Source organism: Staphylococcus sp. HMSC068C09 (assembly GCF_001813735.1).
In the GTDB taxonomy this organism is placed as follows: Bacteria; Bacillota; Bacilli; order Staphylococcales; family Staphylococcaceae; genus Staphylococcus; species Staphylococcus hominis.
On the sequence record NZ_KV813756.1, the window covers coordinates 355,188 to 405,368 of the forward strand.

The 50,181-nt window shown below is 31.8% G+C and carries 46 protein-coding genes; 44 read left to right on the forward strand and 2 right to left on the reverse strand.

Annotated features, from left to right (window positions below; genetic code table 11):
* The 34 genes from HMPREF2930_RS06510 to HMPREF2930_RS06675 all read left to right on the forward strand — a co-directional run.
* Positions 1-78: beta-class phenol-soluble modulin (locus HMPREF2930_RS06510; RefSeq protein ID WP_141744263.1), on the forward strand; the 78-nt coding region annotated here is incomplete at its 5' end.
* Positions 79-203: 125 nt separating this feature from the next.
* Positions 204-893 (forward strand): YjjG family noncanonical pyrimidine nucleotidase, encoded by a 690-nt coding sequence (locus HMPREF2930_RS06515; RefSeq protein WP_002448764.1) that lies wholly within the window; start codon positions 204-206, stop codon positions 891-893.
* Between the two features lie 380 nt (positions 894-1,273).
* Entirely contained in the window at positions 1,274-2,887 is a 1,614-nt protein-coding gene (gene bshC / locus HMPREF2930_RS06520) for a bacillithiol biosynthesis cysteine-adding enzyme BshC (protein WP_017174535.1), read from the forward strand.
* A 142-nt stretch (positions 2,888-3,029) separates the two neighbouring features.
* A complete protein-coding gene (gene mraZ, locus HMPREF2930_RS06525) occupies positions 3,030-3,461 on the forward strand; it encodes a division/cell wall cluster transcriptional repressor MraZ (RefSeq protein WP_017174536.1) in 432 nt (143 codons plus the stop codon).
* 14 nt (positions 3,462-3,475) lie between these two features.
* Positions 3,476-4,411, forward strand: a complete 936-nt coding sequence (rsmH, locus tag HMPREF2930_RS06530) for a 16S rRNA (cytosine(1402)-N(4))-methyltransferase RsmH (protein ID WP_017174537.1) — start codon at positions 3,476-3,478, stop codon at positions 4,409-4,411.
* Between the two features lie 13 nt (positions 4,412-4,424).
* Positions 4,425-4,826 carry a cell division protein FtsL gene (ftsL, locus tag HMPREF2930_RS06535; RefSeq protein ID WP_017174538.1) on the forward strand — a complete coding sequence of 134 codons (402 nt, stop codon included), beginning with the start codon at positions 4,425-4,427 and terminating at the stop codon, positions 4,824-4,826.
* A complete protein-coding gene (locus HMPREF2930_RS06540; RefSeq protein ID WP_037540980.1) occupies positions 4,807-7,053 on the forward strand; it encodes a penicillin-binding protein in 2,247 nt (748 codons plus the stop codon). The genes ftsL and HMPREF2930_RS06540 overlap by 20 nt, the downstream gene beginning before the upstream one ends.
* Before the next feature lie 174 nt (positions 7,054-7,227).
* Positions 7,228-8,193, forward strand: a complete 966-nt coding sequence (mraY, locus tag HMPREF2930_RS06545; RefSeq protein WP_017174540.1) for a phospho-N-acetylmuramoyl-pentapeptide-transferase — start codon at positions 7,228-7,230, stop codon at positions 8,191-8,193.
* 1 nt (position 8,194) lies between these two features.
* A complete protein-coding gene (gene murD / locus HMPREF2930_RS06550) occupies positions 8,195-9,541 on the forward strand; it encodes a UDP-N-acetylmuramoyl-L-alanine--D-glutamate ligase (protein WP_017174541.1) in 1,347 nt (448 codons plus the stop codon).
* Between the two features lie 18 nt (positions 9,542-9,559).
* Positions 9,560-10,705 carry a cell division protein FtsQ/DivIB gene (locus tag HMPREF2930_RS06555; protein WP_019835559.1) on the forward strand — a complete coding sequence of 382 codons (1,146 nt, stop codon included), beginning with the start codon at positions 9,560-9,562 and terminating at the stop codon, positions 10,703-10,705.
* Positions 10,706-10,808: 103 nt separating this feature from the next.
* Positions 10,809-12,242 carry a cell division protein FtsA gene (gene ftsA / locus HMPREF2930_RS06560; RefSeq protein WP_017174543.1) on the forward strand — a complete coding sequence of 478 codons (1,434 nt, stop codon included), beginning with the start codon at positions 10,809-10,811 and terminating at the stop codon, positions 12,240-12,242.
* Positions 12,243-12,271: 29 nt separating this feature from the next.
* The gene (ftsZ, locus tag HMPREF2930_RS06565) at positions 12,272-13,450 is read left to right on the forward strand and encodes a cell division protein FtsZ (RefSeq protein WP_017174544.1); all 1,179 of its coding nucleotides are present in this window, start codon (positions 12,272-12,274) and stop codon (positions 13,448-13,450) included.
* Positions 13,451-13,604: 154 nt separating this feature from the next.
* Complete coding sequence (pgeF, locus tag HMPREF2930_RS06570; protein WP_048685142.1) at positions 13,605-14,435, forward strand: peptidoglycan editing factor PgeF; 831 nt, start codon at positions 13,605-13,607, stop codon at positions 14,433-14,435.
* Positions 14,436-14,497: 62 nt separating this feature from the next.
* Positions 14,498-15,172, forward strand: a complete 675-nt coding sequence (locus tag HMPREF2930_RS06575) for a YggS family pyridoxal phosphate-dependent enzyme (RefSeq protein WP_070597267.1) — start codon at positions 14,498-14,500, stop codon at positions 15,170-15,172.
* Positions 15,173-15,177: 5 nt separating this feature from the next.
* A complete protein-coding gene (gene sepF, locus HMPREF2930_RS06580; protein WP_002455458.1) occupies positions 15,178-15,768 on the forward strand; it encodes a cell division protein SepF in 591 nt (196 codons plus the stop codon).
* 22 nt (positions 15,769-15,790) lie between these two features.
* Entirely contained in the window at positions 15,791-16,087 is a 297-nt protein-coding gene (locus HMPREF2930_RS06585; RefSeq protein WP_002455457.1) for a YggT family protein, read from the forward strand.
* A 75-nt stretch (positions 16,088-16,162) separates the two neighbouring features.
* Positions 16,163-16,936 (forward strand): YlmH family RNA-binding protein, encoded by a 774-nt coding sequence (locus HMPREF2930_RS06590; protein WP_029376746.1) that lies wholly within the window; start codon positions 16,163-16,165, stop codon positions 16,934-16,936.
* Between the two features lie 63 nt (positions 16,937-16,999).
* The gene (locus HMPREF2930_RS06595; RefSeq protein ID WP_037540982.1) at positions 17,000-17,680 is read left to right on the forward strand and encodes a DivIVA domain-containing protein; all 681 of its coding nucleotides are present in this window, start codon (positions 17,000-17,002) and stop codon (positions 17,678-17,680) included.
* Between the two features lie 219 nt (positions 17,681-17,899).
* Positions 17,900-20,650 carry an isoleucine--tRNA ligase gene (ileS, locus tag HMPREF2930_RS06600; RefSeq protein ID WP_037540983.1) on the forward strand — a complete coding sequence of 917 codons (2,751 nt, stop codon included), beginning with the start codon at positions 17,900-17,902 and terminating at the stop codon, positions 20,648-20,650.
* Positions 20,651-20,846: 196 nt separating this feature from the next.
* A complete protein-coding gene (locus tag HMPREF2930_RS06605) occupies positions 20,847-22,256 on the forward strand; it encodes an NAD(P)H-binding protein (RefSeq protein ID WP_029376747.1) in 1,410 nt (469 codons plus the stop codon).
* 192 nt (positions 22,257-22,448) lie between these two features.
* Entirely contained in the window at positions 22,449-23,243 is a 795-nt protein-coding gene (locus tag HMPREF2930_RS06610) for a VOC family protein (RefSeq protein WP_017174552.1), read from the forward strand.
* Between the two features lie 4 nt (positions 23,244-23,247).
* Positions 23,248-23,724: a CHAP domain-containing protein gene (locus tag HMPREF2930_RS06615; protein WP_070597269.1), complete on the forward strand. Its 477-nt coding sequence runs from the start codon at positions 23,248-23,250 to the stop codon at positions 23,722-23,724.
* 84 nt (positions 23,725-23,808) lie between these two features.
* Positions 23,809-24,285, forward strand: a complete 477-nt coding sequence (gene lspA, locus HMPREF2930_RS06620) for a signal peptidase II (RefSeq protein WP_002448847.1) — start codon at positions 23,809-23,811, stop codon at positions 24,283-24,285.
* 11 nt (positions 24,286-24,296) lie between these two features.
* Positions 24,297-25,214, forward strand: a complete 918-nt coding sequence (locus HMPREF2930_RS06625; protein WP_017174554.1) for an RluA family pseudouridine synthase — start codon at positions 24,297-24,299, stop codon at positions 25,212-25,214.
* Positions 25,215-25,481: 267 nt separating this feature from the next.
* Positions 25,482-26,009 carry a bifunctional pyr operon transcriptional regulator/uracil phosphoribosyltransferase PyrR gene (gene pyrR / locus HMPREF2930_RS06630; RefSeq protein ID WP_017174555.1) on the forward strand — a complete coding sequence of 176 codons (528 nt, stop codon included), beginning with the start codon at positions 25,482-25,484 and terminating at the stop codon, positions 26,007-26,009.
* Positions 26,010-26,233: 224 nt separating this feature from the next.
* Positions 26,234-27,547, forward strand: a complete 1,314-nt coding sequence (locus HMPREF2930_RS06635; RefSeq protein WP_017174556.1) for a uracil-xanthine permease family protein — start codon at positions 26,234-26,236, stop codon at positions 27,545-27,547.
* 25 nt (positions 27,548-27,572) lie between these two features.
* A complete protein-coding gene (locus tag HMPREF2930_RS06640) occupies positions 27,573-28,466 on the forward strand; it encodes an aspartate carbamoyltransferase catalytic subunit (protein ID WP_017174557.1) in 894 nt (297 codons plus the stop codon).
* A gap of 2 nt (positions 28,467-28,468) precedes the next feature.
* Positions 28,469-29,743 (forward strand): dihydroorotase, encoded by a 1,275-nt coding sequence (locus HMPREF2930_RS06645; RefSeq protein WP_017174558.1) that lies wholly within the window; start codon positions 28,469-28,471, stop codon positions 29,741-29,743.
* 1 nt (position 29,744) lies between these two features.
* The gene (locus HMPREF2930_RS06650; protein ID WP_017174559.1) at positions 29,745-30,851 is read left to right on the forward strand and encodes a carbamoyl phosphate synthase small subunit; all 1,107 of its coding nucleotides are present in this window, start codon (positions 29,745-29,747) and stop codon (positions 30,849-30,851) included.
* Positions 30,844-34,017, forward strand: a complete 3,174-nt coding sequence (gene carB / locus HMPREF2930_RS06655) for a carbamoyl-phosphate synthase large subunit (protein WP_017174560.1) — start codon at positions 30,844-30,846, stop codon at positions 34,015-34,017. Before HMPREF2930_RS06650 ends, carB begins: the two co-directional genes overlap by 8 nt.
* Positions 34,018-34,117: 100 nt before the next feature.
* A complete protein-coding gene (gene pyrF / locus HMPREF2930_RS06660) occupies positions 34,118-34,810 on the forward strand; it encodes an orotidine-5'-phosphate decarboxylase (protein ID WP_017174561.1) in 693 nt (230 codons plus the stop codon).
* Position 34,811: 1 nt separating this feature from the next.
* Positions 34,812-35,420: an orotate phosphoribosyltransferase gene (gene pyrE / locus HMPREF2930_RS06665; protein ID WP_017174562.1), complete on the forward strand. Its 609-nt coding sequence runs from the start codon at positions 34,812-34,814 to the stop codon at positions 35,418-35,420.
* Positions 35,421-35,434: 14 nt separating this feature from the next.
* The gene (locus tag HMPREF2930_RS06670) at positions 35,435-35,659 is read left to right on the forward strand and encodes a hypothetical protein (protein ID WP_231451764.1); all 225 of its coding nucleotides are present in this window, start codon (positions 35,435-35,437) and stop codon (positions 35,657-35,659) included.
* Between the two features lie 319 nt (positions 35,660-35,978).
* Positions 35,979-36,383, forward strand: a complete 405-nt coding sequence (locus HMPREF2930_RS06675; protein WP_017174564.1) for a VOC family protein — start codon at positions 35,979-35,981, stop codon at positions 36,381-36,383.
* Positions 36,384-36,452: 69 nt separating this feature from the next.
* On the opposite strand, the gene HMPREF2930_RS06680 is transcribed toward HMPREF2930_RS06675, so the two are convergent.
* Complete coding sequence (locus HMPREF2930_RS06680) at positions 36,453-38,156, reverse strand: Rqc2 family fibronectin-binding protein (protein WP_019835569.1); 1,704 nt, start codon at positions 38,154-38,156, stop codon at positions 36,453-36,455.
* Between the two features lie 158 nt (positions 38,157-38,314).
* Between HMPREF2930_RS06680 and gmk the strand changes: the two genes are divergently transcribed.
* The 4 genes from gmk (at position 38,315) to priA (ending at position 43,024) form a co-directional block, all read left to right on the forward strand.
* Positions 38,315-38,938 (forward strand): guanylate kinase, encoded by a 624-nt coding sequence (gmk, locus tag HMPREF2930_RS06685; RefSeq protein WP_002448723.1) that lies wholly within the window; start codon positions 38,315-38,317, stop codon positions 38,936-38,938.
* Positions 38,938-39,150, forward strand: a complete 213-nt coding sequence (gene rpoZ / locus HMPREF2930_RS06690; protein WP_002448867.1) for a DNA-directed RNA polymerase subunit omega — start codon at positions 38,938-38,940, stop codon at positions 39,148-39,150. Before gmk ends, rpoZ begins: the two co-directional genes overlap by 1 nt.
* A gap of 257 nt (positions 39,151-39,407) precedes the next feature.
* Positions 39,408-40,616 (forward strand): bifunctional phosphopantothenoylcysteine decarboxylase/phosphopantothenate--cysteine ligase CoaBC, encoded by a 1,209-nt coding sequence (gene coaBC / locus HMPREF2930_RS06695; protein WP_017174566.1) that lies wholly within the window; start codon positions 39,408-39,410, stop codon positions 40,614-40,616.
* Positions 40,616-43,024, forward strand: coding sequence for a primosomal protein N' (gene priA, locus HMPREF2930_RS06700; protein ID WP_017174567.1), 2,409 nt, complete (start codon positions 40,616-40,618; stop codon positions 43,022-43,024). Before coaBC ends, priA begins: the two co-directional genes overlap by 1 nt.
* Before the next feature lie 59 nt (positions 43,025-43,083).
* Here priA and HMPREF2930_RS06705 read toward each other — a convergent pair whose 3' ends face one another.
* Positions 43,084-43,287 carry a TM2 domain-containing protein gene (locus HMPREF2930_RS06705; RefSeq protein ID WP_002448731.1) on the reverse strand — a complete coding sequence of 68 codons (204 nt, stop codon included), beginning with the start codon at positions 43,285-43,287 and terminating at the stop codon, positions 43,084-43,086.
* A gap of 176 nt (positions 43,288-43,463) precedes the next feature.
* Here HMPREF2930_RS06705 and HMPREF2930_RS06710 point away from each other — a divergent pair, with 176 nt between their 5' ends.
* The 6 genes from HMPREF2930_RS06710 to pknB are packed head-to-tail and all read left to right on the forward strand — an operon-like array spanning position 43,464 to position 50,047.
* Positions 43,464-43,952 carry a peptide deformylase gene (locus tag HMPREF2930_RS06710; protein ID WP_017174568.1) on the forward strand — a complete coding sequence of 163 codons (489 nt, stop codon included), beginning with the start codon at positions 43,464-43,466 and terminating at the stop codon, positions 43,950-43,952.
* Positions 43,945-44,877, forward strand: a complete 933-nt coding sequence (gene fmt, locus HMPREF2930_RS06715; protein WP_029376748.1) for a methionyl-tRNA formyltransferase — start codon at positions 43,945-43,947, stop codon at positions 44,875-44,877. Before HMPREF2930_RS06710 ends, fmt begins: the two co-directional genes overlap by 8 nt.
* On the forward strand, positions 44,874-46,181 hold the full coding sequence (gene rsmB, locus HMPREF2930_RS06720) for a 16S rRNA (cytosine(967)-C(5))-methyltransferase RsmB (protein WP_017174570.1): 1,308 nt from the start codon (positions 44,874-44,876) through the stop codon (positions 46,179-46,181). The genes fmt and rsmB overlap by 4 nt, the downstream gene beginning before the upstream one ends.
* 1 nt (position 46,182) lies before the next feature.
* Positions 46,183-47,277 (forward strand): dual-specificity RNA methyltransferase RlmN, encoded by a 1,095-nt coding sequence (gene rlmN / locus HMPREF2930_RS06725; RefSeq protein ID WP_017174571.1) that lies wholly within the window; start codon positions 46,183-46,185, stop codon positions 47,275-47,277.
* Positions 47,278-47,282: 5 nt separating this feature from the next.
* Entirely contained in the window at positions 47,283-48,026 is a 744-nt protein-coding gene (locus HMPREF2930_RS06730; protein ID WP_017174572.1) for a Stp1/IreP family PP2C-type Ser/Thr phosphatase, read from the forward strand.
* Positions 48,023-50,047, forward strand: coding sequence for a Stk1 family PASTA domain-containing Ser/Thr kinase (gene pknB, locus HMPREF2930_RS06735; RefSeq protein WP_017174573.1), 2,025 nt, complete (start codon positions 48,023-48,025; stop codon positions 50,045-50,047). The genes HMPREF2930_RS06730 and pknB overlap by 4 nt, the downstream gene beginning before the upstream one ends.
* Positions 50,048-50,181: the final 134 nt, after the last annotated feature.

Sequence of the window (50,181 nt, forward strand, 5' to 3'; positions counted from 1 at the left end):
TGGACAAAATTAGGTACAAGTATTGTTGACATTGTATCAAGTGGTGCAAGTGTATTAGGTAAAGTATTTGGTTTCTAATACTTAATAGCAAGTATTCAACACTTAAGGATTAATCCTTAAGTGTTTTTATTTTTTGGCATTATTTAATGAATCATGACAAATCTGCTAAAATAATATACATATTATAATTTAGGAGTATAAAAATGAAATACGATACTATTTTACTTGATTTTGATGATACAATTGTGGACTTTTTTGATGCAGAAGATCGAGCATTTCATCAAATGGCACATCATTTCGGTCATTATCCAACTGAAGAAGATTTTCAATATTTTAAGAAAGTAAATCAAAATCATTGGGAAGCATTTCAAAAAAATGAACTATCTAAAGAAGAAGTATTAACACATCGTTTTATTAATTATTTTAAAGAGTATGGCATAGACGTAGATGGTAAAAAAGCCGATGTTTTATTTAGAGACGAACTAGCTAAAGCACCATTAAAATTCTTCAACTCTACTTTAGAAACAATTGATCGATTAAGCCAAGAATGTGAATTGTTTATTGTGACTAATGGTGTTACAGATACTCAAAAACGTCGTATTGCTCAATTAGAGTTTAAAGATATCTTATCTGGAGTATATATATCAGAAGAAACAGGATATCAAAAACCTATGAGTGAATTTTTTGATTATATCTTTGAGAGAATTGGTGAAGAAAAAAGAAAGACTTCAATAATAGTAGGAGATTCTCTTACATCAGATATACTAGGTGGAAAAAATGCTGGTATTACAACATGTTGGTTTAATTATCGTAATAAAGAAAATAACAGTGATATTGTACCGGATTATGAAATACAATCTTTGTATGAATTGGTTAATTTAGTGGAAGAATGATTAATAACAGACCTGAGCTAAATGGCTCAGGCTTATTTATGCAAATAGCGTTTATAGCTTAATGATTTGGAAACCATACTAGTATATTGAACCCTTATGCAAATCTTTATTATTAATTTCTTTTTCTTTAAATTCCTCAAATAATTCAACAGTTTTTTTAATTTATTTAAAGATGTTGAACTTTGCTCATGTTTTCATTATCATTTAAATTCTTTATATATATTGTATCGTCATTAATATACGATTTTCATTTAATAACATATTAATTACTTATAATCTGATAAAATGGATTTGAATTTCAATATTTAAGCCGTAAAATTGTCATCTAAGGATATAATCTTTATACTGAATAAGTAATGTTATATTGAAGGAGTAAGGGAATGAACTGTAAAGTAACTAATTTTCAAGAAAAAGATTCATTTATTACTAAGTTAGAAAACAGTGATGAAACATTATTGAAATTTTATCAATATAATCCAGTCAAACCATCTAGTTTTAATCAAAGAATGAATCGTCCTAATAATGGTAGAGAGCAACAACTTGCTCAAGTGATTAAATCATATATGTCAGATTTGAATATAACAGAAATTCAACAGACTCATCTTACTGCACTCAGTGAAGGAGCTAAAGTGGTAATTGGGGGCCAGCAAGCTGGTCTTTTTGGTGGACCTTTATATACGTTTCATAAAATTCTTTCAATTGTTAATTTAAGTCGTGAGTTAACTGAAACATACCAACAAACAGTTGTACCTGTTTTTTGGATTGCTGGTGAAGATCATGACTTTGAAGAAGTAAATCATACGTATGCTTATAATGCAAAAGACGCTCAATTACATAAAGTAAAATATCATACAATGACACCGCTTGAAACAAGCGTCTCTCGCTATATTCCAGAAAAGGAACAGATGATTGAAGCACTTAATCAATTTTTTAAAGAATTAAAAGAAACGAAACATACTAACGCACTTTATCAAGTATGTTTAGAGATTATAGAAAAGTACAATAATTGGACTGATATTTTTAAAGGGTTACTTCAAGAAGTATTTAAAGATTACGGTGTACTATTTATTGATGCTCAATATGAAAAAATTCGTGAATTGGAGAAGCCATTATTAAAAAATATTATTCAAAAACATAATGAAATTAACCAGGCGTTTAGAAAAACACAAAAATTAACTACGCAATCAGGTTTAAACAAAATGATTGAAACAGATACCAATGTCCATTTGTTCCTTCATGAAGATAGTATGCGTCAACTAATTATTAAAAAAGATGATGTATTCAAATTGAGTAAATCAGATATTACATATAATAAAGATGAATTGTTAAAATTAGTTGAAAAAGAACCAACTCGTTTTTCTAATAATGTTGTAACTAGACCAGTAATGGAAGAATGGCTATTTAATACGGTAGCTTTTATTGGAGGACCAAGTGAAATTAAATACTGGGCTGAATTGAATGAAGTATTTAAAATTTTAGATGTTGAAATGCCTATTGTTTTACCAAGAATGAAAATCACTTATTTACCAATTAGAATAGAAAAGCTAATTAATCAGTATAAGTTAAATGCTGAAAATGTTATTATGAACGGTATAGAAACGGATAGAGAAAACTTCGTTCGTAGCAAAGCCTCAGATACATTTATTAAAAAAGTAGAGTCTTTAAAAGAGAATCATGCCAAAATATACGAATTACTTCTTAAAGAAGTGAATGATAATCATGACAATATCAATTTAGTAAAGAAAAATTATGACATTCATAATAAACAATTTGAATATTTATTAAACCGATATTTACTTAACATTGAAAGAGATAACGATATAAGTATGAAACATTTTAGAGAGATTGAACATGTATTGCATCCAATGGGTGGTCTACAAGAAAGAATTTGGAATCCACTTCAAATGATGAATGAATTTGGGATAGATGCGTTCAGTCCCTCCACTTATCCTCCACTTAAATATACATTTAACCAAATAGTTATAAAACCTTAATTTGTAAGGGAGAGACCCATATTATTTAAATAGATAATATGGGTCTTTTTATGTCAAATTAAAGAATTTTAAGATATTTTACATAATTAGTGGAGGATAGTGGTGAGATGTGGTAAATTATTAATAAGGTGAGGTGGTAATAATGTTCATGGGAGAATACGAGCATCAATTAGATGCTAAAGGACGTATGATAATTCCATCTAAGTTTAGATATGACTTAAATGAACGTTTTATTATCACACGAGGCCTTGATAAATGTTTGTTTGGCTACACGCTTGAAGAATGGCAACAGATTGAAGAGAAAATGAAAACCTTACCTATGACAAAAAAAGACGCACGTAAGTTTATGCGTATGTTCTTCTCTGGAGCTATCGAAGTAGAGCTAGATAAGCAAGGGCGTATTAACATTCCTCAAAATTTGAGGAAATACGCAAATTTAACAAAAGAATGTACGGTAATAGGTGTCTCAAATCGTATAGAGATTTGGGATAGAGGAACTTGGAATGAATTTTATGAAGAATCAGAAGAAAGTTTTGAAGATATTGCCGAAGATTTGATAGATTTTGATTTTTAATGGAGGAATTTATAGTGTTTCATCATGTAAGCGTTATGCTAAAAGAAACAATAGATGAATTAGACATCAAAGAGGATGGCATATATGTAGATTGTACGCTTGGTGGAGCCGGTCATGCACTCTATTTATTAAATCAATTAAACGATGACGGTAGGTTGATTGCAATCGATCAAGATACTACTGCCTTAGAAAATGCTAAAGAAGTACTAAAAGATCACTTACACAAGGTCACGTTTGTACATAATAACTTTAGAGAATTAACTGATATTTTGAAAAATTTAGGAATTGAAAAAGTAGATGGTATTTACTATGACTTAGGTGTTTCAAGTCCACAACTTGATATACCTGAAAGAGGATTTAGTTATCATCATGATGCAAAGTTAGATATGCGTATGGATCAAACGCAAGAATTAACTGCATATGATGTTGTTAATGATTGGTCTTATGAAGCATTGGTTAAAATCTTTTATCGTTATGGAGAAGAAAAGTTTTCTAAACAAATAGCGAGAAGAATAGAAGCACACCGTGAACAACAACCTATTGAAACAACATTAGAGCTTGTAGATATTATTAAAGAAGGTATTCCAGCTAAAGCTCGAAGAAAAGGTGGTCATCCTGCTAAACGCATTTTTCAAGCGATAAGAATAGCAGTGAACGATGAACTATCTGCGTTCGAAGATTCAATTGAACAAGCCATTGAGCATGTTAAAGTAAAAGGTAGGATTTCAGTCATTACTTTCCATTCTCTGGAAGATAGACTATGCAAGCAAATTTTCCAAGAATACGAAAAAGGACCTGACGTGCCTAGAGGGTTACCAATTATTCCTGAAGCTTATACACCTAAGTTAAAACGAGTAAATCGTAAACCAATTACTGCTACAGATGAGGATTTAGACGAAAATAATAGAGCACGTAGTGCAAAATTACGTGTTGCTGAAATATTAAAATAAGGAGTAATTGAGGATGGCTGTAGAAAAAATTTACGAACCATATGAACACATTCAGCACACTAGCATACCGAAAGAACAACCAAAAACACAATCTGAGACGAAAACAGTAACTAAAAAGGTTGTTGTTCAACTTACGCGATTTGAGAAATTTTTATACATAACGCTTGTCACAGCAATTGCTGTTCTAGCAATCTATATGCTATCTTTAAAAATGGATGCATACGATACAAATGATAAAATTGCCGAGTTAGATCAAAAGATTGAACAACAATCTAATGAAAACAATGCAATTCAATCTGAAATTAAGAAAAATTCTTCTTATGAGCGCATTTACGATCAGGCTAAAAAACAAGGTATGAGCCTAAAGAACGATAATGTAAAGGTAGTGCGTACTAATGGCGAAGCGAAAAATTAAAATTAGAAAAAATAAATTAGGAGCAGTCCTCCTTGTTGGATTATTCGGACTGCTCTTTTTTGTATTGGTTTTAAGATATTCATATATCATGATAACTGGACATTCAGATGGACAAAATTTAGTGATGCGCGCTAATGAAAAATATCTCGTAAAAACGCAAGAACAGCCTGAAAGAGGGAAAATTTACGATAGAAACGGTAAAATTTTAGCCGAAGATGTTCAACGATATAAATTAGTAGCTATTATTGATAAAAATGCTGGAGAAGTTGGTGATACACCAAGGTATGTTAAAGATAAAAAGAAAACAGCAAAACAATTATCAAAAATTATTGATATGAAGCCTGATGAAATTGAAAAGCGTCTTAATCAAAAGAAAGCCTTTCAAGTTGAATTTGGACAGAAAGGGACAAATTTAACATATCAAGATAAAGTTAAACTCGATAAAATGGACTTACCAGGCATCACCTTATATCCAGAAACTGAACGATTCTATCCTAACGGTAATTTTGCTTCTCATTTAATTGGTATGGCTCAAAAAAATCCTGATACCGGGGAATTAAATGGTGCATTAGGTGTAGAAAAGATTTTTAATAGTTATCTAAATGGACAGAAAGGCTCGCTATCTTATATACATGACATTTGGGGTTATATTGCACCAAACAGTAAAAATGAAAAAGCGCCAAAACGTGGTGATGACGTTCATTTAACCATTGATTCAAATATACAAGTATTTGTCGAAGAGGCCCTTGATGATATGGTGAAACGATATGAACCAAAAGATTTATTTGCAGTGGTTATGGATGCGAAAACAGGAGAAATTCTTGCATATAGTCAACGTCCAACGTTCAACCCCGAAACGGGTAAAGACTTTGGAAAAAAATGGGCGAATGATTTATATCAAAATGCCTATGAGCCTGGGTCAACATTTAAATCATATGGATTAGCAGCTGCCATTCAAGAAGGTAAATTTAATCCTAAAGAAAAATTTGAATCTGGTCATCGTGATATTATGGGTTCAAGAATTTCTGACTGGAATAAAACCGGTTGGGGAGAAATTCCAATGTCATTAGGTTTCACTTACTCATCTAATACATTGATGATGCATCTTCAAGATTTAGTTGGTGCTGACAAAATGAAATCTTGGTACGAGCGCTTTGGTTTTGGTAAATCAACAAATGGCATGTTTGACGGAGAATTAAAAGGAAATATTGCTTGGTCAAATGAATTACAACAAAAAACATCAGCATTCGGTCAATCGACTACAGTGACACCTGTACAAATGATACAAGCACAATCAGCTTTCTTTAATAAAGGAAATATGTTAAAACCTTGGTTTGTTCAAAGTATAGACAATCCAATTTCAAAGAAAACATTCTATAAAGGTGAAAAGAAAATAGCTGGAAAACCTATTACTTCAGAAACTGCGGATAAAGTTGAAACAGAATTAGATAAAGTAGTAAATAGTGATAAAAGTCATGCTTCCAATTATCGTATTGATGGTTATGATATTGAAGGGAAAACAGGTACTGCTCAGGTCGTTAATGAAAATGGTAGTGGATACGTTAAAGGAGCAAATCCCTACTTTGTAAGCTTTATGGGAGATGCGCCAAAAAAACATCCAAGAGTTATTGTTTATGCCGGTATGAGTCTTGCTCAGAAAAATGACCAAGAAGCATATGAATTAGGGGTAAGTAAAGCTTTTAAACCTATCATGGAAAATACACTTAAGTATTTAAATGTAGGCTCTAAAAAAGATGAGACTCAATCAGCACAGTATAGTAAAGTGCCAAATGTTGTAGGGCAACCAAGTCAAAAGGCACAAGATAGTCTTAAAGGAAAAGATTTACAACCTGTCATTATTGGTAATGGTAATACAATAAAAGCTCAATCTACTAGAGCTAATACAAAATTATTACCGAATAGTAAAGTGTTAGCAGTGACAGACGGCGATATTACTATGCCCAATATGAAAGGTTGGACAACAGACGATGTCCTAGCCTTCCAAGAATTAACTGGAATCAATGTTACGACTAAAGGCAGTGGATACGTAACAAAACAATCTGTAGCGAGTGGGTCAACACTCAAAAGTAATAATAAAATTGAAATAGAATTATCTACTGATGATCCTAATGATAGTACATCCTTAACTGATTCGAGTGGATCTGATTCAAATAACACTTCAGATAATTCAACTGATACAACGTCTAATGATAAAAACGATTCATAAGAACAAATGACGTCGTTTTAAATGATAATAAATAAGGTGTCATATATTATGTATACCTTATTTATAATCTCATTTTCTTACATAATATATATAAAATTAGTTTGAAAATTGATAAGATTATAAAGGAAATAAAGTGAAAAACGAATAAATTTAAAATACATAAAGGAGATTACCATGCTTTTTATATTTGCGATTATCGCATTACTTATCACATTTATTTTAGTTCCTGTACTTATACCGACACTTAAAAGAATGAAATTTGGGCAAAGTATCCGCGAAGAAGGCCCTCAAAGTCATATGAAAAAAACGGGTACACCAACCATGGGTGGTTTAACATTTTTAATTAGTATTATTATTACATCTATTATTGCTATATTTTTCACAGATCATTCCAATCCCATTATTCTATTACTCTTTGTCACAATAGGATTTGGACTCATTGGCTTTATTGATGATTACATTATTGTTGTTAAAAAAAATAACCAAGGACTTACAAGTAAGCAGAAATTTTTAGCTCAAATTGCAATAGCAATTATATTTTTCATTCTAAGCGATGTTTTTCATTTAATAGAATTTTCAACAAGTATAAATATTCCATTTACTAATTTTGGAATTCCATTGTCGTTTGCGTACGTTATTTTTATTGTTTTTTGGCAAGTTGGGTTTTCAAACGCAGTTAATTTAACTGATGGATTGGATGGATTAGCAACTGGCTTATCAATTATTGGATTCACTATGTATGCAATTATGAGTTTCATGTTAAATGCCCCTGCAATTGGTACTTTTTGTATTATTATGATTTTTGCATTACTCGGTTTCTTACCGTATAACTTAAATCCAGCCAAAGTATTTATGGGAGATACAGGAAGCTTAGCATTAGGAGGTATTTTTGCTACAATTTCAATCATGTTAAACCAAGAATTTTCATTACTTTTTGTAGGTTTAGTATTTGTTATCGAAACATTATCAGTAATGTTGCAAGTATCATCTTATAAATTAACTAAAAAAAGAATCTTTAAAATGACACCAATTCATCATCATTTTGAACTTAGCGGATGGAGTGAATGGAAAGTTGTTTCAGTATTTTGGCTTGTGGGCTTAATTTCAGGATTAATTGGATTATGGATAGGAGTGCATTAGAATGCTAAATTATACAGGATTAGAGAATAAAGATGTTCTTGTAGTTGGATTAGCAAAAAGTGGTTATGAAGCTGCTAAGTTATTAGTTAAATTAGGTGCAAATGTAACTGTAAATGATGGGAAAGATTTATCTAAAGATCCCCATGCAAAAGACTTAGAAACATTAGGTGTGAAAATTGTTGATGGTGGTCATCCATTATCATTACTTGATAGCAACCCGATTATTGTTAAAAACCCAGGTATACCTTATACAGTTTCAATTATTGATGAAGCATATCAACGAGGCCTTAAAATTTTAACTGAAGTAGAATTAAGTTATTTAATTTCTGAAGCTCCAATTATCGCTGTGACTGGTACAAATGGTAAAACAACAACAACTTCTCTCATTGGAGATATGTTTAAAAAAAGTAGATTAACTGGAAGACTTTCAGGAAATATTGGGTATGTTGCTTCTAAAGTAGCTCAAGAAACGTCACCTGATGAATATCTAATCACTGAATTATCTTCATTCCAATTACTTGGCATTGAACATTACAAACCTCACATTGCCATCATTACAAATATCTATTCTGCTCATTTAGATTATCATGAGTCATTAGAAAATTATCAAAATGCGAAGCGACGTATTTACAAAAATCAAACAGAAGATGATTATTTGATTTGTAATTATCATCAACGTCATTTAATTGAAACTGAAAATTTAAAAGCTAAAACATTATATTTTTCTACTCAACAAGAAGTAGATGGCATCTATATTAAAGATAATTATATCGTTTATAATGATGTTAACCTTATTAATATTGATGATTTAGTTTTACCAGGAGAACATAACTTAGAAAATATTTTAGCTGCTGTTTTAGCTGCGATACTTGCAGGCGTACCAATTAAGGCTATCGTAGATAGTTTAACAACATTCTCAGGTATTGAACATCGATTACAATATATTGGAACGAATCGAACAAATAAATACTATAATGACTCTAAAGCAACCAATACATTAGCAACACAGTTTGCTTTAAATTCATTTAAACAACCTATTATCTGGTTATGTGGTGGTTTAGATCGAGGTAATGGATTTGATGAATTAATTCCTTACATGAAACATGTTAGAGTAATGGTAGTTTTCGGTGAAACTCAAGATAAATTCGCTAAATTAGGTAATAGTCAAGGTAAAGAAGTAATCAAGGCAGTTGATATAGAAGATGCAGTAAAAAAAGTTCAAGATGTCATTGAACCTAATGATGTTGTTTTACTTTCACCAGCATGTGCAAGTTGGGATCAATATAAAACATTTGAAGAACGCGGCGAAAGATTTATTGAAAGTTTCCGTGCATACCTACCATCTTAATTAAAGGATGTGAAGTAATTGGATGATACAAGGGGCAATAGAAATAAAAAGATTCGTTCTATCAAGCGTTCATTTGATAAAGACAAAACTGAATTAGAAAATGATAAAAATAAAAAAATTAAAGATGATGTTAAATCAAAAGATAGACTCCAAAAAGAAAAGAATCTTTCAAATGATAGAAGGTCAAATAAATCTTTAAATTCTTCGAAAAATAAAGGTGAAAATTTAAAGAAAGAAGTAAAAACAAGGTTAAGAGAAAAGCGCAATAAATTTCAAAATGATAAATATAGTCACTTAACGGTAGCTGAAAAACGAGAACAACAAAAGATAGATAAAAGAAAGCGACAAAAACGTATCCAATATATTATTGTTACTACTTTAATACTTTTAATTATATTATTTCTACTATATATGTTTACACCATTAAGTAGAATTTCTCATGTTAATATTAGTGGTAATCATAATGTAAGTGATAGCCAAGTTGAAAAAGAATTAAATATCAAAAAAGGATCACGCATTTATACTTTTAGTAAAAGCAAAGCTATCAATAATTTAAAGAAAAATTCATTAATCAAAGATGTTCAGATTAATAAACAGTTGCCTAATACTTTAAATGTTAAAATTATTGAAAATAATTTAGTAGGTATTGTAAAAGATAAAAATAAATATGTGCCAATAATTGAAGGAAATAAAAAATTAGACAATTATAATGGTGATATTGCGAATAGTGCACCTGTATTAGAAGATTTTAAAGGTGACAATTTAAATCGTATCACGAAAGCATTATCTAAAATGTCTAATGAAACGAGAGATATGATTTCAGAAATAAAATATGCACCTTTGCAGAATCAACAAAATCGAGTCCTTTTATATATGAAAGATGGCATGCAAGTAGTAGGAGACATCAATACTCTAGCTAACAAAATCGAGTATTATCCTCAAATGTCTCAATCTCTTGCAAAAGATAGTTCAGGTCAATTAAAAACACAAGGATATATTGATTTATCTGTAGGAGCATCATTTATTCCATATAATGAAAATAGCAGTATTAATTCTAAGTCCGATCAAAATGTTCGTCAAAAAACACAGCAAGAAACAGAAGCAAAAAATGAATTACAAAGTGCATTAAATAAAATAAGCGAACAATCGGATACAAATAATTAAAAAATTTCGATAATAATATGTGTTTATAGTTCACAAGCTAAACGACGTATTGTAAACTAAATATAGTGTATTTTAATAGTATTTTGTCAGGAGGTGCCTATCTATGGAGGAACATTACTATGTAAGCATAGATATTGGTTCATCAAGTGTTAAAACAATAGTAGGCGAAAAATTTCACAATGGTATTAATGTGATAGGTACAGGGCAAACCTACACTAGCGGTATTAAGAATGGATTGATTGATGATTTTGATATTGCGAAACAAGCAATTAAAGATACAATTAAAAAAGCTTCTATCGCATCAGGTGTGGATATAAAAGAAGTTTTCTTAAAATTACCTATCATCGGTACTGAAGTGTATGATGAAGAAAACGAAATTGATTTTTACGAAGATACAGAAATTAGTGGATCACATATTGAAACAGTATTGGAAGGTATACGTCAAAAAAATGATGTACCTGATACAGAAGTTATTGATGTGTTTCCGATTAGATTCATTGTAGATGGAGATAACGAGGTTTCGGATCCTAAAGAACTCATTGCAAGACACTCGTTAAAAGTAGAAGCAGGTGTTATTGCAATTCACAAGTCAATTCTAATTAATATGATTAAATGTGTAGAATCTTGTGGAGTAGATGTATTGGACGTCTATTCAGATGCTTATAACTATGGCTCTATTTTATCTGCAACTGAAAAAGAATTAGGTGCATGTGTAATTGATATTGGTGAAGATCTCACTCAAATCGCCTTTTATGAACGCGGTGAACTTGTAGATGCCGATTCAATTGAATTAGCTGGACGTGATATTACAGATGATATCGCAGAAGAATTAAACACTACATATGAAACAGCTGAAAAAATTAAACATCAATATGGACATGCTTATACACAATCAGCGTCTGATCAAGACGTTTTCAGTGTTGATCAGGTAGATAGTGACGAATTAGTAGAGTATACTCAAAAAGATTTAAGTGCAGTTATTGAAAGAACAGTGCAAGATATCTTTGATGAAGTATTTGATGTGTTGGTAGATTTAGGATTAACTAAAGTAAATGGTGGATTCATTGTTACAGGTGGTTCTTCAAACTTATTGGGCGTTAAAGAATTACTAAGTACAATGGTTAATGAAAAAATAAGAATCCATACACCTTCTCAAATGGGAATTAGAAAACCTGAATTTACTTCAGCGATTTCTACAATATCTAGTAGTATCACATTTGATGAATTATTAGATTATGTTACAATAAATTATCAAGATAATGATGAATTTGAAGAAGAAGTCATTGAAAATGACGAACACAATCATACTTCAAAATCAGGTGGCTTTGACTGGTTTAAACGTAAATCTAATAAAAACGAAGACACTGACGAAAATCATCAGCCGGAAGTACGTGAAAAAGCGGAGAAACATGATGATTATGAAACGTATGATGAAAACAACCATCAAGATGGAACACATCATTATGATGATGAACATGAAAAATCTGATAAAGAAGAAAGCAAATTTAAAAAGCTTATGAAATCTCTATTTGAATAATTGGCCATTAAGACTAGGAGGAAAAATAAATGTTAGAATTTGAACAAGGATTTAATCATTTGGCGACATTAAAAGTCATCGGTGTAGGTGGCGGCGGTAACAACGCTGTTAACCGCATGATTGATCATGGAATGAACAATGTTGAATTTATTGCAATTAACACTGATGGGCAAGCTTTAAACTTATCTAAAGCAGAATCTAAGATACAAATCGGTGAAAAATTAACACGTGGTTTAGGTGCAGGTGCAAATCCAGAAATTGGAAAAAAAGCTGCTGAAGAATCACGCGAACAAATTGAAGATGCTATTCAAGGCGCTGATATGGTATTTGTTACTGCTGGTATGGGTGGCGGTACTGGTACAGGTGCTGCACCAGTAGTTGCTAAAATTGCTAAAGAAATGGGAGCATTAACAGTAGGTGTTGTAACTCGTCCATTTGGCTTCGAAGGACGTAAACGTTCTACACAAGCAGCAGCAGGTGTTGAAGCAATGAAAGCGGCAGTTGATACATTAATTGTTATTCCTAACGATCGTTTATTAGATATTGTTGATAAATCAACTCCTATGATGGAAGCATTTAAAGAAGCAGATAATGTTTTACGTCAAGGTGTTCAAGGTATCTCTGATTTAATCGCTGTATCAGGTGAAGTGAACTTAGACTTTGCTGACGTTAAGACAATTATGTCTAACCAAGGTTCTGCATTAATGGGTATTGGTGTATCTTCAGGCGAAAATAGAGCAGTGGAAGCTGCTAAAAAAGCTATTTCATCTCCATTACTTGAAACATCAATTGTTGGTGCTCAAGGTGTGTTAATGAACATTACAGGTGGAGAATCTTTATCTTTATTCGAAGCCCAAGAAGCAGCTGATATTGTACAAGATGCAGCAGATGAAGATGTAAATATGATTTTTGGTACTGTAATTAATCCAGAATTGCAAGATGAAATTGTTGTAACAGTAATCGCAACTGGATTTGAAGATAAACCAACATCTCAAGGACGTAAAGCGTCAAGTACTGGTTTTGGTTCAAGTGCAACTTCTAGTACATCAACTCAAAGTGCACCAAAAGAAGACTCATTCACACATAGTACATCTAATTCACGTCCTTCTGATGGTCTAAGCGAAAGAAGTCATACTACTAAAGATGATGATATTCCTAGCTTTATTCGTAATAGAGAAGAAAGACGTTCTAGAAGAACTAGACGCTAATATTAAAGTATAAATATAAAGAAAGGAGCAGTGATTTCTGAGGAGAATGCTGCTCTTTTTGTTTTGTTTAATTTAAAAAGAAATATGTTATATAATACATTTATCTACATCTTTTAATCGAAATGCTGATAAAATATAAAACAATAGTCTAGGTATGACTATTCTTAAAAGTGAAGGTGGTTTTCACAACGTGGAAAAATTTATAAAACAGCCACATTATTTGAGTTATACATCACAATATGATCAGTTAACACTTGGTTTTACTACACGCGAAGATGGAAAGAGTCCATATCCAAGAGATGCATTTAATATGGCACGTTATATTGATGATGAACCTAGTTATGTGACGCATCATCAAGAGATATTAGCTAATGCTATCAACTTTCCTACACAACAATGGGTTTTTCCTATTCAAACACACGAAAATAATATCGCTCACATTACTAAAGCACATTGTGGCGCTAATATTAAGACATTAGGTAATGAATTATATGGAATTGATGGTATGTATACTTATGATTCAGATATATTATTAACGATGTGTTATGCTGATTGTGTACCTGTATATTTTTATAGTGAAAAACATCATTTTATCGCTCTAGCTCATGCGGGGTGGAGAGGAACATATGGTCAAATAGTAGTAGAAATGCTTAAATATGTAGAATTTGACTATCAAGATTTAAATGTAGTCATAGGTCCAGCGACTTCTTCAACCTATGAAATAAATGATGATATTAAAAAGAAATTTGAAACATTGCCTATTAATTCTGACAAATATATTGAAACACGAGATACTGATCGACATGGTATTGATTTAAAATTAGCCAACGCTTTATTATTAATAAATAGTGGCGTACCAGCTGAAAATATTAACATTACAAAATATACTACGTCAGAAGACTTATCGCTTTTTTTCTCTTATCGTGTTGAAAAAGGTAAAACTGGCAGGATGCTAGCATTTATAGGTCAAAAAGGAGAAGTGTAGTGTAATGCAGTTATATCACTATAATCCTTTATGTCATTACAAAGTTAAGAGGTTGATATATAATGAAAGTGACAGAAAATTTAGAAAAAATACAAACGGAAATTAATCATCATCTTGAAAAAAGTGTGATTAAGACCGCTCCAAACGTGATTGCAGTAACAAAATATGTTACAATAGACCGAGCAAAAGAAGCGTATGATGCTGGTTTAAGACACTTTGGAGAAAATAGAGTAGAAGGTTTTCTAGAAAAAAAACAAGCCTTACCTAAAGATGTTACAATGCATTTTATCGGTTCACTACAGTCTAGAAAAGTAAAAGATGTGATTAATGACATCGATTATTTACATGCATTAGATCGTTTGAATTTAGCAAAAGAAATTAATAAAAGAGCAACTCACACTATTTCATGCTTTATCCAAGTGAATGTTTCTGGTGAAGAAACTAAACATGGTATTGCGCTTAGTGAAGTTAATGATTTTATTGAACAAATTAAAGCATTCGACAATATTAAAATTGTTGGATTAATAACAATGGCGCCTTATACCGATGATAAGGACTACATACATCAGTTATTTAAACAATTGAGATTAAAACGAGATGAAATTAAAAACCTTAAATTAAATTATGCACCATGTGAATATTTATCTATGGGAATGAGTAATGATTATACTATTGCTGTAGAAGAAGGTGCTACATTTATAAGAATAGGGACTAAACTTGTTGGAGAAGAGGAGTGAGCCCCGTGGCTATCAAGGATTTATTTAATAATTTTTTCCTAATGGAAGATGAAGAAGAAGTCGAAAGCCCTGCTGAAAGACAACAGCGTGTAACACAAAATGAAGAAAATCAAAATCGTAATATGCAACAGCAACCTATTGAAAGAACACAGAATAATCAAAATCACTTAAAAACTGTACCTCAAAAGAAAGTATCAAAAAATTACAATACTGAAGAAAGGAATTATCGTATGGGAAATACATCAAATAAGTCTAATTCAAAAAATGTTGTTACTATGAATCAATCAGCTGGTACAGGTTATAGTAATTACGAAAATTCAAAAATGTGCTTATTTGAACCTCGTGTATTTTCAGATACTCAAGACATTGCAGATGAACTTAAAAATCGTCGTGCGACATTAGTTAACTTACAACGTATTGATAAAGTATCAGCGAAACGTATTATTGACTTCTTAAGTGGAACAGTTTATGCCATTGGCGGAGATATACAACGTGTAGGTGCTGATATCTTCCTTTGTACACCTGATAATGTTGAGGTGGCAGGTAGTATTACCGATCACCTTGAACAGATGAATACACAACAACATTACGAATAATTTAAGGAGTAGAATATAATATATGGATGTTGGTATATTAGCTAGTATATTTAACTTTATATTATTACTAGTTCAAATTTATTATTGGGGAATGATTATTTATTTCTTTACTTCATGGGTTCCAACAATTAGAGAATCTAAATTTGGATCATTTTTAAGTAAGATATATGAACCTTTCTTAGAGCCATTTAGAAAGATTATTCCACCCATTGGTATGATTGATATTTCATCAATTGTAGCATTATTTGTACTTGTATTATTTCAATATGGATTGAAAAGTATTTTTGATATGATATTAAATTATTTAATACTAAAATAATTTTATAATAAGTTAGTAGAGCCTGTGATATGCATAATGTCTCAGGCTCTTTAACACTTAAAAGAGGAGGCGTTAATCATCGATATTTATCAGCACTTTAGAAATGAAGAACAACCACTTATTGATCAATTATTAGATAAATGTGAACAAGTTAATCAACAATATGCACCTGTATTGACTTCATTTTTAGATCCTAGAGGACAATATATATTAGAAGTCATCGTCGGTAGTTTTGAAGATATGAAAGTGAGCTATTTCGGTGGTCAATCGGCAGAAAGAAAGAGAGCAATTATTGCGCCTAGTTATTTTGAACCTACTGAAGGTGATTTTGAAGAAGTATTAATCCAAATTAATTATCCTGAGAAATTTGTGTCTATTCAACATCAACATGTACTTGGAACTTTAATGTCTTTAGGTATAGAAAGAGAACAAGTAGGAGATATACTTGTTGGTGATACGATTCAGTTTGTTTTGACAAAGCAATTGGAATCATATATTATGATGGAATTAACAAAGATTAAAGGTGCTACAGTCAAACTTGATTCTATTCCATTTAAAGATATGATACAATCAAAAGAGAATTGGAATATTCATCATAGTACAGTCAGTGCTTTAAGATTAGATGTCGTTTTAAAAGAAATGATTCGAAAATCTAGATCAATTGCTAAACAATTAATTGAAAAAAAACGGGTAAAAGTGAATCATACTTTAATCGATTCTCCCGATTTTCAACTTCAAAACAATGATTTGCTCTCTATTCAAGGATTTGGACGTGCTCGAATTATTGATATAGGTGGCAAAACTAAAAAAGAAAAAGTTCATATAACGTATCAAACACTATTTAAGTAAATGATATTGATTGATAAATAATAAAAACACCTTTATGATGGTTTGTTTTAAGGAGGATAACAGATGGCTTTTACACCTAATGAAATAAGAAATAAGGAATTTACAAGAGTGAAAAATGGTTTGGAGCCTGCTGAAGTTAGCGACTTTTTAACTCAATTAAGTAATGAGATTGAAAGACTTAAAGAAGAAAAAAAACAACTTGAAAAAGTGCTTGAAGAGAGAGATACTAATATTAAATCTTATCAAGATGTTCATCAATCAGTAAGTGATGCGCTTATTCAAGCTCAACAAGCTGGAGAACAAACAAAAATTGCTGCCACAAAAGAATCAGAAGCAATTATCTCTAAAGCAAAAGCGCAAGCTGATGTGATTGTAAATGATGCTATTGAAAAAGCACGTCATTTATCTTTCCAAACTGAAGATATGAAACGTCAATCTAAAATATTTAGATCAAGATTTCGTATGCTTGTAGAAGCACAGCTGGATTTATTGAAAAATGATGATTGGGATTACTTATTAAATTATGATTTTGATGCAGAACAAGTGACACAAGAAAACATACAGCATTTAAATCCACAAGATGTAAATCCAAATGCGAATAGTGAAACTCCAACGAGTGAAACAACTGAGACATTATCAAATGAGGAAAATCAGTCAATCAATTCTAATGAAACAACTAATACAAATAAGTCTACTTCTGAAAATAAGGATGTTTCAAGTAGCGAATCATCATCAAATAAATAGTTAATAAAATGTCAGACACGTAAAAAATAATAAACTTTTCACAGCGAGTTAGGACACGGTGGAAGCCTAATATAAGTCTATTTTTTATATCACTGGCAAATTAAAATTTTATAATATTAAGAAGAGAACTCTAAGTTGAGTTAAGAAGGGTGGTACCGCGGATTTCCCGTCCCTATTAATTGAACTTAGAGTTCTTTTTATATTTAAGGAGTGGAAAATATGAATTACAAAGAAACTTTATTAATGCCAAAAACTGACTTTCCAATGCGAGGAGGTTTACCTAATAAAGAGCCAAAAATTCAAGAGCAATGGGAAGCAAATAATCATTATCAAAAAGCTTTAGAGAAAAATGAAGGAAATCAATCATTTATTTTGCATGATGGCCCACCTTATGCAAATGGTAATCTTCACATGGGACATGCATTAAATAAAATTATTAAAGATATTATTGTACGTTATAAAACGATGCAAGGATTTTACTCACCTTACGTTCCAGGATGGGACACACATGGTTTACCAATTGAACAAGCATTGACTAAAAAAGGCGTTGATCGCAAAAAAATGTCAATTGCTGAGTTTAGAGAAAAATGTAAAGAATTTGCTTTAGAACAAGTTGAACTTCAAAAACAAGATTTTAAACGTTTAGGTGTACGTGGGGACTTTAATAATCCATATATTACTCTTAAACCTGAATATGAAGCAGCTCAAATTCGTTTGTTTGGCGAAATGGCTGATAAAGGTTTAATTTATAAAGGTAAAAAACCAGTATATTGGTCACCATCAAGTGAATCTTCACTTGCTGAAGCTGAAATTGAATATCATGATAAACGTTCAGCATCTATTTATGTAGCCTTTGATGTTAAAGATTCAAAAGGTACTATCGATGAGGATGCTCAATTTATTATCTGGACAACTACACCTTGGACATTACCTTCTAACGTAGCAATTACAGTTCATCCAGACTTGAAATATGGTCAATATAATGTAAATGGTAAGAAATACGTGATTGCTGAAGCTTTAGCTGAAAGTGTTTCTGAAGCATTAGGTTGGGATAAAGATACTATTCAATTGGAAAAAGAATTTACAGGGAAAGAGTTAGAGTATGTTGAAACACAACATCCTTTCATAGATCGAGTGTCATTAGTCATTAATGGTGGTCATGTAACAACTGATGCTGGTACTGGTTGTGTACATACTGCCCCTGGACACGGGGAAGATGACTATGTTGTAGGTCAAAAATACGATTTACCTGTCATTAGTCCTTTGGATGATAAAGGTGTCTTCACAGAAGAAGGCGGACAATTTGAAGGTATGTTCTATGATAAAGCAAATAAAGCTGTAACAGACCTTTTAACTGATAAAGGTGCCTTATTAAAATTAGACTTTATTACGCATAGTTATCCGCATGATTGGCGTACTAAAAAACCAGTTATTTTCCGTGCAACACCTCAATGGTTTGCTTCAATTAATAAAGTGAGACAAGATATCTTAGATGCGATTGAAGAGACTGATTTTAAAGTAGATTGGGGTAAAACACGTATTTATAATATGATTCGTGACCGTGGTGAATGGGTGATTTCTCGTCAACGTGTATGGGGTGTACCATTGCCTGTATTTTACGCTGAAAATGGCGATATTATTATGACAAAAGAAACAGTCAATCATGTAGCTGATTTATTTGAAGAATATGGCTCAAATGTTTGGTTTGAAAGAGAAGCTAAAGATTTATTACCTGAAGGATTCACACATCCTGGAAGTCCTAATGGAGAATTTACTAAAGAAACAGATATTATGGATGTTTGGTTTGACTCTGGTTCATCTCATAGAGGCGTGTTAGAAACTCGTCCAGAATTGCATTTCCCAGCCGATTTATATTTTGAAGGTAGTGACCAATATCGTGGTTGGTTTAACTCTTCAATTACTACAGCAGTTGCGACTAGAGGACAAGCGCCTTATAAATTCTTATTGTCACATGGTTTCGTAATGGATGGCGAAGGTAAAAAAATGAGTAAATCTTTAGGTAACGTTATCGTGCCTAATCAAGTAGTAAAACAAAAAGGTGCAGATATTGCACGATTATGGGTAAGTAGTACAGACTATTTAGCAGATGTACGTATTTCAGATGAAATTTTAAAACAAACGTCTGATGTTTATAGAAAAATCAGAAATACTTTAAGATTTATGTTAGGTAATATTAACGACTTTAATCCTGAAACAGACAGTGTACCTGAACATGAATTATTAGAAGTAGATCGCTACTTATTGAATCGCTTACGTGAATTCACTGCTAGTACTATTAATCACTATGATAACTTTGATTACTTAAATATTTATCAAGAAGTTCAAAACTTTATCAATGTTGAATTAAGTAACTTCTATTTAGATTATGGTAAAGATATTCTGTATATTGAACAAAAAGACGCACATAAACGTCGTAGCATGCAAACAGTGTTGTATCAAATTTTAGTAGATATGACTAAATTACTTGCTCCTATTTTAGTACACACTGCCGAAGAAGTATGGTCTCATACACCACATGTTAAAGAAGAAAGTGTTCACTTAGCAGATATGCCAAAAGTTGTGGACGTTGATCAAGAGTTATTAGATAAATGGAATCAATTTATGTCATTACGTGATGATGTAAACCGTGCATTAGAAGCAGCACGTAATGAAAAAGTTATCGGTAAATCTCTTGAAGCTAAAGTAGTGATTGGAAACAATGATCACTTTAAAGCTGCAGAATTTTTACAACAATTTAATGACTTACAACAATTATTTATCGTCTCTCAAGTTGAAGTGACTGAAAAAGTAGACAATGGAAATGAATACCAACATGGTGACATTCGTATTGAACATGCTTCAGGTGAAAAATGTGAAAGATGTTGGAATTATAGTGAAACATTAGGATCTGTTGGTGAACTTGATCATTTATGTCCACGTTGTCAAGAAGTCGTAAAAACTTTAGTTTAATTCAATAGAGATAGAACGCTTGTAACCTAATTAAGGGTTACGAGCGTTTTTTTATAAAGTATATAAATATTAAATAATAATAATTTGAAAATATATCTGAATAGAGTTTCAAGTTTAGATAAAAACGGATGAGGTTATATCAAATAATAAGTGATAGAATGTTTCTCGTAAGTAATATAGGAAGAGAGATAAAATGATGGGTAAGATTTTACTAACAGAGGCTTCTGGATATATTGGTAGTCACTTAAAAGATAAATTAAAAGTTAATCATGAGATTATCGCAATATCAAGAAATGCTCAAAATAAAAAAAATGAAAAAAATGTAACTTGGAAATCAGCAGATTTATTTGATTTAGATGCTATAACTGAAGTAATGAAAGGTATAGATACTGCGATTTATCTTGGTCATTCAATGAAGACAAGTGCTAAACTTACACAGGCTAATTTTGAAGATATGGATGCACTACTAGCTGATAATGTTGGGCGCGTAGCGAAAAAACATGGGGTCAAACACATTATATTTATGAGTGGTATTATCACGAATGATAGTCATTTGTCACTTCACTTAAAAAGTCGGTTAGAATGTGAAAAAATATTAAGATATTATGGTGTCCCTGTAAGCACATTACGTGCTGGGTTAATTATAGATTCAAACGGTAGTTCATATCCTATTTTTAAAAGAATGATAGAGCGTTTGTCAGCAATGATTCTACCGAACTGGGCTTACAATATGATTGCGCCAGTATGTATGGATGATGTTATTGATAAATTAGCTATGTTAGTCGAACGTTCTCCTAAAGAAAATGAAGTATTTAATATTACAAGGCCTAAGGTAATGAATTATCAAGAATTATTTGAACGTATAGCGACTATTCTTGATAAACATTTGTTTATATTGCACTTACCAACCATCCTTATTCGGTTAAGTCGATATTGGATTAAAGAGAAAATGAATGGTAAAGAAAATGTGAAAAAAGCACTTAAAGAAAAACAAGATGAACAACAAATAATAACTACAAAACAATCTAAATCAAATCAAAATAAGAGAGATGAAGTTAAAGATGTTAGAGCAATGACGCGTTTTAGAATTCCGGAAAGTTATTCGATACAGGATGTAACAAGAGAATATGCAGAATTTATTAATAATATCACGCTCCATTTAGTAAATGGTACCATTAATGAGCATGAATTTAATATTCAATTACCATTAATAAGGAAATGTATTTTAAAAATGAAAAGAGATAATCATGATTCTATTAATGAAATGATTGTGTATAAAATTGTTGGTGGAGATTTAGCTATGGTTAAAGACAGTAGTAATGCACGATTTGAATTTAGACGTATATTAGATACCAACGAAGGTATTGCAGCGTTGCAAGAATATGAATCAACATTACCATGGGGAGTTTATAAGTTTACTCAAGCCATTGCACATAAGTTTGTGATGGGTGTATTCAAACAGCATATGAATCATTTAGCTAGTTATGAAAAAGATAAACAAGATTCCGTTAATAAAATTTTTACTAATCTTGCTATGACTACTGGTGTAATGATTGGTGCATGTGTTGGTACAAGAATCTACAATAAAGTTTTAGCTAAAAAATAATGTACTTTATATATATTTAAAAGTTTTCGATGGAAACGCAATGAAGTTCTCTCTATCGAAAGCTTTTTTAGTCTAAATAGTTGAATATTACGCATTAAGACTGATAAAATTTTAAATATTTTATTATAGAATAATCATTAATCATAGCTTTTTTAAATTGAAAGAGAGATTTTAAAATTTAGGAGGTGTCCTATGTTTCATGATAATGATGCACATTTTATTAATGGTATCACTTTAAATGTAAGAGATTTACGTACTTTACAACCGTTCTATGAAGAATTATTAGGGTTTAAAAAAGTGGAAGAGACATTAACCGCTGTCAAATATCAAGTTGGAGACAGTCACCATTATATTACTTTAAGAGAGATAAAGTCTGGACGAAATCCTTTATCTCAAGAAGCTGGTTTATTTTATATAGGAATTCAATTATCCAATAAACAACATCTGGCAGATCTAATCGAAAAGTTAAATGATTATGAGTTACCAATTAATGGTGGAGAACAAAATGTATGTACATTTATTTTTGTCGAAGATCCAGAAGGTCATATGTTTAAATTTTATGTTGATAAAGCGATTTCTGATTGGAAACAAGAAAGTGAATGGATTAGACTCAATATTAAGCCGCTCGATGTTTCTTCATTATTACCATATGCATCCACCATCGGATGGCAAGGTTTACCTAATGATAGTAAAATTGGGAATATTAGTTTAAAAACCATTCGATTAAATGAAGTAAGAGAGTATTATTTAAACCATTTTGGACTAGTACCTTCTGCATATTTAGATGATGAATCGTTTTATTTAGCTTCTGAACAATATTATTGTCATCTTTCAATGAATCAATGGAATTCAAAAATAAAGCGAATAGATAATGAACATACTTATGGTTTATCTATCGTTGACTTTCATTATCCAGAAACACATCATATCAATATAAAAGGTCCAGATGGTATCCAGTTTAGATTTAATTTTATAGAGGTAGAGTGATGAAATGAAAAAATGGATTTTTTTAATGGTGTTTGTGTGCATGATATTTACGGCCGGTGCAGTTTTTGATGGTCTAGACAATCAAGATATGACTGAACCTACAATTCATTTTTGGGAAAAAAATCCTATGAAATATAACACATACGCTAAAGGTCAATGTACTTACTATGTATTTGATCGAGTAAAAGAAGACCATCATTTAATAAGTAACCAATGGGGTGACGCTAAACATTGGGCAAATAAGGCTAAGAAACAAGGGTATACAGTCAATGAAAATCCAACTAAGGGTTCTATTTTACATTATCCAAAAGGAAAACATGGACATGTTGCTTATGTAGAACAAGTCAATAATGATGGCTCTTTAATAGTCTCTGATATGAATTTCAGAAAACCTTACGAAATTACAACACATTTTGTAGATGTTGATCAAGTCGATCAATTTAATTATATTCATCCTAAAAGTAACACAAATATGACATAGAAGATTGTAGCTTTTTTTATGCTAAGTAGTAGGCTATAATGTAGAGTGTTGTCAAAGAGTTGAGGGCTGAATGGAGGCACATGAATGAAAAAGAAATATTATATTGGTTTATCTTTAATAGTAGCCATCGTGATTTTAATTATAGACCAATTAACTAAAAAAATAATTACAGCAACCATGAACATTGGTGATTCTTATGAAGTGATTCCTCATTTTTTAAATATTACATCACATAGAAATAATGGTGCAGCATGGGGGATTTTAAGTGGTAAAATGGGATTTTTCTATATTATTACTCTTATTATTTTAGCTGTACTTATTATATTTTATATTAAAGAAACTAAATATAATGCGTTTATGCAAGTTGCAATTAGCTTATTATTTGCTGGTGCATTAGGTAACTTTATCGATCGTTTATTCAATGGTGAAGTTGTTGATTTCATTGATACAAATATTTTTGGATATGATTTTCCAATTTTTAATATCGCAGATTCAAGCTTAACAATTGGTGTTATTTTTGTCATTATTGCATTGGTTAAGGATGCAACTAAAAAAGAATAGGAGGGCACGTAGTGGAAACGTATGAATATAAAATAGAAGATGAAGCACTCGTAGGTCAGCGTATTGATAAATTATTATCTGATTTCAATAGTGAGTGGTCTAGAAGTCAACTTCAAGATTGGATTAAAAATGATTTAGTCACTGTTAATGGTAAAATAATCAAATCAAATTATAAAGTTAAATTAAATGATGAGATTCAAGTGACTGAAAAAGAAGTGGTTGAAGCCGATATTTTACCGGAGAACCTCAATTTAGATATTTATTATGAAGATGAAGATGTAGCCATTGTTTATAAACCTAAAGGCATGGTTGTACACCCTTCACCAGGTCATTATACAGGTACATTAGTTAATGGGTTAATGTATCAAATTAAAGATTTATCAGGTATCAATGGAGAGATACGTCCTGGTATTGTTCATCGTATTGATAAAGATACGTCTGGTTTACTTATGGTAGCTAAAAATGATATAGCACATCGTGGTCTAGTAGAACAACTTATGGATAAAACAGTAAAGCGTAAGTATACAGCTTTAGTACATGGTAATATCCCTCATGATTATGGAACAATTGATGCTCCAATAGGCAGAAACAAAAAAGACCGTCAATCTATGGATGTTGTTGATGATGGAAAAGAAGCAGTGACTCATTTTAATGTAATAGAACATTTCAATGACTATACATTAATTGAATGTCAATTAGAAACAGGTCGTACTCATCAAATTCGTGTTCATATGAAATATATTGGGTTCCCACTTGTTGGAGATCCTAAATATGGTCCTAGAAAAACATTAGATATTGGTGGACAAGCTTTACATGCTGGAGTTATTGGTTTTGAACATCCTGTCACTCATGAATATATTGAACGTCATGCTGAGTTACCTCAAGAGTTTCAATCGCTATTAGAAGATATTCGATTAAGAGAATCATAAAATTAGAGAACAAAGTCGTAAATTAAAAGAAAGCATATTGACTTATGAACTAAAAAGATTTAAGCTAATAACAGTTAAAATTAAACAAAACAGTGTCTTTTAAAAAGAGTCCAGAGAGGCTCAAAAGACAGGGTGACTAATGATATAAATATGATTAACTTTAATTGTTCGATTGTTATCAGACGAATCATATAAAATATTTTTATATACATTAAACCTCATGTCTTTGTAAAAGGCATGAGGTTTTTTCTTTTAAGAGGTGTAATCATGTCAGAACGTATTATTATGGACGAAGCAGCTATACAACGTACTGTTACACGTATAGCACATGAAATTCTAGAATATAATAAAGGAACTGAACAACTTGTTCTTTTAGGTATTAAAACAAGAGGCGAATTTTTAGCACGTCGTATTCAAGAAAAAATTAAACAAATTGAACATCATGTAGTTCCAACAGGTACGATTGACATTACTCATTTTAGAGATGATATTGAAAACTCGAAAAAGCCTATCACTAAAGATGCCATTGAAATTGATCAAGATGTTACAGATAAGATAGTGATCATTATTGATGATGTACTTTATACTGGACGAACAGTTAGAGCATCTTTAGATGCAATTTTATTACATTCTCGACCTATAAAAATTGGCCTCGCTGCCCTTGTGGATCGTGGCCATCGTGAACTGCCAATTAGAGCAGACTTTGTTGGAAAGAATATACCTACTGCAAAAGATGAAGCAGTATCTGTTTATCTTGAAGAAATAGATGATAGAAATGCAGTAGTAATTGAATAACTAACCTTTTAAACCAGTACGAGAGACTGAAAAAGGTAAAGTATTTAATGGTGAGCGTGTAATGTATTTATTAATTGGATAGATGATATGTCTCACTTAAATTAAATACTTTTCCTATGTCATGTTATAAAAAACTTAAAGAAGCTTTTTATAATATTTCATTAATTTATTTTAGTCTCTTTACCATAGTGTAAAGAGACTTTTTTAGAAAGGAAGAACATTTCATGGAAAATGAGCAAATGTTTAAACGTACTGTCAAACCAGTACTAGATGTAAAAGATAAACCAAAACCAGCACAATGGGCGTTTTTAAGCTTACAACATCTATTTGCAATGTTTGGTTCAACTGTCCTTGTTCCATTTTTAACAGGGTTACCTATTTCTGCAGCATTATTAGCATCTGGGATAGGAACATTACTATATATATTAATTACTAAAGCAAAGATACCTGCCTATTTAGGTTCAAGCTTTGCATTTATTACTCCAATTATTACGGGGTTAAGTACACACAGTTTAGGAGATATGCTTGTCGCATTATTCGCTAGTGGCGTAATGTATATCGTTATTGGTATCTTCATAAAATTAAGTGGTACCGGTTGGTTGATGCATCTTTTACCACCAGTTGTTGTTGGTCCAGTTATTATGGTCATTGGTTTAAGTCTCGCACCAACAGCAGTAAACATGGCAATGTATGAGAATTCAGGAGATATGAAGGGTTACAATTTAAGCTATTTATTAGTAGCATTAGTAACTTTACTAGTAACTATTATTGTTCAAGGATTCTTTAAAGGCTTCCTTTCTCTTATTCCTGTGTTAATAGGAATTATTGTAGGTTATATTGTGTCAATTTTTGTAGGCATTGTTAATTTCAAACCAATTGCTAAAGCCAGTTGGCTAGATTTTCCAGATATATATTTACCATTTAAAGATTATGTTCCATCGATACATATCGGACTTATTTTAGTCATGTTGCCTATAGTATTTGTAACAGTCAGTGAACATATTGGCCATCAAATGGTAATTAATAAAATTGTAGGACGTAATTTCTTTGAAAATCCAGGTTTACATCGTTCAATTATAGGTGATGGTGTTTCAACAATGTTCGCTAGTATTATTGGAGGACCGCCTAGTACAACTTATGGCGAAAATATTGGTGTACTCGCAATTACAAAAATATATAGTATCTATGTCATTGGTGGCGCAGCAGTGATTGCAATTATCTTATCATTTATAGGTAAGTTCTCAGCATTAATTTCATCAATTCCTACACCAGTTATGGGTGGTGTATCTATCTTATTATTCGGTATTATTGCAGCAAGTGGACTTAGAATGTTGGTAGAAAGTCGTGTTGATTTTGCTAGTAATCGTAATTTAGTTATTGCATCAGTAGTACTAGTAGTTGGTATTGGAAATTTAGTTATCAATTTAAAAAGTCTTGGTGTGAACCTACAAATTGAAGGCATGGCTTTAGCAGCATTATCAGGAATCATATTAAATCTTATTTTGCCAAAAGAAAAAGAAGAATCAGACATTAAATAAAAGAGGATCTTTTAGGAGGCAGGTCATGAAAAATTTATTTTCAATGGAATATTTAACAAACGACGATATTTTTAATCTTATTCAAACAGCGAGTCGTTTTAAATCAGGAAAAGAAATTGTCCCTCAGTATGAAGGAAAATATGTATCTAACTTATTCTTTGAAAATTCAACACGTACAAAATGCAGTTTTGAAGTAGCTGAACTTAATCTTGGATTGAAACAAGTTAACTTTGAAACAAGCACTTCTTCAGTACAAAAAGGAGAATCACTTTATGACACTTGTAAAACGTTAGAGAGTATTGGCGTCAATTTATTAGTCATTAGACATCCTCAAAATGCATATTACGAAGAACTAGAAAATTTAAATATTCCGATTGCAAATGCTGGAGATGGTAGTGGTCAGCATCCTACTCAAAGCTTATTGGATATAATGACGATTTATGAAGAATACGAAACGTTTGAAGGATTAAATATTTTAATATGTGGAGATATTAAAAATTCTCGTGTAGCAAGAAGTAATTATACAAGTTTAACCTCACTTGGCGCTAAAGTAATGTTCTCAAGTCCTAATGAATGGGTAGATGAAACATTAGATGCTCCCTATGTAAATATTGATGATGTGATTGATAAAGTTGATATCATTATGCTTTTAAGAGTTCAACATGAAAGACATGGTATTACTGATGAAGCAAACTTTAAAGCTGATCATTATCATGAACAATATGGGTTAACTAAAGAAAGGTATCGTCGTTTAAAAGATGATGCGATAGTGATGCATCCTGCTCCAGTAAATCGTGGCGTAGAAATCGATAGTGAACTAGTTGAAGCACCTAAGTCAAGAATCTTTAAACAAATGGAAAATGGAATGTATTTAAGAATGGCTGTAATAGATAAACTTTTATCAAGAAAAGGAGAATAATTATGAAACTTATAAAAAATGCTAAAATTTTAGACAATGGTGAACTTAAATCAACGTCAATTTTAATTGATGGACAATATATCAAGGAAATGAATGAAAATATTAATATTGATGAAGGTACTGAAGTCATTGATGCAAATGGTCAGTTTGTAGCACCAGGACTAGTAGATGTGCATGTACATTTAAGAGAACCAGGTGGAGAACATAAAGAAACAATTGAAACTGGAACAAAAGCAGCTGCACGTGGCGGGTTTACAACAGTATGTCCTATGCCTAATACACGTCCTGTACCTGATACAGTAGAACACATGGATCAGTTGCAATCATTAATTAAAGAAAATGCACAAGTCCGTGTCTTACCTTATGCATCAATTACAATTCGTCAAGCTGGTAAAGAGCATGTTGATTTTGAAGCACTTTCAAAAGAGGGTGCATTTGCATTTACAGATGATGGTGTAGGTGTTCAGGAGTCAGCAATGATGTATGAAGCGATGCAACAAGCTGCAAAATTAAATAAAGCAGTTGTTGCTCATTGTGAAGATAATAGCTTAATTTATGGTGGTGCAATGCATCAAGGTAAACGTAGTGAAGAATTAGGTATTCCTGGCATTCCAAACATTTGTGAATCTGTACAAATTGCACGAGACGTTTTATTAGCAGAAGCAGCAAATTGTCACTATCATGTGTGCCACGTTTCAACAAAAGAAAGTGTAAGAGCAATTCGTGATGCTAAAGCAGCAGGCATTCATGTTACTGCTGAAGTGACACCACATCATCTGTTATTAACTGAAGATGATGTTCCAGGTGATAATGCCATTTTTAAAATGAATCCACCATTAAGAAGTAAAGAAGATAGAGATGCATTATTAGAAGGATTACTAGATGGTACCATTGATTGTATTGCTACAGATCACGCGCCTCATGCCAAAGAAGAAAAAGCTCAGCCAATGACAAAAGCACCATTTGGTATTGTAGGAAGTGAAACAGCCTTCCCATTATTATATACTCATTTTGTTAAAAATGGAGACTGGTCATTACAACAACTTGTTGATTACTTAACAATTAAACCAGCACAAATATTTGATTTACCTTATGGAAAATTAGAAGAAGGCAGCTATGCAGACTTAACAATCATCAATTTAGATGAAGAAAGAGAAATTCGTGGTGAAGACTTCTTATCTAAAGCAGATAATACACCATTTATAGGATATAAAGTATATGGTAACCCTGTTTTAACAATGGTTGAGGGTGAAGTTAAATTTAAGGAGGACAAGTAAAATGTTTGAACGTAGATATCTCGTATTTGAAGATGGTTCATATTATGAAGGATATAAATTAGGGTCAGATCAATTATCAATCGGTGAAATTGTATTTAATACAGCGATGACTGGATATCAAGAAACGATTTCTGATCCATCATATACTGGTCAAATTGTTACATTTACTTATCCTTTAATTGGAAATTATGGTATTAATAGAGACGATTTTGAATCACTTACACCTACATTAAATGGGGTAGTGGTTAAGGAAGCAAGTACGCATCCAAGTAATTTTAGAAAACAAAAAACATTACATGAAGTACTTGTTCAATATCAAATTCCTGGTATTTCAGGGGTAGATACACGCAGTATTACTAGAAAAATTAGAAAATATGGTGTATTAAAAGCAGGATTTACTGACAATAAAGAGGAAATTGAATCACTTGCAGCTAACTTAAAAACTGCAGAATTACCTCGTGATGAGGTAACTACTGTGTCAACAAAAACACCGTATGTATCAACAGGCTCAGATTTAAGCGTCGTGTTATTAGACTTTGGTAAAAAGCAAAATATTGTTAGAGAGCTTAATTCAAGAGGATGTAATGTTACTGTAGTACCTTATGATACTTCAGCAGAGGAAATATTAGCAATGTCACCAGATGGTGTCATGCTTTCAAATGGACCTGGAGATCCAGAAGAAGTTAATGTTGCCTTAGATATGATTAAAGGTGTTTTAGGAAATATACCATTCTTTGGCATTTGTCTTGGTCATCAGTTATTTGCATTATCTCAAGGTGCCAAAGCATTTAAGATGAAGTTCGGACATCGTGGTGCGAATCATCCTGTAAAAGATTTACGCACAGGTAAAGTCGATATCACAAGTCAAAATCACGGTTATGCTATTGATAAAGACTCATTAGAAAATACAGATTTAGAAGTGACACATATTGCTTTAAATGATGGTACGGTTGAAGGATTAAGACATAAAACATTACCAGCCTTTTCAGTGCAATATCATCCAGAGGCAAGACCAGGCCCAAGTGACTCAAATTACTTATTTGATGAGTTCTTAGACATGATGAGAGATTTTAAAGATAATAAAAAGGAGAGTAAAACGAATGCCTAAACGTGACGATATTAAAACGATTTTAGTAATTGGTTCAGGTCCTATTATTATTGGACAAGCTGCAGAATTTGACTATGCTGGAACACAAGCGTGTCTTGCTTTAAAAGAAGAAGGATACCGTGTTATTTTAGTAAACTCAAATCCTGCAACCATTATGACTGATAAAGAAATTGCAGATAAAGTATATATTGAACCTTTAACTCATGACTTTATTGCACGTATCATTCGTAAAGAACAACCTGATGCATTATTACCTACATTAGGTGGACAAACAGGTTTAAATATGGCAATACAATTACATGATAGCGGTGTATTAAAAGCAAATAATGTAGAGTTATTAGGTACAAAATTAGAATCTATACAACAAGCAGAAGATAGAGAATTATTCCGATCATTGATGAATGAATTAGATGTTCCGGTACCTGAAAGTGATATAGTAAATACTGTAGAACAAGCATTTGCATTCAAAGAACAAGTAGGATATCCATTAATTGTACGTCCTGCCTTTACAATGGGGGGTACTGGTGGTGGTATCTGTCATAATGATGAAGAATTAAAAGAAGTTGTAAGTAATGGATTACATTATAGTCCAGCGACTCAATGTTTAATTGAAAAATCAATAGCAGGATATAAAGAAATTGAATATGAAGTGATGCGTGATAAAAATGACAATGCCATTGTAGTATGTAATATGGAAAATATTGACCCAGTAGGTATCCATACTGGAGATTCAGTTGTTGTAGCTCCTAGTCAGACACTATCAGATGTTGAATACCAAATGTTACGTGATGTATCGCTTAAAGTGATTCGTGCTTTAGGTATTGAAGGTGGTTGTAATGTACAGCTGGCTTTAGATCCATATTCATTAAATTATTACATTATTGAAGTTAATCCACGTGTGTCTCGTTCATCTGCACTAGCATCAAAAGCAACAGGCTATCCAATTGCTAAATTAGCGGCTAAAATTGCGGTTGGTTTAACATTAGATGAGATGCTAAATCCTATAACTGGAACATCTTATGCTGCGTTTGAACCAACACTTGATTATGTCATTTCAAAAATTCCACGTTTCCCATTTGATAAATTCGAAAAAGGTGAACGTGAATTAGGAACACAAATGAAGGCTACTGGTGAAGTGATGGCTATTGGTCGTACATATGAAGAATCATTATTAAAAGCGATTCGTTCATTAGAATATGGTGTCCATCATCTTGGTTTACCAAACGGTGAAAGTTATGACTTAGACTACATTAAAGAACGTATTAGTCATCAAGATGATGAGCGTTTATTCTTTATTGGTGAAGCGATTCGACGTGGCACATCATTACAAGAAATTCATGAAATGACTAAAATTGATTATTTCTTCTTAAATAAATTCCTTAATATTATTCATATTGAACATGAACTTAAAGCGCATCCAGGAGACTTAGAATATCTTAAATATGCAAAAGATTATGGTTTCAGTGATAAAGTGATTGCTCATCGCTTTGATATGACTGAAGAAGAAGTATATCAATTACGTCAAGATAATGATATTAAACCTGTGTATAAAATGGTAGACACGTGTGCAGCAGAATTTGAATCATCTACACCATACTATTACGGAACATATGAAACAGAAAATGAATCTATAGTTACAGATAAAGAGAAAATTTTAGTATTAGGTTCTGGACCAATACGTATCGGACAAGGTGTAGAGTTTGATTATGCGACAGTGCATGCAGTTTGGGCAATTCAAAATGCCGGATATGAAGCAATCATTGTTAATAATAATCCAGAGACAGTATCAACAGACTTTTCAATTTCAGATAAATTATATTTTGAACCGCTAACTGAAGAAGATGTAATGAATATCATTAATTTAGAGCAACCTAAAGGTGTAGTAGTTCAATTTGGTGGTCAAACAGCAATCAATTTAGCTGATAAATTAGCTAAACATGGTGTGAAAATCTTAGGAACATCATTAGAAGATTTAAATCGTGCAGAAGATAGAAAAGAATTTGAAGCACTTTTAAGAAAAATTGATGTGCCACAACCTAAAGGTAAAACAGCCACTTCTCCTAAAGAAGCATTAGAAAATGCACGTGAAATTGGTTATCCAGTAGTTGTACGACCTTCTTATGTATTAGGTGGCCGTGCCATGGAAATTGTAAATAGTGATGCAGAATTAGAAGACTATATGGAACAAGCTGTTAAAGCAAGTCCAGAACATCCAGTATTAGTGGATAGATATTTAACAGGTAAAGAAATAGAAGTCGATGCAATTTCTGATGGTGAAACAGTTATTATTCCGGGTATTATGGAGCACATTGAACGTGCAGGTGTTCATAGCGGTGATTCAATTGCAGTGTATCCACCACAAACATTGAGCGATGAAGAAATAAATACACTCGAAGATTATACAATTAAATTAGCTAAAGGATTAAACATTGTGGGTCTCATCAATATTCAATTCGTTATTGCACATGATGGTGTGTATGTATTAGAAGTTAACCCACGTGCAAGTCGTACAGTGCCTTTCTTAAGTAAAATTACTGATATTCAAATGGCACAACTTGCCATGCAAGCGATAATGGGCACAAAACTTAAAGATTTAGGCTATCAACAAGGTATTCAACCATATTCAGAGGGTGTGTTTGTTAAAGCACCGGTATTTAGTTTTAATAAATTAAAAAATGTTGACGTGACACTTGGACCTGAAATGAAATCTACCGGTGAAGTGATGGGTAAAGATTTAACTCTTGAAAAAGCTTTATATAAAGGTTTAACAGGTAGTGGTGTAGAAGTAAAAGATCATGGTACCGTATTAATGACAGTAAGTGATAAAGATAAAGAAGAAATCGTTGATATTGCGCACCGTTTAAATGAAGTAGGTTATAAAATCTTAGCTACACAAGGTACTGCACAAAAATTAGAAGCGCACAATATCCCTGTTGAAGTTGTTGGTAAAATCGGTGGAGAAGATGATTTATTAACACGTATCCAAAATGGGGATGTACAAATTGTTATTAACACAATGACAAAAGGTAAAGAAGTTGAAAGAGATGGCTTCCAAATTCGACGTACTACTGTAGAAAACGGAGTGCCATGTTTAACTTCATTAGATACTGCAAGTGCATTAACAAATGTCATTGAAAGTATGACATTTTCAATGAGAAATATGTAATGCCGTAATTATAAGCGACTTATGTGTTAACTTGCTTTATGTTTAAGCACAAGTCGCTTCTTTTTAAAATAAAAGTGATTTATTTAAAGGAGTTTAATGAATGAGAGATTTACCAATTATAGCTTTAGATTTTGATTCTGAGGATCATGTTCTTGATTTTTTAGATCAATTTGATGAACCACTTTTTGTAAAAGTAGGAATGGAATTATATTATCAAACTGGACCAGCTTTAATTAAGAAAATAAAAGAACGTGGACATGATATATTTTTAGACCTTAAGTTACACGATATTCCTAATACAGTTCAAAAAGCTATGGAGGGTTTAGGTAAGTTAAATGTTGATTTAGTTAACGTGCATGCTGCTGGTGGAACTGAAATGATGAAACATGCTGTAAAAGGGTTACGTAAATATAATGAAACTACTAAAATAATAGCAGTGACTCAATTAACATCAACGACTGAAGAAATGCTTCATCAAGAACAAAATATCCAAACGTCTATTGAAGAAGCAGTGTTAAATTATGCAAAATTAGCGCAAGAGTCAGGATTAGATGGCGTAGTATGTTCACCATTAGAAGCTAAATTACTGACAAAGTCTCTAGGTTCTGACTTTTTAAAGGTGACGCCTGGTATCAGACCTAAAGGTGCAGCGGTGAATGATCAAAAACGTATTACAACTCCAGAAGACGCGAAACAATTAGGTTCAACTCACATTGTAGTGGGTCGTCCAATAACTCAAAGTGAGCATCCACAAGAGAGTTATACAAAAATAAAGGAAAGTTGGTTAAGTTAATATGTCAAAACACATAGCAAAATCATTATTAGATATTGAAGCAGTAAGTTTATCACCCAATGACTTATTCACATGGAGTTCAGGCATAAAATCACCTATCTATTGTGATAATCGTATTACATTAGGTTACCCTAAAGTACGTCAAGACATTCGTGATGGATTAAGTGAACTTATTACAGAACATTTTGATAATGTAGAGGTTATTTCAGGAACAGCAACTGCTGGTATTCCACATGCTGCTTATATTTCTGAAAAACTAAACTTACCAATGAACTATGTACGATCTAAAAGTAAAAGTCATGGTAAACAAAATCAAATTGAAGGCGCACAAAGTAAAAATAAAAAAGTCGTTGTCGTGGAAGATTTAATTTCAACAGGGGGATCGTCAATTACTGCAGTGGAAGCTTTAAGAGAAGCAGGGGCTGAAGTCGTAGGTGTAGTTGCAATCTTTACTTATGGTCTAGCTAAAGCAGACGACATGTTCAAACAAGCGAATCTACCATTCTATACGCTAAGTAATTATAATGAACTTATTGAAGTAGCTAAAGAAGAAGGCAAAATTTCAGAAAATGATATTCAAACATTAGTGGATTGGCGCGATAATCTCTAAGTTTCGCTTAAAGGGTGATAAAGTTGTCTAAAGACAAAGATAATAATGCATTTTATAATCAGTTAAAACATGTGAATCAATTTTTATACAGTGAAAAAGAATTTAAACAAACAGCACATGTGTTAACTATTAAAGAAAGTATTAAACATATGCATCACGCACAAATGGAATCTTTTGAGCATGCAAGTGACTTCTTTAAAAAAGCCAAAGCACGTTTACGTCAAAAAGATAAAATCTAAATATAGAAAGAAAGATACATATAAATATGAATCAACATATTTATATGTATCTTTTTATATCAATCTATAATTAACTTAACGTATAAAGATTTTAATTAACACCCATCCGATTAATAAAACGATGACCATTGCTAATAGTGGTAGAATATAATGCATCATATTAAATGCCTCCTATTATACTTTTATTTAATTTTAACTGTTTATGGAAAGTTTTCAAAATTAAAGCTACTTTTAATTCAAAGTTCTTAATAGCTAACTTTTTATTATTTTTAAAAATAGTTTAAAATAGACATTAATTATAAATTATAGGAGGATTACAATGGAAATACCTAAAGTAACACCATTTTTAATGTTTAATAATCAAGCTGAAGAAGCAGTCAATTTATATACAAGCTTATTTAAAAACAGTGAGATTTTAACAATGGTAAAATACGGAGAAGATGGTCCTGGAGAACCTGGGACAGTTCAACATTCTATTTTCACATTAAATGGTCAAGTATTCATGGCGATAGATGCCGATAATGGTGAAGAATTACCAATGAATCCTTCCATCTCTTTATATATCACTGTTGAAGATGCTATGGAAATGGAACGTTTATTTAATGGTCTAAAAAAAGAAGGTGCTATACTGATGCCTAAAACTTCTATGCCACCATTTCGTGAGTTTGCATGGGTGCAAGATAAATTTGGAGTAAGTTTCCAACTTGCATTACCAGAAAAATAGACACTATGATATATAAAATCCGTAGATGACTTAAAAAAAGCATCTACGGATTTTTATTTTTTTATTTTTTTAATTTTTATCCTGCTTCATACGCTGGATTTGGTCATAATCAGGTGTTGCATATAACGTTTTTTGATTATCATATGTGACAAATCCTGGTTTAGCGCCAGAAGGTTTATGGACATTTTTGATTTCTGTATAGTCTACCGGTATCTGACCAGAATTTCCAGCTTTAGAGAAATATCCCGCAAGCATTGCTGCCTCTTTTATCGTAGTCTCACTCGGTGCATCATTTAAAATGACAACATGCGAACCTGGAATATCTTTAGTATGGAACCATATATGTGATTTTTGAGCTTTACGATTTGTTAAATAATCATTTTGCTTGTTATTTTTACCTACTAAAATCGTGTCTCCATCTGAAGATATATATGTTTGTAAATGGATTTTATCTTGTTTTTTCTTTTTAGTATTTTTACGTTGTTTCATAAATCCTTGTTCTGCCAATTCATCACGAATGTCATCAATTTCATCAACTGTAATATGTTCTAATTGCTGTTCAATATTGGCAAAATAGTCAATATTTTCACGTGTAAGAGCAATTTGAAGATCGAGTTCTTTTTCTCGTGTCTTCATTCGGTTATATTGCTTATAGTAGTATTGAGCATTCACGGATGGTGATTTAGTAGGGTCTAATGGAATCGTTACTTCTTCATTAGTATAATAATTTAGAACGTTTATAGACGCGTCACCTTGTTGAATACGATAAATATTAGCAGTAATGAGTTCACCGTATAATTGTTGTGTGTCTTTATCTTTAGCACTTTCGTATTCGTCTATAAGTTTACTTAACTTGTGTTGATATTTTTGTAATTGTTGTTGTACGAAGCGTACTAGATCATTCGCACGTTGTTTTACACGTTCTCGCTCACCTCTAGCATCATAATAACGATCTAACAAATCATGTAATGAATCATAGATAACAATATCATCCGAGAATTGTTTTAATTTCATAAAATAGAAATCTTCTTTACCTGTTTCATGATTTTTATGAAATACTGGTACGGGTACTTTTAATGTTTGGTCAATCACTTCTTCAAAAGCTTGAGGTAGAGTATCTTGATTCATAAATTGGTAACGATTTGTAATTTCATTTGTAATTAGAGGACTAAAGCCTTCAAACGCATTGAGTAATTGTTTAGCAATTTTTCCGGCATTAAAGTCAACGAATTTGAGCACCTCATCACTTGAAATATCATATGGATTTCGTTTGTTTTGAGTAGGAGGAGCTTCATATTTGAAACCAGGCATCACTGTACGATACTGATTTGTATTTGGCGTCAAGTGTTTAAAGCCTTCTATAATTTTATATTGATCATCTACTAGTATTAAATTACTATGTTTACCCATGATTTCCAATATCACTGTTCGATATATCGTATCGCCAATTTCATCTTTACTTTCAATGTCAATTTCTACTCTACGATCATTACCGATTTGTCGTATTGATTTAACAATACCTCCCTCTAAATGCTTACGAAAGACACGTGCAAACATTGGTGGGTCAAAGGGATTGTCGTACTTTTTATTGGTGAGATGCATTCTTGAAAAATTGGGATGAATAGATAACAATAGATGATGGTTTTTACGATTTTGACGAATAATCATAATGATTGTGTCATTTTCTGGTTGATTAATTTTGTGAATTCTACCTGTTACTAAAAATTGTAGTGATTCTATTATCTTTTTTGTAAATAAGCCATCATAAGCCATAATTTTTTCCACCTTCAGTTTTGTCATTCATTATATTGTAACATGGTAACAATAGAGCGTCATGAGTTAAGTTTATCCTAGTACACTCTATACAACGTAAACAACAATGTGATATCATATTTAAATAATAGAAGAATAGCTTAGAGAGGTCGTAAGGCATGGATAATGAAAAAGGATTACTAATTGTTCTTTCAGGTCCTTCAGGAGTAGGTAAAGGAACTGTTCGTAAAGAGATATTTGACGATCCAACTACATCATATAAATACTCAATCTCGATGACTACGCGTCAAATGCGAGAAGGAGAAGTTAACGGTGTAGATTACTTTTTTAAAACGAAAGAAGAATTTGAAGCATTAATTCAAGAAGATCAATTTATTGAATATGCCGAATATGTAGGAAATTACTATGGGACACCCGTACAATATGTTAAAGATACAATGGCTGAAGGTCATGATGTGTTTTTAGAAATTGAAGTTGAAGGTGCGAAACAAGTAAGAAAAAAATTTCCTGACGCATTATTTATCTTTCTTGCACCGCCAAGCTTAGATCATTTGAAAGAACGTCTTATTGGTCGCGGTACAGAAACAGATGAAAAGATTCAAAGTAGGGTAAATGAAGCACGTAAAGAAGTAGAAATGATGAATCTTTATGATTATGTCGTTGTTAATGATGAAGTTCATTTGGCTAAAGAAAGAATTCAATCAATTGTAGAAGCCGAGCACTTAAAAAGAGAACGCGTTGAAGCGATATATAGAAAAATGTTATTGGAGGCAAAGAAATAATGTTAAACCCACCGTTAAATCAATTACAATCACAAATTAATTCAAAATATTTAATTGCAACAACAGCTGCTAAACGTGCACGTGAATTAGACGAAAAGCCTGAAACTGCATTACTAAATGGTTATCATTCAGCAAAACCTGTAGGTGAAGCACTAGAAGAGATCGCAAGCGGAAAAATTTCACCTGTTGTACCTGAAGAGTTTCAAGCATAAATAAAATTATTTCGTTATCAGTTAAGTTGTTGTTCTGAAATATAAGTTACCATGTATTTCAGACTTTTAAACATTTTTGCAATCTCTGATTCAATTGAAAATGTACTTATATAAGCGTTTTTAGAATCAGTTAATCTTGCGGGAGTAGAACAGTGAATTAAAAATCTGTTCTACTCCCGTGTTTTTAGTTTTTCATCTTAGTTGTGTATAATAAATTTAAAAGTGAAGACTATAAATATAACTAAAGGAGTCGAATCATGAAGAACATTCTATTAGCTGTTACAGGAGGCATTGCTGCTTATAAAGCAATTGATTTAACTAGTAAACTTACGCAAGCGAATTATGATGTAAGAGTAATGCTCACTGATCATGCACAAGAATTTGTTACACCTTTAGCCTTTCAAGCCATTAGTAGAAACCCTGTATATACCAATACATTTATTGAAGAAAATCCTGAAGACATTCAACATATAGCATTAGGTGATTGGGCAGACTGTATCGTTGTTGCACCTGCTACCGCTAATACTATTGCCAAATTAAGTGTAGGTATTGCTGATGATATCGTCACATCAACGCTACTTGCTACAGAAACCCCTAAATTTATTGCTCCAGCTATGAATGTTCATATGTATGAAAATAAACGTACGCAACATAATATTTCTGTATTAAAAGACGATGAATATCATTTTATTGAACCTGGAGATGGTTTTTTAGCATGTGGGTACATTGCAAAGGGACGTATGGAGGAACCTCTTCAAATTGTCAAAATCATAAATGATTATTTTAAAGATAAGAATGAACTATCACACATATCTTATACTTCTTTTGAAGGGAAACATGCTTTAGTTACTGCTGGTCCTACAATTGAAGTAATTGATCCAGTAAGGTTTGTATCTAATCGTTCCTCTGGAAAAATGGGATATGCAATTGCAGAAGCTTTAGCTAAAAGAGGTGCAAAGGTGACGCTTGTGGCAGGACCAACGCAACTTGATAATCCAGAGAATGTAGAAGTCATTCATGTAGAAAGTGCAGAAGAAATGTTTAATGCAGTTACAAGTCGATATGAAGAACAAGATATTGTTGTTAAAGCAGCAGCCGTCTCAGATTATACGCCGGCTGATGTATTGAATCATAAAATGAAAAAACAAGATGGCAATCTTTCTGTCACTTTTAAGCGAACAAAGGACATTTTGAAATATTTAGGTGAACATAAAACACATCAATACTTGGTCGGATTTGCAGCTGAAACCCAAAATATTAATGCTTATGCACAAGATAAATTAAAACGTAAAAATGCGGATGTCATTATTTCGAATAATGTAGGAGATCAGACCATTGGATTTCAATCTGATGATAATGAACTCACTATGCATTTTAAAGATGGACAACGTATTAATATAAAAAAAGGAAAGAAAGTGCAACTTGCACAACAAATTTTAGATGAACTGGAAACTAGGTGGCAATAATGATTGCGAAGGTCATTGTAGATATTCCTTCTAAGAGTGTTGATTTTAAATTCGATTATCTCGTACCTGACCATTTAAAAGATTTTATAAAAGTGGGTGTAAGAGTTGTTGTACCGTTTGGTCCACGTACTATTCAAGGATATGTTATGGATATACAACAACAACCAAGTGAAGATGTCAATATAGATAAATTGAAACCAATTAAAGAAATTAGAGATATTCGACCAGAATTAACACCTGAACTTATCCAATTAAGTGAATGGTTGAGTCATTATCATATTTCAAAACGCATTTCTGTGTTAGAGGCAATGCTTCCAAGCGCGATTAAAGCAAAATACACTAAAGTATTTAAAATAGTCCGTCACAATGATATTGAAGAAGATATATTAAAATACTTTGATAACAACGGATATTATAAGTATAAAGATGCGCAAAAAAATAATCATTTAAATATATTAAATCGTTTACTTGAACAACATTTAATAGAAGAAGAAACCATATTATCTCAACATACAAAAAGAAAAACACAGCGTGCAGTACGAGTTGTTGAAGGATACAATCCAGATGATATATTAGCTTTACTAGAAAAGAAATTAAAACAATATGATGTGTATGCTTATCTTTTAGAAGAACATCATAGAAATGTATTTTTAAAAGAACTTGAAGAAATGGGATTTTCTAAATCAAGTATAGAGGGTCTCGTCAAAAAAGGTTTCCTTGAAAAATATGATGCTGAAATTGAACGAGATCCTTTTGCAAATCGTATCTTTGAAAAAGAAGAAAAACGAATGTTAACCCCTGATCAAAATAACGCATTTCAACAAATTAAAGAAAAAATAGATCACAACGCACAACGTACATTTTTATTACACGGCGTCACAGGTTCAGGTAAAACTGAAGTCTACTTGCAAGCCATTGAAGAAGTATTAAAAAAAGATAAACAAGCTATGATGCTTGTTCCAGAAATTGCGCTGACACCACAAATGGTTTTACGCTTTAAGCGACGTTTTGGTGATGATGTAGCTGTCTTACATTCAGGTTTGTCAAATGGTGAACGATATGATGAATGGCAAAAAATTAGAGATGGAAGAGCACGTGTAAGCGTAGGTGCGAGATCAAGTATCTTTGCACCATTTAAAAACTTAGGCATTATTATTATTGATGAAGAACATGAATCAACATATAAGCAAGAAGATTATCCACGTTATCATGCTAGAGACATAGCAGAATGGAGAAGTCAATTTCATCAATGTCCATTAGTATTAGGAAGTGCGACACCAAGTCTTGAATCTTATGCACGGGCAGAAAAAAATGTATATCAATTACTTACTTTACCTGAAAGAGTTAATCAACAAGCTTTACCTTCAATAGATATCATTGATATGAGAGCAGAACTAAGTTCAGGTAATCGTTCCATGTTCTCAGAAGAATTAAGACAAGCGATTCAAGATAGACTGAATAAAAATGAACAAATCGTTTTATTTTTAAATCGACGGGGTTATGCTTCGTTTATGTTATGTCGAGATTGTGGATATGTTCCACAATGTCCACATTGCGATATTTCGTTAACTTATCATAAGACGACAGACCAACTAAAATGCCACTATTGCGGCTATCAAGACTTGCCTCCTAACTTGTGTCCTAATTGTGAAAGCCCACATATCAGACAGGTTGGTACAGGTACACAAAGGGTAGAAGAAATTTTACAACAAGAATTTGAAGAGGCACGTATTATTCGTATGGATGTAGATACGACGTCAAGAAAAGGTGCACATGAAAAGCTATTGACTGATTTTGAAAAGGGAAAAGGCGATATTTTATTAGGCACACAAATGATTGCAAAAGGTTTAGATTATCCAAATATAACATTAGTTGGTGTGCTTAATGCTGACACAATGTTGAATTTGCCCGACTTTAGGGCGAGTGAAAGAACGTATCAGTTACTTACACAAGTTTCAGGTCGTGCTGGTCGTCATGAAAAACCTGGTAAAGTGATTATTCAAACATATAATCCAACTCATTATGCAATAGAAGATGTTCAAAAAAATGATTATTTAACGTTTTATCATAAAGAAATGCAATTTAGAAAATTAGGTAAATATCCACCTTATTATTATTTAATTAATTTTACTATTGCGCATAAAAATATGAAAAAAGTAATGGAAGCTGCTAAACATGTACATCAAATTTTACTGCAACATCTTTCTGAAAGAGCACTCGTACTTGGACCTTCTCCAGCGGCAATTGCTAGAATTAATAACGAACATCGTTTTCAAATATTGGTTAAATACAAGAGTGAGCCAGAATTAATTCATGCATTACAGTACTTAGATGATTATTATCATGAAGCATATATTAAAGATAAATTATCGTTAAGGATTGATATCAATCCTCAAATATTAATGTAAAAAAAGAGTTGCACCGTTTGCGTTTAACTGCGTGGTGTAACTCTTTTTGTATTTACATGTTACATTGTTACGTTTCCATTTTCATCTGCTGGTCTTAGTAATGTCAGAATCGCACTGATGATTGCAATAATATGAGGAATTCCTGTCCAACAGAATAATAAATGAAGAAGACCAGACATCATTTTACCAGCATAAAATTTGTGTACGCCAAAGCCACCTAAAAAGACAGCTAGGATAATGTAAATCACTTTATTGACTTCCATTCTTTATACCTCCTTAGTCTATTTAATATATTAATTGTCTTCATAATTATTTTAGATATGAAAAAAATTAAAAGCAATTAAAGTTATCTGAGAAGAGTGAAGATAAGACTAAGGTCGCATTTTAAATTGAATTACGTTATAATAATATGATGAATTTTTTTCGGGAGGCGTTCTAAGTGGCAATAAAGAAATTAGTTCCATCGACTCATCCTGTTTTATCTAAAAAAGCAAAAAAGATAACAACTTTTGATGAAAATTTAAAACGTTTATTATTAGATATTGAAGACACTTTATATTCTGAAGAAGCATCAGCTTTATCAGCGCCACAAATTGGTGTAAGTCAACGTGTTGCTATAATTGACATGGAAGCGGAAGGACTCTTGCAATTAATCAATCCTAAAATCAAAACAGAATCTAATGAGAAAATCATTGATTTAGAAGGTTCGGTTAATCTTCCTAATGTATTTGGGGAGGTAGAACGTAGTAAAATGATAACTGTAGAAGCAAATGATTTAGAAGGTCACGAGATTGAATTAACTGCTTATGATGATGTGGCTAGAATGATACTGCACATCATTGATCAATTAGATGGTATTCCATTTACCGAACGTGCTACAAAAATATTGACTGAAAAAGAAGTGGAGGCATATTTTGACAATGAGTAAGATAATTTTTATGGGAACACCAGATTTTTCAACAAAAGTACTAGAGATGTTAATCGCTGAACATGAAGTCATCGCAGTAGTTACTCAACCAGACAGACCAGTAGGACGTAAGCGTGTATTAACCCCTCCTCCTGTAAAGAAAGTGGCAGAAACATATCACATTCCAGTATATCAACCTGAAAAGTTAAAAGATTCTAATGAGTTAAATGAACTTATGGATTTAAATCCTGATTTAATTGTAACGGCAGCATTTGGACAATTATTACCTGAAAGTCTATTAAATCTTCCTAAGTTAGGTGCTGTAAATGTACATGCCTCATTATTGCCAAAATATCGTGGTGGAGCACCTATTCACCAAGCCATTATAGATGGTGAAGCACAAACGGGTATTACAATCATGTATATGGTGAAAAAGTTAGATGCAGGTAATATTATTTCTCAAAAGGCCATCGACATTGAAGATGATGATAATGTAGGATCAATGCACGATAAATTAAGCTTTTTAGGTGCAGATTTATTAAAAGAAACATTACCTTCTATTATAGATGGTTCAAATGAAAGTATTCCACAAGATGATTCAAAAGCAACGTTTGCGTCTAATATTAGCAGAGAAGACGAACGTATCGATTGGACTAAAAGCGCTAAAGAGATACACAATCATATTCGTGGATTATCACCATGGCCAGTGGCTTATACAACTATGAATGATAAAAATTTAAAACTATATCAAGCTCATATTGAAAAAGGAAAAAACGGAGAACCAGGTGAAATTATAGAAATCACTAAGACTGCAATTATTGTAGGAACTGGCTCTTTGGATGCTATTGCATTAACAGATATTCAATTATCTGGGAAAAAACGAATGCTTGCTGCTCAATATTTAAGTGGTGTACAAGATTCATTAGTGGGGACTAAATTAGTATGACACAATCAGTAAGAGACCTTGCATTTCATACCATTCAAGATATTTTAAACGATAATGCTTATAGCAATTTAAAAATTAACGAAGTCATTAACCAATATAATATTGCAACTGTCGATAAAGCATTGTTTACAGAATTAGTTTATGGAACAATAAAGCGTAAAATGACTTTAGATTTTTATTTAAAACCCTTTGTTAAGACTAGAATTAAAGGTTGGGTACGTCAATTATTATGGATGAGTTTATATCAATATGTCTTCCTAGATAAAATACCTAATCATGCAATTATAAATGAAGCAGTTAATATTGCTAAACGTCGTGGTGGCCAGCACAATGGGAACATCGTTAATGCTATACTTCGTCACATATTTAAAAGTGACTTACCGACATTGGAAACAATTAAGAATGAAAAGCAACGTATGACGATTGAATATAGTATACCAAGATGGATTATTGAGCATTGGATTACACATTACGGAATAGAAACGACACATAAGATTGCAAAATCATTTCTAGTACAATCTGCAAGTACAGTAAGAGTGAATACAAGTCGTACGGATGTTGAAACAATAAGTAAGGAGCTTTTACAAGAAGGTTATCATGTGGATATTGATCAACTCATTCCATATTGTTTACACCTTACAGGTAAACCAGTGATTGAATCTCGAGCTTTTAAAGATGGACTTATTTCCATCCAAGATAAAAGTTCAATGTTAGTAGGGTATTTAATGGATGTTCAAAAAGGCGATACCATACTAGATGCATGCAGTGCTCCTGGCGGTAAGGCTTGTCATATGGCAGAATTACTAGCATCCACAGGCCATGTAGATGCTACAGATATTCATAAGCATAAAATTGGTTTAATTAAAGAAAATATCAAAAAGTTAAAATTAAAGAATGTGTCCACTTTCGACCATGATGCAACACAACCATATTCAGAACTATATGACAAAATTTTAGTAGATGCACCTTGTAGTGGATTAGGTGTATTAAGACATAAGCCTGAAATTAAATATGTACAATCTAAGGATAGTATTAATGATCTTGTAGAAATTCAATTAAGTATATTAGATAATGTTAAACATAACTTGAAACCAGGCGGTTCACTTATTTATTCAACTTGCACAATTGAACAAATGGAAAATGAAAATGTAATTTATACATTTTTAAAAGAAAATAAAGATTTTGAATTTGAATTGATGACGCATCCTGTTACTGGTGAAAAAGTAAAAACACTACAAATTTTGCCACAAGACTTTAATTCAGATGGCTTTTTCATTACTAAAATAAAAAGAAAGGAAAGTTAAGATGATAACTGCTGAAAAAAAGAAAAAAAATAAATTCTTACCAAATTTTGAAAAACAATCAATATATTCGTTAAGATATGATGAAATGCAAAATTGGTTAATTGAGCACGGACAACAAAAATTTAGAGCTAAACAAATTTTTGAATGGTTATATCAAAAGCGTGTAGACACTATTGATGAGATGACTAATTTATCTAAAGACTTAAGACAATTGTTAAAAGATAACTTTGTTATGACAACGTTAACTACCGTAGTTAAACAAGAAAGTAAAGATGGAACAATTAAGTTTTTATTTGAATTACAAGATGGTTATACCATTGAAACGGTATTAATGAGACACGATTACGGTAATTCTGTATGTGTAACGACTCAAGTAGGCTGTCGAATTGGTTGTACATTTTGTGCTTCAACTTTAGGTGGTTTAAAGCGTAACTTAGAGGCTGGCGAGATTGTATCTCAAGTACTCACAGTTCAAAAAGCACTTGATGCTACTAATGAACGTGTATCACAAATTGTTATTATGGGAATTGGTGAACCCTTCGAAAATTATGATGAAATGATGGACTTTTTAAAAATAGTCAATGATGATAATAGTTTAAACATTGGGGCGCGACATATTACAGTATCAACGTCAGGAATTATCCCACGTATTTATGACTTTGCTGATGAACAAATTCAAATTAATTTTGCAGTAAGTTTACATGCTGCTAAAGATGAAATTCGTTCAAAATTAATGCCAATTAATAGAGCGTATAATGTTGAAAAATTAATGGAAGCAATCAAATATTATCAAGAAAAAACGAATCGTCGAATTACATTTGAATATGGATTATTTGGAGGCGTAAATGATCAACTTGAACATGCAAGAGATTTAGCACATTTAATTAAAGATTTAAACTGTCATGTAAATCTTATACCAGTCAATCATGTTCCTGAACGTAATTATGTTAAAACACCAAAAGATGATATTTTTAAATTTGAAAAAGAATTGAAACGTTTAGGCATCAATGCAACAATTAGAAGAGAACAAGGCTCAGATATAGATGCAGCATGTGGACAATTAAGAGCTAAGGAACGACAAGTAGAAACGAGGTAATCATCATGCTTAACGCACAGTTTTTCACAGATACTGGACAACATCGAGAAAAGAACGAAGACGCGGGAGGTATATTTTATAACCAAACACATCAACAATTGTTAGTGTTGTGTGATGGAATGGGTGGTCATAAAGCAGGTGAAGTTGCAAGTCAATTTGTTACTAATCAATTACGAGACTATTTTGAAACAGAAAACTTTATTGAATTAGACCAAGCTGAATCATGGTTAAGTAAAACATTAAAAGATATTAATCTCGAATTATTTGAATATGCTACAACGAATGAAGAATATCGTGGTATGGGCACAACGTGTGTATGTGCCCTCATATTTGATAATAAAATTGTAGTAGCAAATATTGGTGATTCTAGAGCATACGTGATTAATTCAAGAGAAATTGAACAGATTACATATGATCATTCATTTGTTAATCATTTGCTTATGACCGGACAAATTACTGAAGAAGAAGCGTTTAATCATCCTCAACGTAATATAATCACTAAAGTAATGGGTACTGATCGCCGAGTAAGTCCTGATATTTTTACAAAGCGCATCAGTTACTATAATTATTTATTACTTAATTCTGATGGACTGTCAGATTATGTAAGAAATCATGAAATAGAAACGTTAATGAATCAGTCTACATCATTAAATGAACTTGGAGAAGCACTAATACAAGCTGCCTTAGATCATCAATCTAAAGATAATGTGAGTGTACTATTAGCTGAAATTGAGGGTAATAATGTATGAATGGCAAGCTAATTAATGATCGCTATCAACTCTTAGATAAACTTGGTGGCGGAGGAATGAGTATTGTTTATCTTGCTGAAGACACTATACTTGAACGTAAAGTGGCTATTAAAGCAATTTCTATTTCACAAAACGAAAAAGATGAAACTATGAAACGTTTCTACAGAGAGGTAAATAGTGCTACACAAATTGTTCATGAAAATATTGTGGAAGTATATGATGTTGAAGAAGATGATGATAATTTCTATCTTATTATGGAATATATTGATGGACCGACACTATCTGAGTATATACATAGCCATGGTCCATTGAATATAGAAACAGCTATTGATTTTATTAAGCAAATTTTAAATGGGGTAAAACAAGCACATGAGCAACGTATTATACATAGAGATATTAAACCTCAAAATGTACTAATTAATAAAGATAAAATTTTAAAAATTTTTGATTTCGGCATCGCAAAAGCGTTAAGTGAGACATCAATGACTCAAACAAATCATGTGCTTGGAACGGTTCAATATTTATCTCCTGAACAAGCTAAAGGAGATAAAACGAATGAAACAACCGATATCTATTCAATTGGTATAGTATTGTATGAAATGTTAGTTGGTGAACCTCCTTTTAGGGGAGAGACAGTTGTAAGTATTGCTATTAAACATATTCAAGAAACAGTTCCTAATATTACTGAAAAACATCCAAATATTCCACAATCTTTAAGTAATGTGGTACTTAAGGCGACTGAAAAAAACCCTAAAGATCGTTATCAAACGATAGAAGAAATGTATAATGATTTGAGTAGTGTGCTTGTTACAAGCAGATTAAATGAAGAAAAGCATACGCGTATAAGTGATACCACCCAAACAGTACCCATTGATAAAAAAGAAATAAAAAACAAACTTGATGAAGAAAATCATAAAAAAGATATAGCGCAAACGATGCAAATTCCTATTATCAATCATCATAAATTTCAAGCAAGTGAAAATAATGTGTACACATCTCAACGTAAAAAACGTTCTAAAAAGAAAAAGGTCGCTATTATTTTTATTCTAGCGCTTTTATTATTAAGCTTGATTGGGTTTATCGCTTGGGGCATGCTTGGTGATAAATATGCAGAAATGCCTGATTTAACGGGTAAAACTGAAAAAGAAGCAGAAAAAGTATTAAAAGCTTCGCATTTAGAAATAGGACATATATCTAGAGAATATAATGATGACTATCCCGAAAATAAAATTATTAACTCCAATCCTAAAGCAGGAGAACGTGTTAACCAACAAGAAAAAGTAGATGTTGTATTATCAAAAGGTCCAGAAAAGATAAATATGCCTAATGTGATAGGGATTAAAAAAGAAGATGCTATAAAAAAACTTAAAGATCATAAATTAAATCATGTGACAATTAATCAAGAATATAATAGTCAAATGCCAAAAGGATATATTTTCAAGCAAAATATTAACCCTAATGAATCGGTGAAAATTAACGATCATCATATTGTACTGACTGAATCGTTAGGTGTAAAAAAAGTTTACGTCAAAGACTATGAAAATAAAAACTATCAAAATGCTAAAAAAGAATTAGAGTCGAGGGGTCTAAAAGTACAAGTTAAGACGACTAATAGTGATACTAAAGATAAGGATATCATTATTTCACAATCTCCAAAACAGACTGAAGTAAATGAAGGAAGTACAGTAGAACTTATGGTTTCTAAGGGGAAAGATAAAAAAAAAGATTCAAAAGAGGACTCGGATTCTTCTGATGATAAGAAAGATAATCATACGACAAGCGTAAAAAATTATACGGAAACTTATCATATTCCGTATACTGGAAATGATGGAGAAAGCCAAAAGGTAAAGATTTATATTAGAGATAAAAATAATAGTGGTACACAGGTAAGTCAAACATACAATATTCACAAGGATAAAATCATTACTATTCCATTAAAAATTGAACAAGGTGATTCTGCTGGATATACGATTGAAGTAGATGACAATGTTATTGCAGATAAAGATATTGACTACGAATAAATTTCAAATATCAGAATAAGAGTAAGATAGTAATGATAAGTTATTCATCGTTTACTGTTTATACATTAACGTGTATTTTATCATATAAATGATGTTAATTTTAAAAGACAATTTCTATTGAAATAATATAGAAA

Bases quoted from the DNA above. Each gene is read 5' to 3' on its own strand.
- HMPREF2930_RS06650 (WP_017174559.1), top strand. From the start codon at position 29,745: ATGTTTGAACGTAGATATCTCGTATTTGAAGATGGTTCATATTATGAA.
- pyrR (WP_017174555.1), top strand. From the start codon at position 25,482: ATGTCAGAACGTATTATTATGGACGAAGCAGCTATACAACGTACTGTT.
- HMPREF2930_RS06595 (WP_037540982.1), top strand. From the start codon at position 17,000: ATGGCTTTTACACCTAATGAAATAAGAAATAAGGAATTTACAAGAGTG.
- mraY (WP_017174540.1), top strand. From the start codon at position 7,228: ATGCTTTTTATATTTGCGATTATCGCATTACTTATCACATTTATTTTA.
- murD (WP_017174541.1), top strand. From the start codon at position 8,195: ATGCTAAATTATACAGGATTAGAGAATAAAGATGTTCTTGTAGTTGGA.
- HMPREF2930_RS06730 (WP_017174572.1), top strand. From the start codon at position 47,283: ATGCTTAACGCACAGTTTTTCACAGATACTGGACAACATCGAGAAAAG.
- pknB (WP_017174573.1), top strand. From the start codon at position 48,023: ATGAATGGCAAGCTAATTAATGATCGCTATCAACTCTTAGATAAACTT.
- ftsA (WP_017174543.1), top strand. From the start codon at position 10,809: ATGGAGGAACATTACTATGTAAGCATAGATATTGGTTCATCAAGTGTT.
- HMPREF2930_RS06575 (WP_070597267.1), top strand. From the start codon at position 14,498: ATGAAAGTGACAGAAAATTTAGAAAAAATACAAACGGAAATTAATCAT.
- ftsL (WP_017174538.1), top strand. From the start codon at position 4,425: ATGGCTGTAGAAAAAATTTACGAACCATATGAACACATTCAGCACACT.
- mraZ (WP_017174536.1), top strand. From the start codon at position 3,030: ATGTTCATGGGAGAATACGAGCATCAATTAGATGCTAAAGGACGTATG.
- HMPREF2930_RS06605 (WP_029376747.1), top strand. From the start codon at position 20,847: ATGGGTAAGATTTTACTAACAGAGGCTTCTGGATATATTGGTAGTCAC.
- carB (WP_017174560.1), top strand. From the start codon at position 30,844: ATGCCTAAACGTGACGATATTAAAACGATTTTAGTAATTGGTTCAGGT.
- HMPREF2930_RS06610 (WP_017174552.1), top strand. From the start codon at position 22,449: ATGTTTCATGATAATGATGCACATTTTATTAATGGTATCACTTTAAAT.
- HMPREF2930_RS06675 (WP_017174564.1), top strand. From the start codon at position 35,979: ATGGAAATACCTAAAGTAACACCATTTTTAATGTTTAATAATCAAGCT.
- fmt (WP_029376748.1), top strand. From the start codon at position 43,945: ATGAGTAAGATAATTTTTATGGGAACACCAGATTTTTCAACAAAAGTA.
- bshC (WP_017174535.1), top strand. From the start codon at position 1,274: ATGAACTGTAAAGTAACTAATTTTCAAGAAAAAGATTCATTTATTACT.
- HMPREF2930_RS06540 (WP_037540980.1), top strand. From the start codon at position 4,807: ATGGCGAAGCGAAAAATTAAAATTAGAAAAAATAAATTAGGAGCAGTC.
- gmk (WP_002448723.1), top strand. From the start codon at position 38,315: ATGGATAATGAAAAAGGATTACTAATTGTTCTTTCAGGTCCTTCAGGA.
- lspA (WP_002448847.1), top strand. From the start codon at position 23,809: ATGAAAAAGAAATATTATATTGGTTTATCTTTAATAGTAGCCATCGTG.
- HMPREF2930_RS06615 (WP_070597269.1), top strand. From the start codon at position 23,248: ATGAAAAAATGGATTTTTTTAATGGTGTTTGTGTGCATGATATTTACG.
- HMPREF2930_RS06680 (WP_019835569.1), bottom strand. From the start codon at position 38,156: ATGGCTTATGATGGCTTATTTACAAAAAAGATAATAGAATCACTACAA.
- HMPREF2930_RS06635 (WP_017174556.1), top strand. From the start codon at position 26,234: ATGGAAAATGAGCAAATGTTTAAACGTACTGTCAAACCAGTACTAGAT.
- pyrE (WP_017174562.1), top strand. From the start codon at position 34,812: ATGTCAAAACACATAGCAAAATCATTATTAGATATTGAAGCAGTAAGT.
- priA (WP_017174567.1), top strand. From the start codon at position 40,616: ATGATTGCGAAGGTCATTGTAGATATTCCTTCTAAGAGTGTTGATTTT.
- rsmB (WP_017174570.1), top strand. From the start codon at position 44,874: ATGACACAATCAGTAAGAGACCTTGCATTTCATACCATTCAAGATATT.
- rlmN (WP_017174571.1), top strand. From the start codon at position 46,183: ATGATAACTGCTGAAAAAAAGAAAAAAAATAAATTCTTACCAAATTTT.
- pyrF (WP_017174561.1), top strand. From the start codon at position 34,118: ATGAGAGATTTACCAATTATAGCTTTAGATTTTGATTCTGAGGATCAT.
- HMPREF2930_RS06640 (WP_017174557.1), top strand. From the start codon at position 27,573: ATGAAAAATTTATTTTCAATGGAATATTTAACAAACGACGATATTTTT.
- HMPREF2930_RS06645 (WP_017174558.1), top strand. From the start codon at position 28,469: ATGAAACTTATAAAAAATGCTAAAATTTTAGACAATGGTGAACTTAAA.
- HMPREF2930_RS06515 (WP_002448764.1), top strand. From the start codon at position 204: ATGAAATACGATACTATTTTACTTGATTTTGATGATACAATTGTGGAC.
- HMPREF2930_RS06585 (WP_002455457.1), top strand. From the start codon at position 15,791: ATGGATGTTGGTATATTAGCTAGTATATTTAACTTTATATTATTACTA.
- pgeF (WP_048685142.1), top strand. From the start codon at position 13,605: ATGACTATTCTTAAAAGTGAAGGTGGTTTTCACAACGTGGAAAAATTT.
- ileS (WP_037540983.1), top strand. From the start codon at position 17,900: ATGAATTACAAAGAAACTTTATTAATGCCAAAAACTGACTTTCCAATG.
- HMPREF2930_RS06705 (WP_002448731.1), bottom strand. From the start codon at position 43,287: ATGGAAGTCAATAAAGTGATTTACATTATCCTAGCTGTCTTTTTAGGT.
- ftsZ (WP_017174544.1), top strand. From the start codon at position 12,272: ATGTTAGAATTTGAACAAGGATTTAATCATTTGGCGACATTAAAAGTC.
- rpoZ (WP_002448867.1), top strand. From the start codon at position 38,938: ATGTTAAACCCACCGTTAAATCAATTACAATCACAAATTAATTCAAAA.
- coaBC (WP_017174566.1), top strand. From the start codon at position 39,408: ATGAAGAACATTCTATTAGCTGTTACAGGAGGCATTGCTGCTTATAAA.